Raw genomic sequence first — 55,623 nt, forward strand, 5'->3', positions numbered from 1 at the left:
TGCCGGGAGCGACCGTCTCGAGGCCGAGCCTGGGAAAGGCGCGCGCGAGATCGGCGATGAGGCGCGGCCGCTCGCTCTCGCTGGCGGCCGCGAGCAGCAGTGCGGCATCCGTCATTTGATGGGCGCCGTCCGGCGGCGTGTCGGGGCGGTCCGGCCGGCCGATCAGGAAGGCAGTGGTGACGACGAGATGCAGCGCGACCGTCGACGCCAGCACGAGCGCGGCGATCTGCCCGCCGATGCCCCTGAAGTGGAAGAACCGGAACGGCTTCATGGCCGGCGTCCCCTCAAATGCTCAGGGCCGCCGTGACCGCTTCCGTCCTTGGCGTGAACAGATAGCCGCCGGAGCGGACCGTCTTGATGATGGTCGGGTCCTGCGGGTTGGGCTCGATCTTGCGGCGGATGCGGCTGACCAGCACGTCGATCGAGCGCTCGAACGAGCCGGTGTTGCGTCCCTGGGTGAGGTCGAGCAGGCTGTCGCGCGACAGCACGCGGCCGGGCCGCTCGCAAAACGTCCTGAGCAGATCGAACTCGGCGCTGGTCACCGCGACGCGTGCGCCTTCGGGATTGCGCAATTCGCGCAGGCGCAGGTCGATGCGCCAGCCCTCGAACGCCAGCGTGCTCGCGCCTTCGATCGAGCTTGCGGCCTGGGCCGCCGCCTGGCGGCGCAGCACCGCGTTGATGCGCGCGAGCAGCTCGCGCGGATTGAACGGCTTCGGCAGATAGTCGTCGGCGCCCATCTCGAGGCCGACGATACGGTCGACGTCCTCGCCGCGCGCAGTCAGCATGATGATCGGCGTCTGCGTCTCCGAGCGCACCTTGCGACACAGGCTGAGGCCGTCTTCGCCGGGCAGCATGACGTCGAGGATGATGAGGTCGACGCGATGGTCGGCCATCGCACGCGACATCTCGCGGCCGTCGCTGACGGCGGTGACGTTGCAGGCGTTGTTGCGCAGGTACTTCGCAATCAACGTCCGGGTTTCGCGGTCGTCCTCGACGACCAGGATGTTGGGCGAGGGAATTGCCATGTCCTCTGTTTGTCCAAGATTCGGGCCGAATGGCGAAGATTTTTGTTTCAGTTCGTTTCTGGCTGCCCCGCTCGCAACAGCCGGCAACAGCCCGGCTGGGGCACGGCAAGGTCTCGTTAACACCGTTAACCATACCGTCAAAGTGTCGCGCAAGATACCGTAGAAACCCCGGAGCCATCATGAGCACGATCTCGTCGCTCTCAAGCAGCAGCTACCAGTCGCCGCTACAGCGGCTACAGCAGGAATTGCAATCGGAAGTCTCCGCCGGCACGATCTCGTCATCGGACCAGTCCGCACTTTCGACGGCGCTCACCGACATCGACACGGCGCTACAGCAGAGCCGCGCCAGCGACGAGTCCAGCGGCACGCGGCCGTCGAAGGACGACATGAAGTCGAAGATCGACGACCTCATTGCCAACGAGGTGTCGAACGGCACTCTGACCTCGGACCAGGCCGACGAGCTCAAGGGCGTATTTCAGTCCGCTTTCGCCAACGGCCCCGGCGGCGCCGGCGGTGCTGGCGGCCCGCCGCCCGGTCCGCCACCGGATGACAGCTCCTCGGATTCGTCGTCCACGGACTCGACGAGCAGCTCTTCGAGCGACTCCGCCACGGCCGAGATACTCCAGCAGTTTCTCCAGGCGCTGCAGCAGTCGCAGTCGTCGACGTCGTCCTACGGCGCCTCCGGCAGCGCGACCAGCTCGTCGAGCGGCTCGCAATTCTCCGCGCTGCTGATCGACTACAAGAGCTGACCTGAGCGACGCAGGTTGGCGCGTTCCTCGCCGCGGTCTTGCTTCTTCCCAGGGCGCAAGATCGTCGGCGGGGAACCCGAGCCTCGCACATGTTCCTGCGGATTGGGGAACATTCGTCGCAATGCAGCGGCACGCGAAAGTGGCAACGAAATTGCCGCAGGATCGGAACTGCGACTGACGCCAGCTGTTTTCTCCGCACAAGTTTTCTTGTTGAAGGAGAGGACAAGATGTTGATCAAATCGATCGCGGCCGGCCTCGCCGGGACCGCGCTGCTTGCGACCGTAGCGTTTGCACAAGCGCCTGCTCAATCGCCGACCGCCGACAAGGCTCCGACCGCGGCAACAACGACGACCACGTCGGCGTCGAACGAGTGGCGCGCATCGAAAATGTCGGGCCTGAAGGTCTACAACGACGCCAATGAGAACATCGGCTCGATCAACGATCTGCTGATGGACAAGAGCGGCAACGTCAAGATCGCCGTGATCGGCGTCGGCGGCTTCCTCGGCATGGGTGAGCATCTGGTCGCCGTGCCCTTCGAGAAGCTGAAGTTCGCCAACGAGGCCGTCGCCTACACCGGCACCGGAACGAACTCGAACGCCAAGCCTGGTGGGTCGACGACGACGGGCGCTGCGACCGGCACCGACAAGACCTCGACGACCACGAGCAAGTCGTCTTCGTCGAAGTGGTATCCGGACCACGCCGTGTTCAACGCATCCAAGGACGAGCTGAAGAACATGCCCGAGTTCAAGTACTCGGAGTAATGCGGCTGAGCTGATCAGCGAAACGAAGCGCGCCCGGTTTTCACCGGGCGCGCTGTCGTGTCGTTCTTACCACGCCCCGCTTGCGGGGAGAGGTCGAATTCGATCGCAGATCGAATTCGGGTGAGGGGGACTCTCCACGAGCCCAACTGTCGCCGTCCTCGCGGAGACTCCCCCTCACCCAACCCTCTCCCCGCAAGCGGGGAGAGGGAGAAGACACTCAATTCCTCTTCACGAGCGGGCAGCCACCCTTGTCGAGCGGACGGAACGCCTCGTCGCCGGGCACGGTGGCGATCAGCCTGTAGAGGTCCCACTCGCCCTTGGACTCCTCGGGCTTCTTCACTTCGAACAGATACATGTCGTGGACCATGCGGCCGTCGATGCGGATCTTGCCGTTCTTGGCGAAGAAGTCGTTGATCGGCGTCGCGCGCATCTGCTCCATCACCTTGGGCGCCTCGTCGCTCTTGATGGCGTCGATCGCCTTCAGATAGTGCATCGTCGCCGAATAGAGGCCGGCCTGAATCATGGTCGGCATGTGGCCGACCTTCTCGTTGAAGCGCTTGGAGAAGGCGCGCGTCTCATCGTTCATGTCCCAGTAGAACGCGTCGGTGACGATCAGCCCTTGCGTCGCCTTGATACCGAGCGAATGGGTGTCGGTGATCTCCTGCAGAAGCGCGATCATCTTCTGGCCGCCTTGCGTCAGGCCGAACTCGGCCGCCTGCTTCAGCGCGTTGGTGGTGTCGCCGCCGGCATTCGCCAGCGCGACCACCTTGGCCTTTGAAGCCTGCGCCTGCAGCAGGAAGGAGGAGAAGTCGGATGAGTTGAGCGGATGGCGGACGTCGCCGAGCACCTTGCCGCCGCTCTCCTTCACGACGTTGGCGGCGTCGCGCTCCAGCGCCATGCCGAAGGCGTAGTCGGCGGTGACGAAGAACCAGGTGTCCTCGCCGTGCTTGACCATCGCCTTGCCGGCGACGTTCGACAGCGCGTAAGTGTCGTAGGTCCAGTGCACCGTGTTCGGCGAGCATTGGGCGCCGGTGATGTCGGACGAGCCACCCCCGGAGTTGATGTTGATCTTGTTCTTCTCGCGGGTCAGCGCCGAGATCGGCAGCGCCACCGAGGAAGTGGGCACGTCGAAGATCGCGTCGACCTTGTCGTTGTCGTACCAGTTGCGCGCAATGTTGACGCCGACGTCCGGCTTGTTCTGGTGGTCGGCCGCGACCACCTGCACCGGCTTGCCGGCGACCTTGGCGCCGTAATCGGCAACCGCCATCTCCACGGCGGCGAGCGAGCCCTTGCCGGTCGCGTCCGCATAGAGGCTCGACATGTCCGTGAGCACGCCGATCTTGACGACGTCGTCGGAAATCTGTGCCTGCGCCGTGCCGCTGGCGGCAGTGATGGCGAGGCCGGCCGCGACCGCGGCGATGAGTTTGTGCATGGTTGTTCTCCCTGAGCGTTGTTCTTCGAGCTTCGTTGTACGGGACTGTTCTAGCGGCTATCGGCGGCCGAAGCTAAGCAATCCCCGCCATAGCGGAATGCAAAAAGAGAAGGGGGCTCTCTCGTCATTCCGGGGCGCGCTGCAGCGCGAACCCGGAATCCATCGGGCAGCAGGGAACCCGGATGAATGGATTCCGGGCCCGCGCCTGACGGCGCGTCCCGGAATGACGATTGAGATAGGCTACATCCCCTGCAGCTTCGTCACCGACACGTTGAGCGAGCCGCCGGCTTCCGCGATTACGCGCAGCGTCTTCGAGTCGAAGGCGATGTCGGCGAGCGTCAGGCTGTCGATCCTGGCATCGACGCGCAGGCCGTCCTCGCTCTTCTGGTAGTCGGCGATCGCAGCCGCGATCTTCTCGCGCGCATTGGCGGCGATCGGCTTCAGGTCGAGAGTCGCTTTCTGCGCCAGCGCCTGCTGCATCTGCGGCACCACCGCGCGTGCGGCGGCGCCAAGCAGGCCGAACGCCGCCTCGGACTCCACCGCGAGTTGGACGTCGGTGAGCCGCAGCGTCTGCTGTGCCTGGTCGAGCACCGGCCGGCCCCAGATGTGCACGGTCGCTTCCGCGCCGAGGCCGAGCCAGCTCTTCTTCTCCTTGGCGCGCACCAGCAGCGAGATCAGCAGCCGCTCGCCCGACGGGACGATGTTGACGCTCTTCACGGTGACGTCGACCGGTCCGGAGCCGTCCTCGGGATAGGTGTGGCCGACCATCTGCGCGGCGATGAGCTTGTTGATCTCGGTGAAGGGCACGTCGATCGGCACGCCGATGCTCACGCCCGTGCCGGTCGGCGGCACGATCGAGATCTTGTCGGGGAACGGGCAGTCCGGCTTGGTCTGTGTCGTGGTGACGCGTGTCTCGGCTTCGAGGCCAAGCAGCAGCGTCACGGCCTGCGCGTCGACCCGCGGCTGTGCGGCGATGGCGCGGATCGGCTTCATCTCGAGCCAGAGCGGCGGCAGCGCGGCCGACGAGCCAGTGCCCTGCAGCGGGATCGAGCGGCAGGCCTTGGTCCATTGCGCCCTTGCGTTCTCGCGCAGGCTAGGGTCGTTGCGGATGCGCTCGGCGGCGATGTTGAGCTGATCGCCGACCGTCTTGTCGATCAGCGGCTTGACCTGCCCCGGGACGTTGACCTTGGCGCCAGCGACCGAGAGGTTGGTATCGCCGAGATTGACCTGGGCGCCGAGATTGGGCTCGAGATGCCAGGCCGCCGCGAGCTTGGGGCGCGAGGTGATGACCACGTTGCCCTTGATCTCGGCGCTCGCGTTCAGGTTCTTGATGTTGACCGCGCCGATCTGCTTGGCGGCATTGCCGCCGAGCACGCTGCCGAGCGCCTCGCCGAGCGCGCCGGTGGCTTTCGACGACAGCGATCCCGTGACGTTCAGCTTGCCGCTGATCGGCGTCGACAGGGTCAGCACGTCCTTGTCGCCGACAGCCGAAATCGGTCCGCGCAACGCCGACCAGCCGATGTCGGCGTTCTCCAGTATCTGCGAGATCGGATTATCCGCCTTGCCGGCGAAGTTGCGCGGCGCGGCTTTCTCGGCCTGCTCGCGGATCGCTGACAGCGCAATGGCCACCGGCGCCACGATGATCGAGCTCTTCGAAACCGGTGGCAGCGGCGGCAGTTGCGCCACCACCGGCGCGGGTCCCGTCGCGCTTGGCGACAGCCAGTCCATCGCCTTCAGGCTGATGAAAAAAGAGCCCGCGATCACCGCCACGGCGACCAGGACAGTCTTCAAGTTCAACGTTAGTCGCATCAATCCCCCAAGCCGCCCCGGGGCAGGAGTCTACAGGGCAGGAGAGGAGGGCGCTAGAGCGCACCGATGGGGTGGAATTGGGGCGAACAAGTTAACGTCCGCGGACGCGTCGTTGCCGCGTATCCAACCCATCATCGCGGGGCGGCGCGCCTGGGACGGCGGACCGCTTTCACGTTGCCGCCGCTGCCGCCGCCGCAGAAGAAGCGATCGCCGCCGTCGGATTCCAATCCCGAGACGATTGTCCCGGCAGGCATGTCGAGCTGCTCCAGCACTTTTCCCGTTTCGGGATCGATCCGCCGCACGTCACTTTCATCGTTCTCCCATGTGCCATGCCAGAGCTCACCGTCGACCCAGGTGACTCCGGTCACGAAGCGCTTGCTCTCGATGGTGCGCAGAACCGCTCCCGTTTCCGGATCAACCTGATGGATCTTTCGCTCCCGATATTGTCCGACCCAGAGCGAGCCCTCGGCCCAGGCCAATCCGGAATCGCCACCGCCGCCTGGCGCCGGGATGGTGGTCAGCACCTTGCCGGTCGCGGCGTCGATCTTCTGAATGCGATCCTCGGCGATCTGGTACAGGTGCCGGCCGTCGAACGCCGTTCCCGCATGTGCGGCAACATTGATCGCGCGTGCGATCTTGCCGCTTGCCGGGTCGACCGCATTCAACTTGTCGCCGGATGCGAACCAGACATGCGTGCCGTCATAGGTGACGCCGTGCACGCTGTCGACGCCGGCAAACGGTCCGTACTCCTGGATAATCTCGGCGGCTGAACGTTTCATGTGTGTGATCCCTGTGAACTGAGCCATGCTACGTCTTCAGGAGCGGCGTAGGGAGTAACAAGCCTGTCGGGAAACCCGGGACGGGCGGGGTCATCCAGCGACGGGCCCGCCCGTGTCCGAAGGACTGCACCTTGTGCGATCTTGCGAGCTCGTCGAGCGCCCGCTGCACCGTGCGCGGGCTCATGCCAAGCGCAAGCGCCAGCGCCGAGCTCGACCAGGGCTCGCCATCGGAGAGAAAGGCGAGCACGGCGGCGTGCTTTTCCTCGACGGGCCGTGCCAGCACGATGACCTGCCGTGTCTTGTGCGGTGTCAGCACAAAACCCTCCCTCGTCGCGCTCACATCGGCCAGCGTCCTGAGCTTGGTGCGGAGCCGCCCGATCTCGACCCGCAACCGCGCACGGTGCGATTCATCGACGTGCTTCGCCTGAAACGCGCCGGTAATCAGCGTCTCTCGCGACACATCTGCCGGCCAGGCCTGCGCCAGGATGCGGGCGAGCGCGAACAAGACCGGCCGCGTGCCGAGCGGCACGACGCGGTCTTGCTTGCGCACGGCGTGATGGAACGTGTCCACGACGAGCGCCGCCGACGTCGCCAGCTCTTCGACCTCGGCGAGCAACAGCGGCCGCTCCTTGCCGCGGGCAATGAGGCGCGCCGCCGGCGTATCGAGGACGAGATTCGTGCTTTCGACTTCGGCCGCGAGCGCAGCGATGCCCGCCAGCTGCGCTGCGCGAGCCGCACGGCCGAGCGCCGCACGCGCGATCTTCGTCCGCAGCCGCCGTATCGCGATGCCCGCGACCACGAGCTCGTGGATGACCCGCGAGGCAGGCGGCAGTGGTGCGGTGCCGAGCTCGGCCAGCGTGTGCTCGGCCTCGTCGAGGCGCCCGAGCAGCAGAAGCCGGCGCGCCTCGATGTGACCGGCATGGGCGGCGTTGGCGAGATCGCCGTGATCTTGCAGCGTCGACCGCGCGGCCGCGAGCGTCTTGGCCGGCGAGCTCAGGTCGCGCGAGACGAGCGCGATCTCGGCTTCGGCAACCACGCATCTTGCACGGGCGACGGCCTCCCGCGGACCGAAGGCGCGTGCGGCGCTGCGCAGCAGCGTCTTGGCCCGGGCGAGATCGCCGAGCTGCGCCATCGCGATCCCGCGCAATGCGAGCGAGGGGGCATCGTTGCGCAGCGCCACGCGGTTCAGGGCGCCGAGCGGATCGCCGGCCTCGAGCGCACGCGCCGCGGCCGTAATCAGCGACTCCATGAAAATCCCGCCACACTTGTTACTCCCACCGCGCAACCCTCCGGTGCCAGAAAGAGTTCACGACCGACGATGTGCAGTGAGCGGCGAGCGGACTTGCGCCTGTCACAGCGCGGCGCGGGACGATCGCCCAAGCAAGAGGTTCCAGAAGCCATGATGACATCAGTTGAAAACGGACGGAACGACGGACAGCCTGTCATGCACACACCACCGGTGGTGTCGCCGCAAGACTGGGAGGCAGCCCGTCAGCAACTGCTCGTGAAGGAAAAGGCACATACCCGCGCCCGCGATGCCCTGGCCGCCGAGCGCCGGCGAATGCCGTGGATGGCCGTGGACAAAACCTATGCGTTCGATGGGCCCGGCGGCAAGGTCAGTCTGCTCGATATGTTCCAGGGTCGGCGGCAACTCATCATCTACCGCGCCTTTTTCGAGCCCGGAGTGTTCGGCTGGCCCGATCACGCGTGCCGGGGCTGCTCCATGGTCGCCGACCAGGTCGCCCATGTCTCGCACCTGAACGCCCGCGACACCACCCTCGTCTTCGCCTCGCGCGCGCCCCAGGCCGACATCGCGCGGCTGAAGAAGCGGATGGGCTGGACCATGCCATGGGTCACGATCACGGACAGTTTCGACGCCGATTTCGGCGTGGACGAATGGCACGGCACGAACGTGTTCTACCGGGACGGCGATCGCATCTACCGCACCTACTTCATCAAGAGCCGCGGCGACGAGCAGATGGGCGGCACCTGGAACTACCTCGACATCACGCCGCTCGGCCGGCAGGAGGTCTGGGAGGACTCGCCGCAGGGTTATCCTCAGACCCCCACCTACAAATGGTGGAATTGGCACGACAGCTACGTGGAAGGCGCCGCGCCCGACAAGAGATGGGTCGAGGTGTCGGACGCCGGAGAGAAGGCGTTCCGCGAGGAGTCCGCGGGCACGACGACGTGACCGAGGCCTGTCCGCTGAGCTCAGCCACTGGCGCGAACCGTGACGGCAGGGCCGTCACGGCCGCGCGTGACCTCGCCAGATGGCTGGCTCTCGCCGCCACGCCGACCTTCGCGATCATGGCCCTGCTGACGGCCGTTCTCGGCGGTGGTCCGGCAGACATGCTCTGCGCCGCCGGGCACGCGTCGCTGCTAAGCGGGATGATTCCGATGTATCTCCTGATGAGCGCATTTCACTCATCGGCGTGGCTGAAGCTGATCTCGGACCGACGCCGCGCCGCGCGCGGGTAGGAGCGGATGACCGCCGACGCAAAGGCGAACGGCCCCCGCGTGCCTTGGAGGGGCGTTCGGTTCATGATGGTGCGCTCGCCGCTGTTGCCGCGAACTCCGCTCCTCATCCTGAGGGCCCGCCATAGGCGGGCGTCTCGAAGGATGAGTTGGGGTACGCTCCGTTGGTGCCGCGTCGCGATCTCACCCCCGCGCACTGGCCAATAATTTCCGCATCATGCCCGCCGCATCCTTCGAGACGCCGCGTTCCGCGGCTCCTCAGGATGAGGCTAACTGGCGGTCGCGACTTTGTGCCGTCGATGCCAATTTTTCTCGCTCGTCTGCTTAGTGCTGCTCTGCAGCCGCTTGCAGATGGGCAACCACCTTCGCCGCCTCTTCCGACGAGACGCCGCCATAAGGCTGCATCTTGTTGCCCGACACGACCTCGTCCGGCTTGACGATGAAGCGCGTGAGCTTGTCCTGGTCCCAGACGAAGCCTGCATCCTTCATCGCGGGGGAGTAGTTGTAGTTCGGCAGCGAGCCTGCCTTCCGTCCGACGATCTTGTTGAGATTTGGACCGAGACGATTGTCGCCCTCCTTCACGGAGTGACAGGTGCGGCATGAATTGTTGAAAGCCTGATGGGCCGCGTCATCGCTGGCCGCGGTTGGTTGCTGCGCGAGAGCCGCAGGCGCTGACAGCAGCCACGCCAATCCGGCTCCAGCGATCAGGCGCATCCATCTGTTCCGCGAGGTTCGTTGGCTCGGTTGCATCTGCGCCTCCATCGGGGATCGCGCCCATGCTCCTCAAAGCAAGACAGCTTGGAGAGCATCGTGCCAACGAAGACGGCCCCGGTGGGTTCCGGGGCCGTTTGCGTCACGATGTCCTGTCGCTTACCGCGTTGCGCTGCCGAGCTCGGCGCGGCGCTCCGTCATCGGCAGCACCACGACCTTGGTGCCGACGCTGACGCGGGAGTAGAGGTCGGTCACGTCATCATTGGTCAGGCGGATGCAGCCGGAGGAAACATGCTTGCCGATCGTCTCGGGCGCGTTGGTGCCGTGGATGCGGTAGATGGTGCCGCCGAGATACATGGCGCGTGCGCCGAGCGGGTTGCCGGGGCCCCCGGCCATGTGGCGCGGCAGATAGGGCTGGCGCGCGATCATCTCCGGCGGCGGGGTCCAATCCGGCCACTCGGCCTTCTTGGTCACCGACTGGATGCCGGACCAGGTGAAGCCATCGCGGCCGACGCCGATGCCGTAGCGGATCGCCTGGCCGTTGCCGAGCACGTAGTAGAGATAGGTGTTGGGCGTATCGATGATGATCGTGCCCGGTGCCTCGCGCGTCGCGTAGGAGACGGTCTGGCGGCGGAACCGTGCCGGCATCTCGACTGAGTCCTGATCCTCGGACGGCGCGGCCTGATACGGCGTTGCCTGGTAGGGCTGATAGGGCTGCTGAGGCGCGGCCATCGGCGGCAGCGGCCGGAAGAAGGGGAAGAGCTGCACGGGCGCGGCCTTGGCCGGGCCTGCGAACGCGATCGCGGAGATCGCGACTGCGCCAACGGCAACGGCGCGCGAATACGTCTTGAACGTGTCCAGATTGAACATTGATCGCCCCTGTTTGCTCGGTGTTCTTGGTCACCGCGGCACCGTTTCGGTGCTCCGTTGCCTAAATCACTAACGGAAATAAGTTTCGGGACGTTTGCGCGAAAAACCGAAAACGGTTTCGTCGCGGCAAGGATTGTTTCATGACAGTTTCGTGGCTCCGCGAGCCCGTTAACGAACAAAACAGTCTGCCGACACTTATGTGACGTCACACGCCTGAAATATCCATGGTTGAAGGTCGAAAGCCGAGAATCATCAAACTCTCGGGATTTCCCCATGCGGGTATTAATCGCGACTGACGCCTGGCATCCGCAGGTTAACGGCGTGGTCCGGACACTGACTTCGCTGGCGGGCGCGGCCAAGGCGCTCGACGTCGACATCGAATTCCTCACCCCCGACGGCTTCCCGTCGTGGCCGTTGCCGACCTATCCGGGCCTGCGCATCGCGCTGCCGAGGGCCAAGGAGATTGCGCGGCGGATCGAGAAGGCGGCGCCGGACGCCATGCACATCGCGACCGAAGGCCCGATCGGCTGGGCCGCGCGCGCCTATTGCCGCCGCAACCGGCTCGCCTTCACCACCTCCTACACCACGCGCTTTCCGGAATATGTTTCGGTGCGGACCGGCATCCCCGACGCCGTCGGCTACGCGGTGCTGCGTCATTTCCACGATGCCGCCGCGATGACCATGGTGGCGACGCCCTCGCTGCGGCAGGAGCTCTCCGAGCGCGGCTTCAAGCGGCTCGGCTTCTGGACGCGCGGCGTCAACACCGAACTGTTTCATCCCGACGATCCGGCAAAGCTCGATCTGCCGCGGCCGATCTTCATGACCATGGGTCGCGTGGCCGTGGAGAAGAATCTCGAAGCGTTCCTCTCGCTCGATCTGCCCGGCACCAAGGTCGTCGTCGGCGACGGCCCGCAGAAGGCGCAGCTCGAGAAGAAGTATCCGGATGTCGTCTTCCTCGGCGAGAAGAAGGGCGCGGATCTCACCGCTCATCTTGCCGCCGCCGACGTCTTCGTGTTTCCGAGCCTCACCGACACCTTCGGCGTCGTGCAGCTCGAAGCGCTCGCCTGTGGCACGCCGGTTGCGGCGTTTCCGGTCACGGGTCCGAAGGACGTCATCGCCGATCATCCGATCGGCGCGATCGACCACGATTTGCGCACCGCCTGTCTGCGCGCGCTCACCATGTCGCGCGAGACCTGCCGCAACTTCGCTCTCGAGCGCTCCTGGGAGAACAGTGCGCGTCAGTTCGTCGGCAATCTCACCTCACTTCAGCCCAGCCGCATCCTGCGCGCTTCGCCGGTCATGGCGCGGCGGCCGGTGCGCGGTTGACCTTATCGTTTTGAACCACAGCGAGAACCACATCGATGGCTAAGATCATGAACCTTGACGGCGCCCAGCAGCTTGACCTCGACCGCGGCACGGTCGAGCAGGCCTATGACCGCTGGGCGCCCGTCTACGACCTCGTGTTCGGCGGCGTGTTCGCCAAGGGCCGCCAGGCGGCGATCGCGGCGACCAACAAGATCGGCGGCCGCGTGCTCGAGGTCGGCGTCGGCACCGGCATCTCGCTGCCGATGTACGCGAGCAATGTTCGCATCTTCGGCACCGACATTTCGGAAGCGATGCTGGACAAGGCGCGCCAGCGTGTCGCCGAAGGCAAGCTGAAGAACGTCGAAGGCCTCGCGGTGATGGATGCCGAGAAGCTCGAATTCCCCGACAATTCCTTTGACGTCGTGATGGCACAATATGTCGTCACCGCCGTGCCGAACCCGGAGAAGGCGCTGGACGAATTCGCCCGCGTGCTGCGCCCCGGCGGTGAGCTGATCATCCTGACCCGCGTCAGCGCCGACGCCGGCATGCGCCGCTTCATCGAGCAGAAGCTGCAGCCGGTGGTGCGTCCGCTCGGCTTCCGCACTGCCGAGTTCGCCTGGTCGCGCTACGCCAAATGGCTGGCCGGCGCCGACGGCATCGAGCTCGCCGAGCGCCGCCTGATCCCGCCGCTCGGCCATTTCTCGCTGGTGCGCTTTCGCAAGGTCGAGGTCGCCAAGGCAGCGTGAACTGCTGTTGCCCCTCATGATGAGGAGGCGCGCAGCGCCGTCTCGAACCATGATGGTCCCGGTTGCCACACCTCGGCCTTCATCCTTCGAGACGCGCGTTCCGCGCCCCTCAGGCGGAGGGGACCGTGCGTCATCGCGTCGCTGCACATCGTCATATGACAAAATGATGATGTCACACGACCTACATCGAATCCCTGTAATCCCGTACCCGAAAGCATTTTGGGGGAAAGCATGATCAAGAATTACCTCGAGCAGCTGCGGATCCAGCGCTGGGACGACCACCGCTACTATCACCACAGCCGCATCAATCAGAGCCTGCACTTCGTCAGCGCGCTGAGCTTCCTCTTCGCCTATGTCTGGCTGTTCATCGATCCCATGATCTCGGCCCTGGTCGGCTGGCTGGTCTCGATGACCTCGCGCCAGGCCGGTCACTTCTTCTTCGAGCCGCACGATTACGACCACATCAATCAGGCGACGCACGAGTACAAGGAAGAGATCAAGGTCGGCTACAACCTGCAGCGCAAGGTGGTGCTGATGGCGATCTGGGCGCTGTCGCCGCTGGTGCTGTTCTTCGATCCGACGCTGTTCGGTCTGTTCAAGCCCTGGGCTGGCGCCACCGACTTCATGCGGCAGGTCGCCAAGATCTGGCTCGCGGTCGGTGCCGGTGGTCTCCTGTTCCGCACCATCCACCTGTTCTTCATTCGCGACGTCGAGACCGGTCTCGTCTGGATGACCAAGATCCTGACTGATCCCTTCCACGACCTGATGCTCTATCGCAAGGCTCCGCTCGCGCTGATGCGCGGCGAGCTGATGGACCCCGGTCTGCACCTCAACCCCGAGCACACGCTGGGCCTCATCCCCGAGCCCGCGCTCGAAGAGCAGCACGCCTGAGCGCGCTGTTCCCAACTAACACTCCGATGTCGATTGGTTACGTCATGCCCGGCCTTGTGCCGGGCATCCACGTCTTGGGGGCTGCCGTTGCGGCTCCTTCGCTTCTCCCCGCGTGCGGGGAGAGGCCGGATCGCATCGCAGATGTGATCCGGGTGAGGGAGAGTCTTCGCGAGTCTCTCTGTTACCGTCCGTGCGGAGAGCCCCTCTCACCCCAACCCGCTCAGCGCGAGCGCAGCTCGTCGCGTCCCCGCGGGCGGGGAGAGGGGGAGGCGGCAGCGGTGTTCGCGGAAGCCTCAGCGCCCGAAGCGCTTGGCCAGCATCTCCTTGAGGATCTGCCGCTTGATGCCCTTGTTGGTGAGGCTCGGATCGTGCCACCAGAAGCCGTCGGCCTTCATCTTCTCAGCGGCGCGAACGAAACGTTCGGCGACCTCGGTGAAGTCGGCGTCGGTGTAGTTGAGGCTGAAGATGAGCCGGCCGGTGCCGACCCAGCTCAGCGACAGGCCCTCGGCGCGCAAATAGTATTGCAGCATCCAGTTGTAGCGGGACGGCTCGGTGTATTTCACCGTCCAGATCGAGGACAGGTTCGCCACCTGCACCGGCACGCCGGCGCCCTCCAGCATCCGGTTGAGTTTTTGCGCGCGGCCGTTCCAGGTCTCCTCCAGCCCGTCATAGACAGCGCGGAAGTTCGGGCTTGCGAGCCGGCTCAGGAACTCGTCCATCGCGGTCATGACGTAGGGATGCGAGTTGAAGGTGCCGCGGGCGAAGCAGACGTCGGCGGGACGGTCGTCGCGGAAGCGGCGCATCAGCTCCTTCTTGCCGCAGACCACGCCGACCGGCAGGCCGCCGGCGAGGCTCTTGCCGTAGGTCACCATGTCGGCGCGCACGCCGAAATATTCCTGGGCGCCGCCTGCCGCGAGACGGAAGCCGACGAAGACCTCGTCGAAGATCAGCACGATGCCGCGCTCGGTGCAGACCTCGCGCAGCTTCTTCAGCCACTCGGTATAGGCCGCGCGATCGAAGCTGCCGCCGCGGGAGGAATCGACCAGCGAGGAATCGCCGGGCGCGTTGGCATTCGGATGCAGCCCCTGCAGCGGATTGACCAGCACGCAGGCGATGTCGCGGCGCGTGCGCAGCACGTGCAGCGTCTTCTCCGACATCTCGGCCAGCGTGTAGGTCTCGTGCGCGGTGATCGGGTTGCCGACGCCGGGCTGCACGTCTCCCCACCAGCCGTGATAGGCCCCCGCGAAGCGGACGAGATGGGTGCGCTTGGTGTGGTAGCGCGCCAGCCGCACCGCCTGCATCACCGCTTCGGTGCCGGACATGTGGAAGGAGACTTCGTCGAGGCCCGAGATCTGGCAGAGCCGCGTCACGTTCTCGAGGATGACGGGATGGTAGGGACCAAGCACCGGTCCCAGCGCGTGCGCCCGCTTCTCGGAGCCCTCGATGCACTCCTTGTAGAAGTCGTTGCCGAAGATGTTGACGCCGTAGGAGCCGGTGAGGTCGTAGGAGACGTTGCCGTCGACGTCCTTCACGGTGACGCCGCTCGACGATTCCACGAAGGTCGAGGTGCCCAGGTGCTCGCGGACCAGGCGCGAGAACTGGAACGGCACGCGATAGCTCTCGGTGAAATTCAGGTCGGAGATCTTCTCCGCCGCTTCCTTCGTCATCGCGCGGCCCTTGGGGTAGCGCTCGGCGTAGAGGGCGGCGAGGCGGAAGAAGCTGTCCTTGCGCTGGGTCGCGATGTTCGCGGGCGCCCCGTCGCAGGCGAAGTAATCGTTGCTGTCGAACTCGTAGAACGGGATCAGCCGCGCCACCCGGCGCGACATCTTGGAATGCCCGGAGAGCGACCGGTGTTTGGCGCGGGACAGCTCAATCCGCGCTTTCAGCTTCGGGAAGGCGGCGGCAGCGGAGGCTGCGGCGGCCACGGACAAAGAGAGAATCGGGAGTGTCGTTTCCATGACAACAAGCGCTAACCCTGCGAGCTGACAGATTCATGACAGTCAAAGCCCTCATCGCCTCTTTCACCCAGCAGGAAGACATCAACTTCCTGCTGACCAACCGCATCCCCCGCGCGGCGCTGACCCGCTTCATGGGCTGGTTCTCCAAGATCGAGAACCCGCTGGTGCGGGACGCCTCGATCGCCCTGTGGAAGCTGTTCTCCGACCTCGATCTGTCGGAGGCGCGCAAGACCCATTTCAAGAGCCTGCATGACTGTTTCACGCGGCAGCTCAGGCCGGGCCTGCGGCCGTTCGATCCGGACCGGGCAATCATCGCAAGCCCGTCGGACGGCATCGTCGGGGCCCACGGCAGGATCGCCGACACCGAGCTGTTCCAGGTCAAGGGCGCGCCTTATTCGCTGCTCGACCTCGTCGGCGATTCCGCGCTGGTCGATCAGCACCGCAACGGCTCGTTCGTGACGCTGCGGCTGACCTCGAGCATGTATCACCGCTTCCACGCGCCCTATGATGCGCATATCGAGCGCGTCACGCTGATCCATGGCGACGTCTGGAACGTGAATCCGATCGCGCTGAAGCGGGTCGAGCGCCTGTTCTGCAAGAACGAGCGCGCGGTGATCCGCACGAACCTGGCGACCGGCGAGGCTGTGACGCTCGTGCCGGTCGCCGCGATCCTGGTCGCAAGCATCCGCCTGCATTTCCTCGACATGGTGCTGAACGCGCAGACGAAGGGCCCGGTCAATTTCCCCTGCGATGTCAACGTGACGAAGGGCGAAGAGCTCGGCTGGTTCGAGCACGGCTCGACCATCATCATTCTCGCGCCCGGCGATTTTACCTTCTGCGACGGTATCGCCGAGGGCACGCGCATTCGCGCGGGTCAAGGGTTGTTGAGAAGAAAGTAGCCTTCAATCCGCCGTGTCGGCCGCCTATATCGTCCGCGGGGACGATTCGGCGGCACGACAGGTAACGAGTGATGGCACGGGCGCCGGTACTGGCGGCGGGGGGTATTGTGCTGCGGCGTGGCGCGACGCCGCTGGTTGCGGTCGTACGCCAGCGCAAGCGCAATGAATGGGTCTTGCCCAAGGGCAAGCTCGACGACGGCGAGACGCCGAGAGAGGCCGCGCTCCGCGAGGTGCTGGAGGAGACCGGCCACGACGTCGCCATCCATGAATTCCTGGGCACGCTCGTCTACCAGTCGGGCGGACGCTCCAAGGTGGTGCATTTCTGGCGAATGGAGGCCGAGGGCGGTCCCGTCCGCAAGCTGATGAATGACATCAAGGCCGTCGACTGGCTGCCATTGGACGATGCGATCGCGCGGCTGTCGCGCGAGTATGAGCGCGCCTTCCTGACTGAGACCGGCCCGATCGCGCTCGCCGCTGCCGGCCTCCTGCCGGCCGATGCCACGCCGCCGCTCGCCGTCGACGATGTCGACAACGTCATGCCGGCGCTGACGCCTGCGGAAGCAGCGTCCGTCGAGGAGCTCCGTCATGGACTCTTGCAAAAGGTAAGAGCCTGGCTGCGCGGCGAGGCGTGAGCTGCAGCAAGGATGCTAAAGTAACCGAGGGCCGAGTGAGGCGGTGAGCCCTCCGGGTCCACCGCCGAGATCAACGCGTCTCACCAACACACGTGCTGTTGGGGCATAGCCGCTCGATTTGGTTGAACTTTACGGGCGGCAAATCCGCTGCGACCGGGCTGGGTGTGTTGTTGGCGATGTCGTGGCCAGTGGGATTGGGTGCTGCAACGGTCTTTGGCATCGTGCTGGCTATTGCTCGGATTGTTTCCCTTGGCTCGATGCTCGCGGCGTTGACGGCAATCGTCCTTATTTGCGGTTTCGACCATCCGTTGCCCTATCGGTTGCTGGTGATCGGAGGCGCCATCTACGTGATCGTTCGCCATCGTGCCAACATTCAACGGCTATTGGTGGGGACGGAGCCGCGCCTGGGTCGAAGTGGCCCAGATACGAAAGCAGAAGCGCAAAGCCTAGCGCACGTATTTCCCGGGATATCGCACATTTCCCGGAATATCGCAGATGGCCGCTTGCGGCCCATCGCGACCACACGCCCGCGACCGGAGCCGCCAAGCGTCTCCGGTCTTGGGTCACGATCGGGTCGGGACGCCGCGAGCCCACGGCCAGTCGTTGGACACGGAAACCTTGCGGACGAACGACCGCTGCCGCGCAATGTTTACGCAGCGCGTTCCTTGTCTGACTGTTGCTCTGCGGCGGTCGCGGTTTCTTCCACGCCCTTTTGGTAATTGCTCGCAAACCTCTCAATACTGTCGGCCCACATCCTCAGCATTGAGACCTGAAAGTGCATGATTGGCCTCAAGGCATTCATGCCGACTGCTGTCGCTGCGGTGATGCGCCCTTGCGAGTCGCGCGCGAAGCGGTTTGCGTTAGCGGAATTGTCTGCCATGCTGTTCGCTCCTTCTCTGGTGTTATGGACTAATCGCGGCGCGTGATTCCAAACGCTCGGACAAGACTTGATCTGCCGCTTGTCTCGCACATCGGTCGTCATGTAATTCATCCAGTTTTCTCAAATAGGCGACCGCCGCTATTTGCAGGAGATCGAAATCATCCTCGCCGATGCCACGAAGATCGGCGACGTAGCGGTAAAGGGCGGAACGCCTGCTATCGTTCTCGCTGATGCCGCTATTGAGCAGCAAGTAGTTCCGCCAAGCGAATGCACATGCGCTTTCTTTGGCCTGAGAAGTCATGGGCACCTCCCAAAGGCCAGAAAAGACTGGCGATCGTTTTCGTTCCGCGAATCTCTCCGATGTAACGTTGTTCCGTAGCTGCGCCGCAATGTGGCCGCACGCGTTGACCCTGCATATGGTTCCCTGGAAATCGAGATTGCGGAAGTGAACCTGCGGCGCGCGTTGAACGCGACACCGCCGGCTCGTTACCGCCCTTCCTTCTTTTCCTTCGGCGCGGGGGCCGGTTTGCGTGGCGCGCCGGGCCGTTGCGCGCCGGGGAGGCGCTGCTGGAATCCACCCTGGCGCTGGATGCCGCCTGGTTGCTGAACCGCGGGCGGCGGTGCTGACTGTCCGGGCTGCAATCCGGTGCGCGGCGGTTGCGGCTGCGGCGCTGTGCCGGGCTGCGGCGGGGTGGTGACGCCGGGCTGCGACGGAGTCTGTCCGCTGCGCGGCGGCTGGGCCTGCGGCGTGCCGCCCGGCTGCATGCCTTGACCGGCGCGCGGCACGCCTGCCGGTTGTCCTGTACCCGGTTGCCGGCCCTGATTCTGCTGCCGGCCTTGCTGCTGCTGGCCTTGTTGATCCTGTTGCTGACCCTGGCCGGCGCGCGGTGCGCCCGGCTGCACTGCACCGCCTTGTCCTTGCCGCTGCTGCGACGGCTGCGGGCCTTGCCGTTGCGGCTGCTGCGGGCCTTGCGGGTTGGGCGTGCCCGGTTGCTGCTGACCCGGACGATTGTTCTGACCGGGCAGGCCGTTCGGCCGCTGCGGCTGCTGTCCCGGCGCCGTCGCCGGACGCTGCTGCTGGAGCGGCCGCGGGATACGCGGGCTCGCCGTCGGATTGGCGCGGCGGAAGTCGCGCTGCTCGGTGACGATCTGCCGGCCCGTGGTTTGGGCCAGATGCACCTGACTGACGAAGCCGCGGTCGCGCGCGATCTGCTGCGGTGGAATCGTGATCGGCACCGCGGCAAACCGCATGCTGCCGGGGCTGCCGGCACCGGGCCGGATCGCGAAGCCGCTCGATCCTTGCGTCAGTGCGCCGAGCCGCGTGCCACTGGTGCGGTCGTTGACGTCGATGTGTCCGACCCGGCCGTCGGCGTCGGGATAGAGTTTGATGTTGACGTTGTTCGCGGTCGCTCCCGTCGCGCTCGCATTCGCCGGCACGTCGACGACGCCGGTGGTGCCGCGGATGCCGAGCGTTGCCGTTGGCGTCGTGATCTTCATGTCGCCGGTCTTGGCCACGGCTGCCGCAACGAACGCGACGGTACCCTTCCCGATGTCGAAGATCGCACCGTTCTGCTTGCCGCCGTCCTCATAGACGTAATTGTCGATGCTGATCTTGGCGCTGGCCGAGAGATTGAACGTGGTCGCATCGTTGAAGGTGATGCCGAGCGAGGAGTTCGACGCCGTCTGCACGATGTCGTTGAGATAGATGTCGTCGCGGACCTTGAGGGGATACGAATTCTTGTCGCGGATCACGGTGGCGATCCCGGTTACGGTCGCGACGTTGCCGATGGGTTCCTCGGCGGCGGACTGCGCATCAGGCGCGGGTGTCGGCGATGCGGCGGGGGCTGGCGACGGCTCGGGCGTCGGCTGCGCCTGTGCAACCTCGATCGTATCCGATGCGAACGCAGCGCTCGCGCCGGCTGGCGGCAAGGCCAGCAGCGCAAGCGCGAACACGAAGCGGCGCCAAGCCACCAAAAATTCCACGATGAAGTCCCGATGAGAACACGAGGCGAGATCGACCGATTTCAGCCGGGGCTGGCTGAATGGCAGATGAACGTGTGTCGCACGGGAGGAGCGAATGTTCAAACGTACGCCGTAAGAGACGTAGCGTCTCGCCTGTCAATCGTCATTCCGGGGCGCGACGAAGTCGCGAGCCCGGAATCCATTGCGCCACCAACGATGCGGTCGGATGGATTCCGGGTTCGCGCTCGCGCGCGCCCCGGAATGACAGCGGTAGCCGTCAGCTCACCCGCTTCCAGGTCTGGCCGCCGCAGAACATGCCGCCGAAGGCGCAGCCCTGCACGCGGAGCAGGTTCGGGCCCTTCATCGCGATCGTGGAGTCGTAGTTGCGTCCAGAATCGGGATCGTGGATGTGGCCGCTCCACTTCGAGCCCTCGGGCTTCATGTTGATCAGGATCCGCTCATTGGACTTCTCGGCATAGCCGCAGAGATTGGCGCCGCACTGCTCGACGCGGACATTGCCCTTGTTCTCTTCGGTGGCCCACACGCCGACCGGCGTGCCCGGCGCCGGCGTGCCCGGCGCCGGCGCGGCGGCGACCGGGGCCGGAGCGCGCGCAGGAACGGGAGCAGCCGCGATGGAGGCCGGTGCAGCGGCGGGAGCGACCGGTGCGGGCTGTGTCGTCGTATCGACGCTGGCGGACGGCGCGGCGGCAACCGTTGTCGCCGGCGCGACGGGCTGAGTGACGGCGGGCGCGGCCGGAGCGATCGACTGCACCGGCGCCTGCTGCACGGGCTGCTGCGCCGGAGCCGGTGCAGGCTGCGCGTTTGTCGTGCTCGGCGTGGTGTCGTCGTCATCGTCCTTGGAGCCGAGGCCGTTGAGGTTGATGTTGTTCAACTTGATCGGCTTGTTCGACAGACCCGGCGCGATGATGGTCACGCAGTCGAGCGAAGCGCAGTTGCGCGGCGTCTCGATGCGGACGTGCTGGCCGTCGATCTGGAACGAGATCGAGTTGCCGGCATGCGCGACGGCGGTCGAGGCGAGGAAGAGGGCGGTGGTGGCGACGTAGAGCTTGTTCATGACAACCTCCCGAAAAGCTGGTCCCGATATGGACTGAAAGTCGATGACGACCTGAGCGCGGTTCGACCCTACGCCGGCCCGCCCCGACCTTCTGTGATGAACGTCACAACGGCTCCGCCGCCTGGCGTGAGCCTGCGCACATTCAGCTGCCGTTCGTCTTTCGTAACTTCGCCCCGACACAGCGGGAGGGGTGGATGAAGGGATTTGTGAATTGGCTTGGCACATTGATCGCACTGACGATGGTTACATCGTCGGCTGAGGCAGGTTCCTACTCCTTCGCGATCGGCGGGCACCGGTTTCACGTCGAGGCGCCGCGCAATTGCAGATCCACCTCCTGTGTGTCGATCTCGTCCGGTCGTAGCTTTCGGCCCGCTGAAGATATCGACACGACTCTCGTCGTGAGCCCCGCGCCGCCGGCAGCCCTTCCGCCGGCGCAAGTCTGCCCCGCCGCTCCGGTCAAGCCGCCGCAGCCGACCGTTGCCACGATTCCCGTTGCGCCACCGGCGCCCACGACTGCGCCCATCCTTGCGCCCACGGTCTCTCAATCCGTCACCTTGCCGCCGGCACCACAGCTCGAACCGCCCAAGCTCGAGCCCCCGCAGTCGACATTTCTCGAAGCGCCACACCTCGCCACGCCGAAGCCCGACACGGATCAAGTCACGACGATCGCGCAGCGCAGCGACGAGCCCGCCGATACGCCGCTCGGCCAATGGGAGAGCAAGGGCGCCAAGGGCACGGTGCGCATCGAACGCTGCGGGTCCGCGCTGTGTGGCTACGCGCTGACCGAAACCTCGAGCAGAGGCGAGAGTGTGCTCGTCAACATGAAGCCGAAATCGGACGGCGTCTGGACCGGCAACATCTACAGCCGTGCCAGCGGCAACACCTACTACGGAACGATGACGCTGAAGCTTTCCGGCAAGCTCCATGTCGAAGCCTGCGCGTTGCTCCGTTTCTTCTGCTTCGGCAACGACTGGACGCGCATCGAGGAGAGGCGGGAAGAACTGATCACCACGTCGCAGCAGTGGAATGGTGCGAGGTCGTAACTCTTGGTGACACGAGCACGCTGCAACCCTCTTGTGGGAGAGGGGGGCTTCGCGACAGCGAAGCCCGGTGAGGGGTCTCTCTCCGCGACCCACTTTTGCATTTGATTTCGCTGCGGCAACCCCTCATCCGTCGCGCTGCGCGCGACACCTCCTCCCACAAGGGGAGAAGGGAAGACAGCGTTCCCTCTGTCCAATTTGTAACCCTCTCGCACCGAACCCTTCTCGCCCTTGCCCGCGACCGATGGCTGACGACGCATGCAAGGAGAGCCAACATGAAACGTCTCAGCCTCACCGCCGCGCTGCTGATCGGCGGCGCCATCGCCGCCCATGCCGACACCAACATCTGGACCAACATGCTGAAGCAGCGACGCGGCGACGATGCGCTGCATGTGGACGGCGCGTTCTGCGATGCACAGCTTGGTGCGCCCCGGAACGGCGGCGCGACGTCGGCGCAGTACAAGCGTTGCATGCGTGCGCGCGGCTGGCGCTTCAGTCACACGGTTCGCGAGAAGGATGATCGCTATCCCGATCCCGACAATCCCGGCATGATGTGCCGCAACTTCAAGATCGTGGGCATCACGGGGTCGGAGTGCTCGAATTACTGAACGCAACAGGACGCCCGGCGGCCGGATGATCCGGCGGCCCGGGCAAATCTGTGATGCGGTCGGTTAAAGGCTTCTAGATCATGCCGAGCACGATGGCCGCGACAAAGGCCATAGCAAGGTACGCAGTGACAACGCTCAGTCTTCCGACGAACGTCATGACGTTGCTCCCTGAGATGCTCCCGCCGCTCGCGTCGCTTTGGGAGTAACCCATATGGTTAACAGAGAGTCTCTTCCCAAAAAAGTCAGCCTCGCTGTCGCTGATCCGCCGCGCGCCGGCGCGGCATGGTTAAAGAAGGCCGAAATCAACACGTTGAAGAGTCTTTAAGTAAATTCACCGAACGTGCGTGCATGACGCGCGGAGTTCGTTTGTATCTCGTCGGCTCCATCGTCCTTGTTTCGCTTGCGGGTTGCGGACGCGGCTTCTTCCAGGCCGAGCGCGAACCGTGGCGGGCCGAGGCGGAAGCCGCGTGCCTGAAGTCGGGCGCGGTGAAGGAGAGCCTGGACATCGTTCGCGTCGAGCCGATCTCCGGCCCCGGCGTCTGCGGCGCGGAATTTCCGTTGAAGGTCGCCGCCATCGGCGAAGGCTCGAGCAGCTATGGCTTTGCCGACGAGGAATTGCGCCCGCCGGGGAACATCGGAAGCCAGCCGCGCTGGCCGGTGACGCAGCCGCAGTCGAGCTATCCGCAAAGTCAGCCCTACCCGGCATCGTCCGGCTATCCGCAGCGTTCGAACTATCCAGAGAGCGCCGTGCGCCAGCCGTCGGGCTATGGCGCGTCCTCCGGCCCGGTCTCGCTGAGCGCGCCCGGCGTGGCGCCGCAGGAGGACGAGATCGACCTGCCGCCCGAGGGCACCGATGCCGCCGGAGCTGCGCGCTACATGAATGCGCCGAGCTATCCGACGCGGCCAGCCGCTCCTTATTCCCAGGCTCCCGCGCAGCCGCCGCGTCTTGGTCCGGCGCAGGGCAGTCCCGTCACTGCAGTTGGTCCCGTCGCGGTGAAGCCGACCGCGACGCTCGCCTGTCCGATCGTGTCCGAGCTCGACCGCTGGCTGGCCGATACCGTGCAGCCGTCGGCGACGCGCTGGTTCGGCCAACGCGTGGTCGAGATCAAGCAGATCTCCGCCTATTCCTGCCGCGGCATGAACGGCAATCCGCATGCCCACATTTCCGAGCACGCCTTCGGCAACGCGCTCGACATCGCCGCCTTCGTGCTCGCCGACGGCCGCCGCGTCTCGGTGAAGGACGGCTGGCGCGGCCTGCCGGAAGAGCAGGGCTTTTTGCGCGACGTGCAATCAGGCGCGTGCGCACATTTCACCACCGTGCTCGCGCCGGGCTCGAACGTCTATCACTACGATCACATCCACGTCGATCTGATGCGCCGCGCCAGCCGCCGCCTGATCTGCCAGCCGGCCGCAGTGTCAGGCGAAGAAGTCGCCGCTCGCGCGCAGCAGCGCAATCCCTACGCCAACACGCGCGACCCTTACGTGACCGGCTCGCTCGGCCGCAAGGCCAAGCGCGAGAAGGTCAACGAGGAAGACGAGTTCGCCGACGAGTAGGGCGGGCGTGCGCGTGCGATCGTTGGATTGGGCAAGTCACTTTGCAGGCCGCATCGATGTAGCTGGGACCAGCCCCATGCAGCGCTGCACTTCGCCCGGCACTTTATAGTCACGCATCACGGGACGGCTGTCGCGCATGCCGCATGCCTCCCGCTGCACCACGAACATCCAAAGCGCGTGACCGGCCTCCATTACCAGGGCGCGCCGTGCCTGCCGTGTCGATGCCGGCGCATCCGAGGGCGGATGGCTGGCATCGAATTCGCGCAGCTTCGCGAGCGCTTGTTCCAGCGCTCGCCCCATCCGCCCGAACGCAGAGGCCTGCTCCTGGACGATCTCGTAATTGAGAACGTCGACCGGCGTGCGGTGAAGGCGAAGATCGCGGGACATGGCTTATCTATAGCGTCGCGGGGTACGCTAGCAATGACGTGGTTAGAGATACGCCCTGCGCTACAGCCGTGGCCCTCTCTCACTTCACCCGATACGCCGCCAGAAACATCCGCGTGGCGCTGTCGATCACCTCGGTCATGCGTTCCTCGGACGGTGATGGCGCGGCCTGGAAGATGAAGGGCAGGAACAACGAGGCCTTGCACAATTCCATGAATTGCGAGGCGGCGAGGTCGCAATCGTCAATATTGAGATCGCCGCAGGCGACATGCGCCTTCAGATATTCGGCAAGCCGGTTGACGGTCTTGTCCAGCACGCGCGCGTAATAGCGGCGGCCGACGTCGGGCATGCGCTCGGCGATCGCCATTACGGTGCGGATCGCCGATCCGCCGCCGGGCCGGCAGAGCAGATGGAGGTAGGCCGAGCCGAAGTCCTTCAGCGTGGTCTCGACATCGCGCGCGGGGTCGAAATTGAACGCGACCTGGCCGTGCTGCAGCGCCTCCTGCTCGAGGATTGCCTCGAACAACGCGCACTTGTCCGCGAAATAGACGTAGAGTGTGCCCTTGGAGACGGCGGCCGCCCGCGCAATCTCGCCCATGCTGGCGCCGTCGAAGCCGAGGTCCATGAACACCTTGCGGGCGCCATCCAGGATCTGGCGGCGCTTGGAGCTGTCCTCTTCGGAGACAAGACGCAGATGTTCGCGGTCGACTGCAACCATTGGTTTAGGTTCTCGAAAGGTTTGTATCGGGCCTTGGCCAATGAAACCCAAAGAAAGGATTCGAGCCAGTAGGGTCCTTGGCGGGGAACTATTTAGATTGACCGAACCGTTCGGTCAATGATATTTGGGATCGGCGAGAGGGGCGGAGCCGCGGACGGCGCGTCCCGGCTCGCAATTTTTCATTGGGGAGGCCTTTATGGCCGCATCGCGAGATCAGGCTGCACGCGTCCTTCCATTGGACCAGGTGCCGGAGCAGGCAAGCGCTGAAGCTGCGACCGAAAAGTCCGCTGCGCTGGCCGAGCAGTTGCGCTCTCATGTGGCTGAGGAAACCAAGCGCCACACCGTCGAGGTGCCGGAGACGCCCGTGACCGACAAGCCGGCCCCCAACGCACCCGCGCCCGGCGCGCCGCAGGCCGCGGCTCCGAAATCCGGCAAGCGTAAATTCGCCCTGATGGGTGTCGGCGTCCTGCTGGCGCTCGCCGCTGCAGGCTATGCCGGCTACTACACGCTGATCGGCCGCTTCTACGTCTCCACCGACGACGCCTATGTCCGCGCCAACAACACCATGCTGGGCGCGCGCGTCGCCGGCCACATCGCCTCGATCCTCGCCGGCGACAACACGCTGGTGCATGCCGGCGACACCGTCTTCCGCATCGACGACGGCGACTACAGAATCGCGGTCGATGCTGCCGCGACCAAGATCGCGACCCAGCAGGCCACCATCGACCGCATCGGCCGCCAGGTCGCCGCGCTCGACAGCCAGGTTACACAGGCCAAGGCGCAGCTCGTTTCCGCCGAAGCCGGCCTCAAACGCGCCGATCTCGATTATGAGCGCCAGCAGGCGCTGAGCAGCAAGGGCTTTGCCTCGCGCGCCACCTTTGAGACCTCGGAAGCCGGACGCGACCAGGGCGCCGCCGCGGTCAAGGCCGCGCAGGCCGCCTACGACGTCGCCGTCAGCAATGTCGATGTCGCCAAGGCGCAGCAGGCCGAAGCGCAGGCGCAACTCGCCGAGCTCAAGACCTCGCTCGCCAAGGCCGAGCGTGACCTCGGCTTCACTGCGGTGCGCGCGCCGGTCGACGGCATCTTCTCCAACCGCCTCGTCAACACCGGCGACTTCGTCGCGGTCGGCCAGCGGCTCGGCAACATCGTGCCGCTCGACGACGTCTATATCGACGCCAACTTCAAGGAAACCCAGCTCAAGCGCATCCGTCCCGGCCAGCCCGTGACGATCAAGGTCGATGCCTACGGCATGCGCAAGTTCGGCGGCGTCGTCGACAGCATCGCGGCGGGCGCGGGCTCGGTGTTCACGCTGCTGCCGCCGGACAACGCCACCGGCAACTTCACCAAGATCGTGCAGCGCGTGCCGGTCCGCATCCGCGTGCCGAAGTCGGTTGCGAGGCAGAACCTGCTCCGCGCCGGCATGTCGGTCTACGCAACCGTCGACACCAACAAGGGCGCGGCCGACGCCGACAGCGAGATCGATCTCGACGATCCCACCATGATCCATCCGCAGTAGCGCGTCAGCGCCGCAAGGTCAGACCATGGCCAACGCCACGACCGCTACACCTGCCATGATGGCGAACCCCGCTTCGGAGCGCATCGCGCCGAAGCGGATGTTTGCCTTCATCATCATGGTGTTCGGGATGTTCATGTCGATCCTGGACATCCAGATCGTCTCGGCGTCCCTGAGCGAAATCCAGGCGGGCCTGTCGGCGAGCTCGAGCGAGGTCTCCTGGGTCCAGACCGCCTATCTGATCGCCGAGGTGATCGCGATCCCGCTGTCGGGATTCCTGTCGCGCGCGTTCGGCACGCGGCTGTTGTTTGCGATCTCGGCCGCCGGCTTCACCTTCGCGAGCCTGCTCTGCGGCTTCGCCACCACGATCGAGGAGATGATCCTCTGGCGCGCGCTCCAGGGTTTTCTCGGCGCCGGCATGATCCCGACGGTTTTCGCCTCGGCCTACACTGTCTTCCCGCGATCCAAATTCCACATCGTCGGTCCCATCATCGGCCTCGTCGCGACGCTGGCGCCGACCGTCGGGCCGACGGTCGGCGGCATCATCACCGACGCGATGTCGTGGAACTGGCTGTTCTTCATCAACGTCATTCCCGGCATCGGCATCACCATCGGCGTGCTGGCGCTGGTCGATTTCGACGAGCCGCATTTCGAGCTGCTCGATCGCTTCGACTGGTGGGGCCTGATCTTCATGGCCGGCTTCCTCGGCTCGCTGGAATATGTGCTCGAGGAAGGACCGCAATATGAATGGATGCAGGATACTTCGGTCGCGATCTTCGCCTGGGTCTGCGCCATCTCGGCGATCGCCTTCTTCTGGCGCGTCTTCACGGCGGCCGAGCCGATCGTCAATCTGCGCACCTTCACCAACCGCAATTTCGCCGTCGGCTGCACGCTGCAATTCTGCATCGGCATCGGCCTCTACGGCCTGACCTACATCTATCCGCGCTATCTTGCCGAAGTGCGCGGCTACAGCGCGCTGATGATCGGTGAGACCATGTTCGTTTCCGGCATCACCATGTTCCTGGTCGCGCCGCTGGTCGGCCGGCTCATGGCGAGCCTCGACATGCGCTACATGATCGCGTTCGGTCTGATCGTGTTCGCGATCGGCTCCTACCAGATGACCTGGATCACGCGCGAGTTCGACTTCTACGAGCTCCTGATACCGCAGATCCTGCGCGGCATCGGCATGATGTTCGCGATGGTGCCGACCAACAATGTCGCGCTGGGCACGCTGCCGCCGGATCGGGTGAAGAACGCGTCCGGACTGTTCAACCTGATGCGCAATCTCGGCGGCGCGGTCGGGCTCGCCGTCATCAACACCGTTCTCAACAACCGCACAGACCTGCACATCACGCGCCTGCAGGAGCGCGTGACCTGGGGCAACGCGAATGCGACCGAAACCCTGAACATGTTCATGCAGAAGTTCCAGGGACTTGGCGATTCCACGCTGATGGCGATGAAGCAGCTCAGCCAGCTCGTGCACCGCCAGGCCGTGGTGATGAGCTTCGGCGACGCATTCTTCATCCTGACGCTGTTCTATCTGGGCCTCAGCGTCCTGGTCATGCTGCTGAACAAGCCGGCTTCGCCGTTCGGCAGCGGCGGCGACGCGCATTAAATTTGCAACACTCGCGCGTGATCTCGCGCGAGCCGTGTTGCAAATCACCGGCGATACATCTATAAAGCGCACCTCATTCAATCGAACCGGGGAGGGATTTGCATGATTTCGTCGCATTCGCAGATCGTACGCCCGCGCTCGATGATGTTCTGGCTCGGTATGTGCTCGGCCTTTTAGGGGCCGTTTCCGCCAGCTTCGATTGGGCCAAGGTTTCGGCCAAGCGCCCCGATCGCTCCGCTTCCCAACTGTAAGCCAACTTTAGGCGACGCCGTTTCGGCCTTCGAGGCCGGTATGCGTCCATCAATGGAGCCGGCCTGCGGCAAAAGCGGCCGGATGATGCCATGACCGCTCTGTCAAAGAAGCCCGCGGCGATACGCGTGGTGCTGCCCTTCGTGTTCCGGCACTGGCTGAAGCAGCCAGGGCGAAGCCTCGTCGTCGCCGGCGGACTGTTAGGTGCGACCATTGCCGACCTGTTCATGCCGGTGTTCTCGGGTCATCTGGTCGATGCGCTGACGCGCGGCCCGTCCGATCCCGAAGCGCGTCATGCAGCCCTCGTCGCGTTCGGCGCGATCGTGGCGCTGGGCGCGGCCTCGATGGTGCTGCGGTTGACCGGCCTGCAGGCGATCGTGCCGTTCACGCTGAAGATCATGTCCGATGTCGCGCAGGACGCCTTCATGCGCGTGCAGCGCTTCTCGACCGACTGGCACGCCAACTCCTTCGCGGGCTCGACGGTGCGCAAGATCACTCGCGGCATGTGGGCGCTCGACCTCCTCAACGACACCATCCTGATGGCGCTGGCGCCGTCGCTGCTGGTGCTGATCGGATCGATGATACTGCTCGGCGTGCATTGGGCCTCGCTCGGCCTGGTGATCGCGCTCGGTGCGGTGATCTATGTCACGATGACGGTGTGGTTTTCGACGCGCTACATCGCGCCGGCCGCGCGCGTCTCCAACGCCTGGGACACCAAGGTCGGCGGCACGCTGGCGGACGCGCTGACATGCAATGCGGTGGTGAAATCCTTCGGCGCCGAAGCGCGCGAGGATGCGCGGCTTGCCCGCGTCATCAACCGCTGGCGCGTGCGCGTGCGGCGAACCTGGCTGCGCTACAACTACACCGCGCTGTCGCAGCTCTCGTTGCTGTTATGCCTGCGCGGCTCGGTGATCGGCGGTTCGGTGCTGCTGTGGATGGCGGGGCGCGCCTCGCCCGGCGACGTCACCTACGTGCTGACGAGCTACTACGTCATCCATGCGTACTTGCGCGACGTCGGCATGCACATCAACAACCTCCAGCGCTCGGTCAACGACATGGAGGAGTTGGTCGCAATCCACGACGAGCCGATCGGCATCGCGGATGCGAAAGGCGCGCGGCCGATCGCGATCGAAGGTGGCGAGATCGTGTTCGACGACGTCACGTTCCACTATGGCGGTCATCGCGCGCCGCTCTATGACGGGCTGTCGGTGACGATCCGCGCCGGCGAGCGGGTCGGCCTGGTCGGCCGTTCCGGCTCCGGCAAGACCACCTTCGTCAAGCTGGTGCAGCGGCTCTACGACGTCACCGGTGGCCGCGTGCTGATCGACGGCCAGGACATCGCGCTGGCTACGCAGCAATCGCTGCGCAGCCAGATCGCGATCGTGCAGCAGGACCCGATCCTGTTCCACCGCTCGCTCGCCGAGAACATCGCCTATGGCCGGCCTGGCGCCAGCCTGGAGGCGATCGAGCAGGCCGCGCGGCTGGCGAACGCGCACGACTTCATCCTGCGTCTGCCCAAGGGCTACGGCACGCTGGTCGGCGAGCGCGGCGTCAAATTGTCGGGCGGCGAGCGCCAGCGCGTGGCGCTGGCCCGCGCCTTCCTGGCCGATGCGCCGGTGCTGATCCTGGACGAGGCGACCTCGAGCCTCGATTCGGAATCGGAAGCGCTGATCCAAGAGGCGATGGAGCGGCTGATGAAGGGGCGGACCTCGATCGTGATTGCGCACCGGCTTTCGACGGTGCGCGGCCTCGATCGCATCCTGGTGTTCGACCGCGGCGAGATCGTCGAACAGGGCACGCACGCGGTGCTCGCAGGCAAGCCCGGTGGCATCTATCGCGGACTGTTCGAGCGCCAGGTGGTGGAGCTCGGACACATCGCAGCAGCGGAATGAGGAATGGCGCGTGGCCTGCGGGGCGAACGCCCCGAAGCCACGCCACCAAGGAATGCCATCAAGGATGGAATGACATGAAAGACCTGACACGCGGCTCCATCGTGAGTCACATCCTGAATATGGCGCCCCCGATCATGGTCGGCATGATTACGATCATGATCTGCCAGCTGGTCGATTTGTACTTTGTTTCGAGCCTCGGCGAGGCGGCCGTTGCGGGCGTCGCTGCGGCCGGCAACGCGGGCTTTCTCGTCAATGCGCTGATGCAGGTGCTCGGCGTCGGCACGGTTGCGCTGATCGCGCACGCCGTAGGACGCAAGGACCGCGCCGACGCCAATCTCGTCTTCAACCAGTCGGTCGTCCTGTCGGTGCTCTTCGGACTGGCGACGTCGATCGCGGGCCTTGCGCTGTCGCGCCTCTACTTGCGTTCGATTGCCGCTGATGAGGCCACGATTGAAGCGGGCACCACCTATCTTCTTTGGTTCATGCCGGCACTGTCGCTGCAATTCGCCACGCAGGTGATGGCGTCCGCGCTGCGGGCCACCGGCATCGTGCGGCCGACCATGCTGGTCCAGGCGCTTGCGGTCGTCATCAACATCGCGCTGGCGCCGGTGCTGATCCTGGGCTGGGGCACCGGACACGCGTTCGGCGTTGCCGGAGCCGGGCTCGCAAGCTCGATCGCCGTCTTCATCGGCGTGGTGATGTTGCTCGCCTATTTTCGCAGGCTCGAGCGCTACGTCGCCTTCCACCCTGCGCAATGGCGTCCGCAGCTTCGGCAGTGGAAGAGGATCCTCAATGTCGGCCTGCCCGCCGGCGGCGAGTTCGCGATGATCTTCATCTTCATGGCCGTGGTTTATTACGTGCTGCGCGATTTCGGCCCGGCGGCCCAGGCCGGATTTGGCATCGGAACGCGCGTCCTGGGCTTGATCCAGATGCCGGGGCTCGCGATAGCCCTCGCTGCGGGGCCGATCGCCGGCCAGAATTTCGGCGCCGGGAATGGCGCGCGCGTGCGGGAAACCTTCGTCAAGGCGGCGCTGATCGTCACCGCCGTGATGACCGAATTCCTGATCCTCGCGCAGTTCAAGCCGGGCCTCTTGCTTGCCGGCTTCTCGAACGATCGGGAGACCATGACGGTCGCGTCGCTCTTCTTGCGGATCATCTCGTTCAACATGGTGGCGCAGGGGCTGATCTTTACCTGCTCCAGCATGTTCCAGGGCCTCGGCAATACCAAGCCGGTGCTGTGGAGCTCGGCGATGCGGGTACTCACCTATGCCTTGCCGGCGATCTGGCTCTCGACGCGGCCCGGCTTTCGGATGGAGCACGTCTGGTATCTGTCGATCGCGGCGACAACACTGCAGGCGGCGCTGAGCCTGTGGTTGTTACGCCGCGAATTCAGCAGACGTCTGGCGTCGTTCCGGCAGGAGGAGGCTTCGGAGCAGGCTGAGCCTGAGCCCGTCACGCCTCCCGCACGCGTTCCGGCGTAGCGGCTGTCCGCGGCATGGCGCGCACAGGGCTAGTGCGCGCCAAAGCTGTTCCAGACAAGGCCGACGCCTGACAGGAACAACAGCGCGAGCACGACGTCGCCAAAATGCTTGTCGCTGAGCGCGTGATAGACACGCGCGCCGGCCCATGCGCCGACGAGCGTGCCGGGAAACGCGATCAGCGCGAGCCAGGCGACCTTCAGCGCGACGAGGCCCGAGGCCATCTGCACCGCCAGCGCAGTTGCGAGCACCGTGAAATTGAAGAGCTGGAAGATGCCGCGCCGCTCGTGCTTGTTCCAGCCGCGTAAGTTGGCCCATAGGATCGGCAGCGGTCCCGAGAGTCCCGCGAGCCCACCCAGGATGCCGCCGGCAAAGCCGATCGCGCCGTCGGCGATGCGGCCGCCGAACTTGACGGCAAGCGGCTTCTTGTTGAAGTACAGCGCGGTCGGAAAGATCAGAAGCAGGATGCCGACGCTCAGCTTGAATACCTTGGGATCGGCGGAGGCGATCATCATCGTTCCCAGCGGCACGCCGGCAAGCCCGCCGATCAGGAACGGCCAGACCAGCGAGAGGTCAAAACTCTTCCACATCGACGGCAGCGTCGAGGTCTGGGCGATCACCGAGCAGATCAGGACCAGCGGCACCGCGAGCGAAGGCGGCAGCACGTAGAGCCAGATGCCGAGTGCCATCAGCGCCGTGCCGAATCCGGCCAGTCCCGAGACGAAGCCGCCGGCCAGCGCGCCGAACAGCAGCAGCGCATAGGTGAGCGTTTCCAACAGATTTTCCTTGTCGTAATTGGCGATCCCGAACTCTTGATCGCCATCCCCGCATAGCACGGCTGCGGCCGTAGAGGTCAATTCCATACCGCACGCAAGCGTGATCCCCGGCACTCGGGCTTTCGCGAGGGATGCGCCTACATGACGGTTGTACTTCAATCTGGGGGACCCGCCCGACGCCGCCGTGCGCTCCGATTGGCCAGTCCCGAAGGAGACGATGGAGAATGACCATGACCGGCACGAAGATAGCCCTTGCGGCCGCGCTGTTGTCCGCGGCGACGTTGATGCCGACATTGGCGCAGGCCCAGCTCTCGGAGCCTGCGGCCTATCAGGCCGCTCATCCCGATCGTGACGTGCTCAACGGCGGGCAGCTCACGCCGGCGGCACGCGCGGCGCTCGGCCAGCCGGGCATACCGGCCGATGCCTACGCGTCCTACCCCGCGGCAGGCGCCCCGGTCGTGCATTCCCGCCATCGTCGCCACCATTAGTCGCTTGCTAGACGATCTGTCTGATCTCGGCGGGCTTGTGCAGCGCGCCGATCAGGATACGTAGCGCTTCCGTCAATTCAGGCCGGTTGCGCGCGGCACCGAGCGAGACGCGTGCCGCGTGCGGCGGCATTCCGTCGACGACGAAGGCGTCGCTGGCGATGACGGCGAGCCCGTTGCGCAGCAGATGGGCGGTGACGTCGAGCCGGTCGCGGCCTTCAGGCAGTCGCAGCCACAGATGGTGGGCGGCGGGCCGCGCCAGGAACTGAAGGCCCCTCAGCGCGCGTTGCGCGAGCTGCTGGCGGCCGATCGCCTCGTTGCGGATGGCGGTGATGATGCGGTCGGCGATACCGTTCTCGAGCCAATGCGTCACCAGCGCGACCATCAGCGGCGCCGGCATCTGCACCGTGGCCTGCAGATGGCCGCGCATGTCCTGCTCGGCGCCACTGTCGGGTACCAACAGATAGGCGACGCGCAGCGCCGGTGCGATACATTTCGACAGCGTGGTTGCGAGATACGTCCGCTCCGGAATGAGGTTGGCGATCGGCGATGCCGATCGATCCAGCAGCCCGTAGGCGTCATCCTCGATCAAGATCGTGTCGGCATCGCGAACGATTTTTGCGATCGCATCGCGCCGCTCGCTGGTGAGCGTCGCAGTCGTCGGGTTGTGCAGCGTTGGTATGAGGTAGACGGCTTTCGGCTTGTGTTCGCGACACGCGTTTGCAAGCGCGTCCGGAAGGATACCGCCTTCATCCATCGCCACGCCGACGAGCTTCACGCCGAGCTGGGCTGCGGCCGCCTTGATGCCGGGGAAGGTGAGTGCCTCTGTCAGCACGACATCGCCGGGCCGCGCGAGATGCGCGAGCACGTTGAACAGAATGGTCTGCGCGCCGGGAAAGATCACGAGCCGGTCGGCATGTGCAGATGGGACCCGGGCGCGCAACCATCTCGCGGCGACCTCGCGCTCATGCGCGCTACCGCCGGGCGGCTGATAGTTCAGGAACGCGGTCAGCCCCGATTGCTCGCGGATCGCCTCCAGTCCCGCGATGATGCGCTCGTCGAGCTGCGCCTCCAGCGGATGCGGCGGCACGTTCATCGAAAGGTCGATCGCGACCGGATGCGGCAGGTCGACGACGCGGCGCGCGCTGGTCTCCGACACGAACGAACCCTGTCCGACCCGGGCCTCGAGAATCCCGCGGCGTCGCGCCTCGGTATAGGCGCGCGTCACCGTCGTGAGATCTATGTCGAGCGCCTTGGCTAGCGCGCGCTGCGTCGGCAGTTGCTGGCCGCGCACCAGCCGGCCCGCGGCGATGTCGGCCTCCATGGCATCGACGATGCGCTGGTAGCGCGGCCCGCTCAGCTCCGCGATTGTAGGGATCCAATCCATGCAAGCTCGGCCCAAATCCTTTGAATGTATGGATACAAGATATTATTGTATGGATCGTCAAAACGGAAGAGGTGTGGTCATGGCGACCGGTTCAGTCTCTCTGGCAAAGGCGATGTGGCGCGGTTTTCGCGGCAAGTGCCCGAACTGCGGCGAAGGGCACGTGTTCGGCCGTTTCCTGAAGGTGGCCGACACCTGCGACCATTGCGGCGAGGAGCTGTTTCATCACCGCGCCGATGACTTCCCCGCCTATCTCGTGATCGTCGTGGTCGGCCATCTCGTGGTGCCGGCGATTCTCGCGATCGAGACCGCCTATGCGCCGCCGGTATGGCTGCAGCTTGCGGTATGGCTGCCCGTCACGCTGTTCGCCTCGCTCGCATTGCTGCAGCCGACCAAGGGCGCGATCGTCGGCCTGCAATGGCAGATCGGCATGCACGGCTTCGAGGCCGGCAAGCAGCGGCGCGAGGCGGCCCAGCTTGCGCCGGTGCTGGTGAAGGCGGCGCGGCAGTAACCGACACCGTCATCCGGGGCTCGCGAAGCGCACGCCCCGGAATGACGGTGCCGAAAATGGTGAGGGGTCCGATGCGTCGGCATCGAACCCCTCATTGCACATCAGCCGGCCTGTAAGCCGGGTTCTGTAGGGCACCGCCGGCTTGCGCAGGCGATACGTGACGGCCATTCCTCTGGGACAATGTTTGCACATTGCCTCGAGCAACCTACCCGGACGGCGGGCCTGACATCGCCCCGCGGCGTTATCGCTCAAAGCGAACAGCCCGCTTAAGCCGTCCCTATTCGGTTTTGCTCCCGGTGGGGTTTGCCATGCCGGCTCCGTTGCCGGAACCGCGGTGCGCTCTTACCGCACCTTTTCACCCTTGCCCTGCGAAGCCGGAAGGCGAAGCAGGGCGGTTCGTTCTCTGTGGCACTTTCCCTGGGGTCGCCCCCGCCGGACGTTATCCGGCACCGCATGTCAAGGGAGCCCGGACTTTCCTCCCCGGCGGCCTTTCGACACTTGCCGGAGCGGCCGTCCGGCCGACTGACGCCCTACGCATGAGCCATTTGTGACGGTTTCGTCAAGGCGATATCGCCGGGCACGCGCGGGCGAAAATAATTTATCCTGAAGATGTCGTTTGGTGTTTGCCCCGTTCGACCGGATGTCGGCGATCCAGCCGAACAACAGGAGTTAAGCGATGCAGTATCTGCTGCTGATCTATGGGAACGAAGCGGAGAAGCTCAAGATGGACCCGACCGACCGCAAGAAGCTGTCGGCGGAGTACGGCGCCTATACGCAGTCCATCGTCCAGAGCGGCAACTTCAAGGCCGGCGACGGGCTTCAGCCGACCACGACCGCGACCACCGTGCGGGTTCGCGACGGCAAGATCATGACCACCGATGGTCCGTTCGCGGAGACCCGTGAGCAACTCGCCGGCTACTATCTGGTCGAGGCCAAGGATCTCGACGCCGCCATCGGGATGGCAGCGCGGATTCCCGGCGCCAAGGACGGGTCGATCGAGGTCCGGCCGGTCATGATCTACGACAAGTGATCTCTGTCTCCGACATCGACAAGATCTTTCGCGACGAGGCGGGGCGGGCCATGGCCACGCTGATCCGCCTCGTCGGCGATTTCGATCTCGCCGAGGACGCGCTCCAGGATGCCTTTGCTGTCGCGCTGGAGCGCTGGTCGGTGGGCGAGGTGCCCGACAATCCACGCGCCTGGCTTGTCAATGTCGGGCGCAACAAGGCGATCGATCGCATTCGCCGCCGCGCGGCGTTCCGCGGCAAGCAGCAGGCTCTGGTGCTTGAGCTCGAACTGAATGCAGAGGCGCCCGACGAGCCGCCGACGACGCTCGACGACGACATGCTGCGGCTGATCTTCACCTGCTGCCATCCGGCGTTCGCACCCGAGGTCCAGGTCGCGCTGACGCTGCGCACTGTCTGCGGCCTCTCCACCATGCAGGTCGCGCGGGCCTTCCTCGTCAGCGAAGAGGCGATGGCGCAGCGGCTCGTCCGCGCCAAGCAGAAGATCCGGCTTGCCGGCATTCCCTATGAGGTGCCGGAGCGCGCGGCGATGGAGCCGCGGCTCGGCGGCGTGCTCGCCGTGATCTATCTGGTCTTCACCGAAGGTTACGCCGCAACGTCAGGCCCAGACCTGATGCGGCCCGATCTCGCGGCAGAGGCGATCAGGCTCGCTCGATTGCTCGACCGGCTGATGCCGGGTCGCGGCGAGATCAAGGGCCTCCTGGCCCTGATGCTGCTCCACGACTCGCGCCGCGCCGGCCGTGCGACATCGGCCGGCGATATCGTGCTGCTCGAAGAGCAGGACCGCACGCTGTGGGATCGCGCCCAGATCGAGGAAGGCCTGCGCCTGGTGGATGAGGCGCTGCGCGTGCCGGGCCGGCCGCAACCCTATGCTGTGCAGGCCGCGATCGCGGCGCTGCATGCCCGCGCGCCGAGCTACGCGGAAACCGACTGGCCGCAGATCGCCGGCCTCTATGAGGTGCTGCTGCGCATCAGCCCCTCGCCGGTGATCGAGCTCAACCATGCTGCGGTCATCTCGATGGTCGATGGGCCGGCGCGTGCGCTCGATCTCGTCAACGCGATCGCGGCGCGGGGCGGGCTTGATGGCTACGAGATGCTGCCCGCGGTGCGGGCGGATTTGTTGCGACGGCTCGGCCGGAAGGAAGAGGCGCGCAAAGCGTATGTCGTTGCGACGGAGGCGACCCAACTCGAGCCGTTGCGACGGCTCTATGCGCGGCGAATGAAGGAATTGGGATAGTCGGTTCCTCATCCTGAGGAGCGCGGAACGCGCGTCTCGAAGGATGAAGGCCCGGCTGGTGGCCTCGCCCTTCGAGACGCGCGCGAAGAGCGCGCTCCTCAGGGTGAGGGTCTACTAAGTCGCTGCGCTCGCAATGACGGGGGCGGCCTTCGCCGTCACGCGACCGCCGTCCCCTCCGGTGGCAAGCTCGCCAGCAGCGCCTGCAATGTCGACAGCGTCGAATGATCCGCAACGCCGTCGAGTCGCGCCGGGCGGAAGTGGCGTTGGAAGGCGGTGACGACCTCCATCGTCGCGGCGTCGTATTTGCCGGTCAGCGGCACGCCATAGCCGTACTTTGCGAGCGCCTGCTGCAGGCTCAGCACCTCGTCGCTGATGGTGCCGAGCATCAGGCTCTCCCCGCGCACGACGGGCGCAGGCGTGACCCAGTGACCGACGCCGGAATTGGCCAGCGAATGCCACGGGAATTTTTCGCCGGGATCCTTCTTGCGCGCGGGCGCGACGTCGGAATGGCCAAGCACGCGGTGCGCCGGCACCTTGCGGCGAAGCATGATGCCGCGGCACAACGCGATCACGGCCGCGATCTGCCGCAGCGGAAACTCCGGATAACCCCAGTCGTGTCCGCGATTGACGATCTCGATGCCGATCGAGCAGGAGTTGACGTCCTCCTCGCCGGCCCAGGACGAGACGCCGGCGTGCCAGGCGCGCCTCGCCTCCGGCACGCATTGCACGATGCGGCCGTCCTCCAGCACGACATAGTGCGCCGAGACATCGGTGCCGGCGGTGCAAAGCCGCGCCAACGCGCCCTCGACGTCGGGCATGCCGGTGTAGTGCAGCACGATCATGTCCGGCTGCCGTCCCTTGTTGCGCTCGCCATGATTGGGCGAGGGGATGATGTCCGAGACGATCGAGGAATCCGGATCGAACGTCCTCATGCCCGCCGCGGCCTTGGGAACCGGGAGAACGCGCTGACGTTTCGAATCAGATCCAGATGACGCGGACGAACCGGACGGCATTGAACAACTCAGGTCGGACAGGAACGTGGGCCAAGCCCTTCTCTTTACTATTCCTTTACCTACCGCTGCACGCAATCGCGCGGCGCGGTTAACGGTCGCATTTTGCGCCTTGTGTGTGGATGAAGCATCACCAGAATGGGACTTCTCAACTTGTAATCGGTCCGATCAACGCTTTCTTAACGCTAAGGGCCGTTACTGAGTGGTGAAGAGCCGACCCGCGTCCGGAGGCGGCCAAAGCGTTTTTGGCTCGAAATCCCATGGCTGCCCGACAAATTCCACTGGGAACACAGGGTTTGCGGCCTTTGACGATCGGGGCTGGCGAGCGTGCTGTACAAGGGTTTGGTCGTGGAACCGCCGCGACATGGAACAATTCGAGACGTCATGGGTTTGCGCGCCCTCGTTGTTGCATGGCTGCTCGGCAGGCGTGGCGCATGACGTCGGCTGCTCATATTCCCGTTCTCGGCCGCGAGGCGGTCGATCAGCTCGCGCCGCGCGCCGGCGGGATCTATGTCGACGCCACCTTTGGCGGCGGCGGCTACAGCCGCGCCATCCTTGACGTCGCGGAAACACGGCTGATCGCCATCGACCGCGATCAAACGGCGATTGCCGGCGGTGCCGAGCTGGTCGCGCGCGCCGCGGGCCGGCTGACGCTGGTCGAGGACCGCTTCTCCAATCTCGCCGAGGTCTGCGCCGCGCAAGGCGTCGATGCCGTCGACGGCGTCGTCATGGACGTCGGCGTGTCCTCGATGCAGCTCGACCAGGCCGGCCGCGGCTTCTCGTTCCGCCTCGATGGTCCGCTCGACATGCGGATGGGGCAAGCGGGACCGACGGCGGCCGATGTCGTCGCGCGCGCCTCGGAAGGCGATCTCGCCGACATCATCTATCTGTTCGGCGAGGAGCGGCATTCGCGCAGAGTCGCGCGCGCCATCGTCGCGGCGCGGCAGGAGACGCCGATCGCCACCACGCGCGCGCTCGCCGATATCGTTGCAAAGGTCGTGCGCTCGAAGCCCGGCGACATTCATCCGGCCACGCGGACGTTCCAGGCCTTGCGCATCTTCGTCAATGAAGAGCTCGACGAGCTCAAGACCGCGCTGGCCGCGGCCGAGCGCGTGCTCAGGCCCGGCGGGCGGCTTGTGGTCGTCTCGTTCCATTCGCTGGAAGACCGCATCGTCAAGACCTTCCTCTCCGAGCGCGCCAAGACCGGCGGCGGCTCGCGGCATCTGCCGGAGATCGCGCAGGTCACGCCGAGCTTCCAGCTTTTGACGCGGCGGCCGGTCGTGGCCGGCGAGGACGAGGTCGCGCACAATCCGCGCGCGCGCTCCGCCAAGCTGCGCGCCGCCGAGCGCACGGCTGCGCCCGCGCATGAGGACGGCGAGCCGTCGTCCTGGCCAAGCCTCGCCGACGTGATGAAAGGTGGCTAGCGCATGCGCATCATCCACCTCCTCGTCATCGGGGCGCTGATCTTCGCGGCGGCCTATGTCTACCGGATCAAGATGGACTCCACCGCCCGCACCGAGAAGGTGTTGCGTCTGCATGCGGAGATCCGGGAGCAGCGCGACGCGATTGCCTCGCTGCGCTCCGAATGGGCCAAGCTCGACGCGCCGCTGCGCCTGCAGGGTCTCGCCGAGCGGCATCTGCCGCTGAAGCCGATCAACGCCACGCAGTATGACTCGCTCAAGACCCTCCCGGAGCGTCCGCCGCGCCTGTTCAGGCCGGGCGAGCCGGATCCGATCGGTTCCATGATCAACACCATCGAAGCCGCCAGCGATGCCGACACGGTGACGGGCTCCGTGCCTCAGGGCGAGGACAAGCAATGAGCCCGGCGACGCCTGCGAAACCGACCAATAAACCGGCTGAACCCTGGCGGCAGCGGCTGATCCGCAGCCTGCTCTACGGGCGCAACGTCGATCGCGCCGCGAAGGCCCGCGCGCGTGTCGGCCTTGCCATCCTCGCCTTCGCCTCGATCTATGCCCTGATCGGCGGCCGGCTCGTGATGTTCGCGATCGGCGCCGACGCCCACAGTGCGCGCCGTGCGGCGTCACAGGAGGTGGTCGCGACCGCGCGGCCCGACATCGTCGACCGTAACGGCGCCATCCTTGCGACGGACGTCAAGGCGGCGAGCCTGTTCGGCGAGCCGCGCCGCATCATCGACAAGGACGAGGCGATCGAGTTGCTGACGGCAACCGTGCCCGATCTCGACGAAGCCGAAGTGCGCGAGCGCCTCTCGGGCCGAAAGGGATTCGTCTGGCTCAAGCGCGAGGTCACGGCGAAGCAGCAGCAGGACATCCACAAGCTCGGCATCCCCGGTATCGGCTTCCTGCGCGAGAACAAGCGCGTCTATCCGACCGGCAACGAGGTCGCCCACCTGATCGGTCTCGTCAACATCGACAACCAGGGCATCGCCGGCATGGAGAAGTGGCTCGACAATCAGGGCCTCGCCGATCTCCACCGCGCCGGCTTTGCCACCGACCGTCTGCAGAAGCCGATCGAGCTGTCGGTCGACCTGCGGGTCGAGCATGCGCTGCGCGACGAGCTGCTCAAGGCGAAGGAGAAATTCCACGCCAAGGCGGCCTCGGGCATCATTTCCAACGTCAAGACCGGCGAGATCGTGGCGATGGTCTCGCTGCCGGACTTCGATCCGAACAGTCCGAAGGAAGCGCACGACCCCGACCGCATCAACCGCCTGACCACCGGCGTCTACGAGATGGGCTCGACCTTCAAGGCGTTCACGCTTGCCATGGCGCTCGACTCCGGCAAAATCAACCTGAACTCGATGTGGGATGCACGCGGAAACCTGCACTACGGCAAGTTCACCATCCATGACAGCCACATGCTCGGGCGTTTCATCAACACCAAGGAAGTATTCACCTACTCCTCCAATATCGGCGCTGCGCGGATCGCGCTCGGCCAGGGCGTCGAGGCGCACAAGGCGTTCCTTGCCAAAATGGGCCAGTTGACGCGGTTGCGTACCGAGTTGCCAGAGAGCGCTGCACCGCTGGTGCCGCGCCACTGGGGCGAGCTGAACACCGTGACCATCGCGTTCGGCCAGGGACTGTCGGTGGCGCCGCTGCAGGCGGTGATGGGCATCAACGCCCTGATGAACGGTGGCTACCTGATTCCTCCTACGTTCCTCAAGCGCAGCGAAGCAGAAGCCGCGGCGATGGCCAAGCGCGTGATCAAGCCCGAGACCTCAGAAAGGATGCGCTATCTGATGCGGCTCAACGCCGAGATCGGCACCGCCAAGAAGGCCGATGTTCCCGGCTACTATATCGGCGGCAAGACCGGCACGTCCGAGAAGGTCATCAACGGCCGCTATGCCAAGAAGCGGGTGCTCAACTCCTTCACCGCAATCATGCCCTCCGACGATCCAAAATATCAGATTCTCGTCATGCTGGACGAGCCTCAGCCGTTGCCGGAAACGTATGGTTTCATCACGTCGGGCTTTAACGCTGTGCCGACGGGGGGCAAGGTCATCGCCCGTATCGCGCCACTGCTCGGAATCGAGCCTCGCTTCGACCTGCCGCCCGCGGACCGCCTTATTCTTGCAGCATCCAGGACAACCCAGTAATCAACCGGGGTGGTCCATTGCCGGTGCTGAGTCGGTCTTTTGTTGAAGATCTGGCGTTCCGGCAGGGCCTGTCGACTGGAACACCATGAAGCTGCGTGATCTCCTAGGCAATGATGCCGCAATCGAGCCCGCCCTCGCGGCGCTCGATGTGAAAGGGCTCGCGCTCGACAGCCGCATGGTCAGGCATGGTGACCTCTTCTTCGCGCTGGCCGGCAGCAAGACGGACGGCGCGCGCTTTATCGACGCCGCGATTGCGTCCGGCGCGGCGGCGGTGGTCGGCGATCATGCGCCTGTCGCCTGCAAGGTGCCGTTCATTGCAGCCGCCAATCCGCGCCGCGCGCTGGCGCTGGCTGCGGCGAAATTCTTCCCGGCGCAGCCCGCCACCATCGCGGCGGTGACAGGCACCAGCGGCAAGACCTCGGTCGCGGCGTTCACGCGGCAGATCTGGGAACGGCTGGGGCATGCCTCCGCCAGCATCGGCACCATCGGCCTCGTCTCGCCCAAGCGCACCGTCTACGGCTCGCTGACGACGCCCGATCCGATCGCGCTGCACCGGCAGCTCGACGAGATCGCGCGCGAGGGCGTCACGCATCTCGCCTTCGAGGCGTCCTCGCACGGGCTCGACCAGTATCGTCTCGACGGCGTCCGTGTCTCGGCCGGCGGCTTCACCAATCTCTCTCGCGACCACATGGATTACCATCCGACCGTCGCGCATTACCTCGCGGCCAAGCTGCGTTTGTTCCGCGAGTTGATCCCGCCGGGCGGCGCGGCCGTGATCTCGGCCGACCACGATTGTTCGGCGGAGGCGATCGGCGCGGCGAAGACGCGCGGCTTGCGCGTGATGGCGGTCGGCCGCAATGGCGATGGTGCAGGCGAGGGCATTCGCCTCGTCGATGTCGAGGTCGAGGGCTTTTCGCAGAAGCTTGCGATCGAGCATCGCGGCAAGCCCTATTCGGTCCGCCTCCCGCTGGTCGGCGCATTCCAGATCGAGAATGCGCTGGTGTCGGCCGGCCTTGCGATCGGCACCGGCAGCGATGCGGTGAATGTGTTCGCGAGCCTCGAACATCTCGAAGGCGCCAAGGGCCGGCTCGAGCGCGTCGGCGAGCGCAACGGTGCGCCGATCTTCGTCGATTACGCGCATAAGCCGGACGCCCTGGCGAAAGCGCTTCAAGCGCTGCGTCCCTACGCCAAGCGCAGGTTGATCGTCGTGTTCGGCGCCGGCGGTGATCGCGACGTCGGCAAACGTCCTATCATGGGGGAGATCGCGGCGGAGAACGCCGACGGCATCATCATTACCGACGACAATCCGCGCAGCGAGAAGCCGGAAGCCATTCGCGCCGCTATCCTCGCCACCGCAAAGGGCGCCAGGGAAATCGGCGATCGCGCCGCTGCGATCCGCGCCGCGATCGATGAACTCGAGGCCGGCGATGCGCTGCTGATCGCCGGCAAGGGGCACGAGACCGGACAGATCGTCGGCGGCGAGGTGCTGCCGTTCAGTGATCACGAGGCGGTTGCCGCCGCATTAGCGTCGAGGGTTGCATGAGCGCGCCACTGTGGACGGTTGCAGACGTGGCGCGTGCGCTGGGCGTTGCAGGATCTTTCCCCGATACGCCAATCGATTTCGTCACCCAGGACAGCCGCCTGGTGAAGCCGGGCAGCCTGTTCGTTGCGCTGAGCGGCACGCCGAGCGGCGGCTTCATCTCGGCCTTCGCCAGCGCACGCGACGGCTGGGAGTTTGCCGACAAGGCGGAAGCGACCGGCGCCGTCGCGATGATCGTGCCGCACGAGATCGCGGGCATCGGCATTCCGCAGATCATCGTGAAGGACACGCTGATCGACGGCCTGTGGGGGCTGGCGCGCGCCGCACGGGCGCGCTTTGCGGGGCCCGTGATCGGGCTCACCGGCAGCGCCGGCAAGACCAGCACCAAGGAATTCCTCGCGGCCTATCCGAACGCCTATGCGAGCCCGTCGAGCTTCAACAATTTCTGGGGCGTGCCGCTGACGCTGTGCAACGCGCGGCCCGATGCAAGCCTCTGGGTCGTCGAGATGGGCATGAACCAGGTCGGCGAGATCGCGCGGCTCAGCGAATTGACGCAGCCGACGGTCGCGCTCGTCGTCAATGTCCAGCCCGTGCATCTGGAGAAGCTCGGCTCGTTAGAGGCGATCCGGCGCGAGAAGGTGTCGATCGCATTGGGGCTGCCGGAGAATGGCGTGCTGGTGCTGCCGGCCGGGATCGCCGCGCCCGAATGGAAGGGGAAGGTCGTGCGATTCGGCGAGGGCACCGAAGTGCGCGAACTCACCCATGCGCCGCATGGCGAGAGCTGGCAGGTCGTGACCGAGATCGGCAAGAAGCAGATCGCATTCAGCCTCACCCCCGGCGCGCCACACCGCGTCTACAATGCGCTGGCCGCGCTCGCCTCGATCCATGCCGCGCATCTCGACGTCGCGACGCTTGCGATAAAGCTCGACCGCGTCGGCATCATGACCGGCCGCGGTGTCGAGCAGGCCGTCGGCGGCATCACCGTGATCGACGACAGTTTCAACGGCAATCCGGCCAGCGTGGCCGCGGCGCTGCAAAGCCTCGAGGCGCGTAACATGAGCGGTGGCCGCCGCATTGCGGTGCTCGGCGACATGCTGGAACTGGGCGGCGACGCGCCGACCTATCACACCGGTCTTGCCCAATATCTGAAAGGCATCGACGGCGTCTACTGCGTCGGTCCGCTGATGCGCCACCTCTACGACGAGCTACCGGCGGGCAAAGGCCTCGGCTGGCACGATGACCCCGCCACGCTGAGGCCGACCGACGTTGCGGCGCTCCTGAAGGCAGGCGATGTCGTGGTTGTCAAGGGCAGCAAGAAGATGTTCTGGGTCAACAAGTTTGTCCCAGGGCTAGTGGCCGCCTTGCAGGCAAAGGCGTAAACTGCTTGGAAGGCTCCGTTCCCGTTCCCACCATACGCGGCGCGAAGCCGTTCGGTTTCTTAGAGGTCGCCCGACCCATGATGAAGACCCGCGAATGCGCGTGAAGCACGTCCAGCAAGGCGGCGTGCACTGGCGCCATAGGACCGTCTGAATGTTTTACTGGCTGATCGAGCTCTCCAATACTTTTCCGGGCTTTGGTGCGGTGCGCACCGTCCTCAACGTTTTCCGCTACATCACGTTTCGTACCGGCGGCGCGATCGTCACCGGCGCGCTGTTCGTGTTCCTGTTCGGGCCCTGGATCATCGATCATCTGCGCATTCGCCAAGGCAAGGGGCAGCCGATCCGCACCGACGGCCCGCAATCGCATCTTGCCAAGAAAGGCACGCCCACCATGGGCGGGCTGATGATCCTGTCCGGGCTCACGGTCGGTACGGTGCTGTGGGCCAATCCGCTCAATCCTTACGTCTGGATCGTGCTGGCGGTGACGCTCGGCTTCGGTTTCGTCGGCTTCTATGACGACTACCTCAAGGTGACCAAGCAGACGACGAGCGGGTTCGGCGGCAAGCTGCGCCTGCTGATCGAGGCGATCATCGCGCTGGTCGCCTGCTATGCGCTGGTGCGGCTGAACCGCGATCCCGCGTCGACCGCGCTGACGATTCCCTTCTTGAAGGACACGGTGCTGCATTTCGGTTGGTTCTTCGTCGTGTTCGGTGCCTTCGTCATCGTCGGCGCCGGCAATGCCGTGAACCTCACCGACGGTCTCGACGGCCTTGCCATCGTGCCCGTGATGATCGCGACCGCGAGCTTCGCCATGATCGCCTATCTGGCCGGCAACGCGGTGTTCGCCGACTATCTCCAGATCAAATATGTCGCCGGCACCGGCGAGCTCACGGTGCTTTGCGGCGCGCTGCTGGGTGCCGGCCTCGGCTTCCTCTGGTTCAACGCGCCGCCGGCCTCGATCTTCATGGGCGATACCGGCTCGCTGGCCCTTGGCGGCATGTTGGGTGCGATCGCGGTCGCGGTGAAGCACGAGATCGTGCTTGCGGTGATCGGCGGCCTGTTCGTGCTCGAGGCGGTCTCCGTCATCGTGCAGGTCGTGTCGTTCAAGCTCACCGGCAAGCGCATCTTCCGCATGGCGCCGATCCATCACCATTTCGAGCAGCTGGGCTGGACCGAGCCGCAGATCGTGATCCGCTTCTGGATCATCTCGGTGATGCTGGCGCTCGCCGGTCTGTCGACGCTGAAGCTGCGGTGACGGCGACATCATGATCCCCGTCACATCCTTCGCCGGCAAGACGGTCGCGGTATTTGGCCTCGGCGGCTCGGGACTCGCCTCCTGCCACGCACTGAAGGCCGGGGGCGCCGAGGTGATCGCCGGCGACGACGGTGCCGACAATCTCGCCAAGGCCGCGCAGGAAGGGTTCATCACCGCGGACTTGCGCACCATGTCCTGGGCGAATTTCGCGGCCCTCGTGCTCGCGCCGGGCGTGCCGCTCACTCATCCGGTGCCGCACTGGAGCGTCTTGAAGGCGCGCGAGGCCGGCGTAGAGGTGGTCGGCGACATCGAGCTGTTCTGCCGCGAGCGGCGGCGGCATGCGCCGGATGCGCCGTTCGTCGCCATCACGGGTACCAACGGCAAGTCGACCACGACGGCGCTGATCGCGCATCTGACCAAGGTTGCCGGCTACGACACCCAGATGGGCGGCAATATCGGCACCGCGATCCTGTCGCTGGAGCCGCCGCGCAGGGGCCGCGTCCATGTTATCGAGATGTCGTCCTATCAGATCGACCTCACGCCCTCGCTCGATCCCTCCGTCGGCATTCTGCTCAATGTCAGCGAGGACCACATCGACCGCCACGGCACGATCGAGCATTACGCCGCGGTGAAGGAGCGTCTCGTCGCCGGCGTGCAGGCCGGCGGCACCTCGATTGTCGGCGTCGATGATGGCTGGTGCCGCGATATCGCCGACCGGCTCGACCGCGCCGGCAGGAAGGTTGAGCGCATCTCGGTCAAGAATCCGCTGGCGAGCGGCATCTACGTGGAGCACGGCACCATCGTGCGCGCCTCCGGCGGCGCCCGCAGCGAAGTCGCCATGTTAGGGGGCATCGGCTCGCTTCGCGGTCTGCACAACGCGCAGAATGCGGCCTGCGCCGCGGCCGCCGCGCTCGCGATGGGCATCAGCCTTGATGTCCTGCAGAACGGCCTGCGCAGCTTTCCAGGGCTGGCGCACCGCATGGAGCAGGTCGGCCGCCGCGGCAACGTGCTGTTCGTCAACGACTCCAAGGGCACCAACGCCGATGCCACCGCGCATGCGCTGTCGTCCTTCACCGACATCTTCTGGATCGCCGGCGGCAAGGCGAAGGCGGGCGGCATCACCAGCCTGACCTCCTTCTTCCCGCGCATCCGGAAAGCCTATCTGATCGGCGAGGCGGCGCAGGAGTTTTCCGGCACGCTCGGCAGCGAAGTCCCGCACGAGATCAGCCAGACTCTCGACCTCGCCGTCGAGCACGCTGCGCGCGAGGCGGAAGCCTCCGGCATCACCGACGCCGTCGTGCTGCTGTCGCCGGCCTGCGCGTCCTTCGACCAGTACCGGAACTTCGAGATCCGAGGCACGAAGTTCCGCGAGCTGGTGCAGGCGCTGCCGGGCGTGAAGCCGGTGGTGTGAGACTCATAGGCTGGGTAGAGCGAAGCGAAACCCATCCTACAATTCAAAACTGCCGCGATTCATTAACCCCCCGGTAACCAACCTCGGCGACCAATGGACGATCTCTGTCCGAAAGCCGGCCGCCCATGCTCTCCCGTGAAGAACGCACCCCCTTTTCCGAGTGGTGGTGGACCGTCGACAAGCCGCTGCTCGGCGCCATCCTGGCGCTGATGCTGACCGGGGTGATCCTGTCGCTGGCGGCGAGCCCGCCGGTCGCGACCCGGATCGGGCTCGATCCCTTCCATTTCTTCAGCCGCCACGTGATGTTCCTGGCACCATCCTTCATGGTGCTGGTCGGCGTCTCCTTCCTGTCGCCGCGCTCGATCCGGCGCAGCGCGCTGATCATCTTCGCGGTCAGCATCATCCTGATTGTCGTCACGCTCGCGATCGGCCCGGAGGTGAAGGGCTCGCGGCGCTGGATCACGCTGCTCGGCGTCAACATCCAGGCGTCCGAAATCGCCAAACCTTCCTTCGTCGTCATCGCCGCCTGGCTGTTCGCGGAATCGACCAAGCGGCCGGAGATGCCGGCGACCTCGATGGCGCTGGTGCTGCTGTTGATGCTGGTCTCGCTGCTCGTCATGGAGCCCGACTTCGGCCAGACCATGCTGATCCTGATGGTGTGGGGCGCGCTGTTCTTCATCGCGGGGATGCGCATGATCTGGGTGTTCGGGCTTGCGGGCGCGGCCTCAGCAGGCCTGTTCAGCGCCTACCTTTTTGTTCCGCACGTTGCGGGGCGCATCAAGCGCTTCATGAATCCAGCCTCGGGCGATACCTTCCAGGTCGATACCGCGATGGAAGCCTTCTACAACGGCGGCTGGTTCGGGCTCGGGCCGGGCGAGGGCATCGCCAAGCGCAGCCTGCCGGACAGCCACACCGACTTCGTGTTCGCGGTCGCAGCGGAAGAGTTCGGCATCATCCTGTGCCTCGCCATGCTGGCGCTGTTCGCCTTCGTCGTCATCCGCACGCTGTCGCGCGCCTATGCCAATGAGGACATGTTCTCGCGCTTCGCCGCGTCGGGACTTGCGATCCTGTTCGGCGTGCAGGCCGCGATCAACATGTCGGTGAACCTTCAGCTCATCCCCGCCAAGGGCATGACGCTGCCGTTCATCTCCTATGGCGGCTCCTCGATCGTATCGCTCGCCTATGGCGTCGGCATGATGCTGGCCCTGACGCGGCTGCGGCCGCGCACCGAGGTCGAGGCGACCGGCCACGCTGACGCAATGCGCAGCTACGCGTGATCCTCACCCTGAGGAGCCGCGCTCCGCGCTGCGTCTCGAAGGGCGAGGCCACCGGCCGGGCCTTCATCCTTGACGCGCGTTCCGCGCTCCTCTCAGGATGAGGATGACCGTCGATCCACTTCGCTCGCAATGACGGAAAACTCCCTGTAAAACTCTCCGCCATGGACACGTCCTCCCTGATTCTTCTCGCCGCGGGCGGTACCGGCGGCCATCTGTTCCCGGCCGAGGCGCTCGGTGTCGAATTGATCCGGCGCGGCTTTCGCGTCCGCCTCGTCACGGATGAGCGCGCGCTGCGCTACAGCGGGCTGTTCAGCAAGGACATGATCGACGTCGTCAGCAGCGAGACCGCGCGCGGCCGCAACCCGTTTCAGCTTGCCTATGCCGGCCTCACGCTTGCCGTCGGCACGCTCTCCGCGTTCGGCCTGATCAGGCGATTGAAGCCCGTCGCTGTCGTCGGCTTCGGCGGCTATCCCACGCTGCCGCCGCTGGTCGCGGCAAAATTCGCCGGCGTGCCCGGCATCATCCACGACGCCAACGCCGTGCTCGGCCGCGCCAACCGTTTCCTGTCGCGTCATGTCCGCGCGATTGCGACCTCTTTGCCCGGCGTGCTCGATCGCGATCCGGCGCTGGCCGGCAAGACCACGACGGTCGGCACGCCGATGCGGCCCGCGATCCTAGCGGCAGCAGCCGTGAAATACACCGCGCCGGAGCCGAATGGCCCGCTGCGCCTGCTCGTCGTCGGCGGCAGCCAGGGCGCGCGTATCATGGCCGATATCGTGCCGGGCGCGATCGAGCGGCTCGAGCCGGCGCTGTGGAGCCGGCTGATCCTCACCCAGCAGGTGCGCGAAGAGGACATGACGCGCGTGCGCGCGGTCTACGACAAGCTCAAGATCAATGCCGAGCTCGCGCCGTTCTTCACCGACCTGCCGGCGCGGCTTGCCTCCAACCATCTGGTGGTGTCGCGCTCCGGCGCGGGCACGGTCGCCGAGCTCGCCGCGATCGGCCGGCCCTCGATTCTGGTGCCGCTGCCAGGGTCAATCGACCAGGACCAGTTCGCCAATGCCGGCGTGCTGGCCAACGTCGATGGCGCCGTGCGCATTCCGCAGACCGAATTTACCTCGGACCGGCTGGCTTCCGAGATTTCCGCCTTCGCCGCCGAACCGGCGCGCCTCGCCGCCATGGCCGAGGCCGCCCGCGGCGCCGGCCGGCTCGACGCGGCCGAGCGTCTGGCCGATCTGGTGGTCAAAGTCGCGGGAATCTGACGCGAAAAAGCCCTTGTCTTCGCCTTCTAAAGCGGGGCATCCAGTACGAGCGGCCTGCGGCTGATTTGGCCGTGACCGTCGCCAGATGCCGCCTGTACGAGGCGGTGAGGTCAGGGAACAGAGCATGAGACTGCCGCGCGAGATCGGACCCATCCACTTCGTCGGGATCGGCGGGATCGGTATGAGCGGCATTGCCGAGGTGCTGGTCAATCTCGGCTATGCCGTGCAGGGCTCGGACGCCTCGGACAATTACAATCTCGAACGCCTGCGCAACAAGGGCGCAAAGGTCTCGGTCGGTCACAAGGCGGAGAATGTCGACGGCGCCGAGGTCGTCGTGGTGTCCTCCGCGATCAAGCGCGACAATCCGGAATTGATGGCGGCGCGCGAACGGCGCATTCCCGTGGTGCGCCGCGCCGAGATGCTGGCCGAGCTGATGCGGTTGAAGAGCTGCGTCGCCATTGCCGGCACGCATGGCAAGACCACGACCACAACGATGGTTGCAACGCTGCTCGACGCCGGCGGGCTCGATCCCACCGTCATCAACGGCGGCATCATCAACGCCTACGGCTCCAACGCGCGTCTCGGCGCCGGCGACTGGATGGTGGTGGAAGCCGATGAGAGCGACGGCACGTTCCTGAAGTTGCCGACCGATGTCGCGATCGTCACCAATGTCGATCCCGAGCATCTCGATCACTTCAAGACTTTCGAGGCCGTGCAGGACGCGTTTCGACATTTCGTCGAGAACCTGCCGTTCTACGGCTTTGCCGTGATGTGCATCGATCATTCGGTCGTGCAGAGCCTGGTCGGCAAGATCGAGGATCGCCGCATCATCACCTATGGCGAGAATCCGCAGGCCGATGCGCGACTGGTCGATCTCACGCCGATGGGCGGCGGCTCCAAGTTCAAGGTCGCGTTCCGCAATCGCAAGACCGGCGCGACGCATGAGATCGCCGATCTCGTGCTGCCGATGCCGGGGCGTCACAACGCGTCGAACGCGACGGCCGCGATCGCGGTGGCGCGGGAGCTTGGTGTCACGGACGATGCGATCCGCAAGGCGATCGCCGGCTTCGGCGGCGTCAAGCGCCGCTTCACCAAGACAGGTGAGTGGAACGGCGTCACCGTGATCGACGATTACGGCCATCACCCGGTCGAGATCGCGGCGGTGCTGAAGGCGGCGCGGGAATCCACTAACGGCAAAATCATCGCGGTTGTGCAGCCGCATCGCTACACCCGCCTGCAATCGCTGTTCGAGGAATTCTGCACCTGCTTCAACGATGCGGACGCGGTGATCGTCGCCGACGTCTATGCCGCTGGTGAGGCGCCGATCGAGGGCATCGACCGCGATCACTTCGTCGCAGGCCTGCGCGCGCACGGCCACCGCGAGGTGATCCCGCTGCCGGCGGCATCGGAGCTCGCGGGCATCGTCAAGGGACTCGCGACATCGGGCGATCTCGTCGTGTGCCTGGGCGCCGGCAACATCACGCAATGGGCGTACGCGCTGCCGGACCAATTGAAGGCGCTGGGGTGACGGCGGTGGGATTTCCCGATATCACACCAGAGCTCAAAGCCGCGATGCCCGATCTGCGCGGCCGGCTGCTGGCCAACCAGTCGCTCGCCGAGCTGACCTGGTTTCGGGTCGGTGGTCCCGCGCAGGTGCTGTTCACGCCGGCGGACGAAGACGACCTCGCTTATTTCCTCGCGCATCTTGCAAGCGACATTGCCGTCTACGTCGTCGGCGTCGGCTCGAATCTCATCGTGCGCGATGGCGGCATCCCCGGCGTCGTGATCCGGCTCGCGCCGCGCGCCTTTGGCGAGGCGAATGCGAGCGGCGACGTCGTCACCGCTGGCGCTGCCGCGCTCGACAAGCGCGTGGCGGAGGTGGCGGCGAGCGCCAATATCGGCGGGCTCGAATTCTACTTCGGCATTCCCGGCACGATCGGCGGCGCGCTGCGCATGAACGCGGGCGCCAATGGCGGCGAGACCAAGGATGTGCTGGTCGAGGCGACCGGCATCGGTCGCGACGGCAAGAAGCACGTCTTCTCGAACGCCGAGATGAAATTCGTCTACCGCAACAGCGGCGTCGATCCCTCCATCATCTTCACCTCCGCGCGGTTTCGCGGCGAGATCAGGGATGCGGAAGCGATCCGCGCGCGCATGGCGGAGGTGCAGAGCCATCGCGAAACGGCGCAGCCGATCCGCGAGAAGACCGGCGGCTCGACCTTCAAGAATCCGCCCGGCCATTCCGCCTGGAAGCTGATCGACGCCGCCGGCTGCCGCGGTCTGCGCGTCGGCGGTGCGCAGGTGTCGGAGATGCACTGCAATTTCCTGATCAACACCGGCGATGCCACCGGTCACGACATCGAGACGCTCGGCGAGACCGTGCGCGAACGCGTGAAAGCGAATTCCGGAATTGAGCTACATTGGGAAATCAAGCGGATTGGGATTTCATGATCACCGTCATTCCGGGGCTCGCGAAGCGAGAGCCCGGAATCCATCAGGCCTCGGAGACGGTGGGGAAATGGATTCCGGGCTCACGACTTCGTCGCGCCCCGGAATGACGAATTGGAGAGATCGCGGACGATGAACATGCGCATCACCATCCTCTTCGGCGGCTCCAACAGAGAGCGTCTGGTCTCGGTTGCATCAGCTCAGGCGCTGCATCAGGCGCTGCCCGAGGCTGATCTCTGGTTCTGGGACATCCAGGACCGGGTGCACGCCGTGCAGGCGAAGCAGCTCGAAGAGCACGTCCGTCCCTTCGAGGACGAGTTCAAGCCCGGCACCCGCGGCGTGCCGCTGGAGCAAGCGCTCGATCAGGCCAAGGCAGAGGAGCGCGTGCTGGTGCTCGCCCTGCACGGTGGGCGCGCCGAGAACGGCGAATTGCAGGTGATGTGCGAAGCGCGCGGCGTGCCCTTTACAGGATCGGGCTCGGCTTCCTCGCATCTCGCCTTCGACAAGATCGCGGCCAAGCACTTTGCCGCGCTCGGTGGCGTGACGCCGCCGGCAGGGATCGCGCTCGACAACATCGACGAAGCCTTTGCCGAATACGGCCGGCTGATCGCAAAGCCCGCGCGCGACGGCTCGAGTTATGGCCTGATCTTCGTCAACGCCAAGCAGGACCTCGTCGCCGTCCGCAACGCGGCGAAGCTCGAGGAATATGTCATCGAGCCCTACGTCGCCGGCATCGAGGCGACTTGCGGCGTGCTGGAGCGGCCGGACGGCTCGATCATCTCGCTGCCGCCGATCGAGATCATTCCGGGCGAGGGCAATTTCGACTACGCCGCGAAATATCTGCTGAAGTCGACCCAGGAGATCTGCCCTGGCCGATTCACGGCGGAGGTCACCGCCGCGCTGAAGCAGCAGGCGATGCTGGCGCATCGCGCGATGTCCTGCACCGGCTATTCGCGGTCGGACTTCATCGTCGCGGAGAAGGGCCTGGTTTATCTGGAGACCAACACGCTCCCCGGGCTGACCAAATCCTCGCTCTACCCCAAGGCGCTGAAGGCGGAGGGCATCGACTTCGTCGACTTCCTGCGCGGCCTGATCGAGCTCGCCGAGCGGGGTGCGCGGAAATAATTAGGATTGGTTAACGGCCGGACGGCCGAAATCGCCCGGTTTGGAACCCAAAACCGGTAAAATGCCAGACATCGCGGCATAAATGCCTCACAAGACGGGGCAAAAAGCTTTCCGCGTTAACGAATTTTACCTTTTGTTTACCAGGAAGTCCGAAGGTTAACGCTGGCGGCGCATATGGCGCTTTGGCTGCCGGCGTGTGAGCGGTTGCGGGGGTTCCCGCCTCCAGCGAACACCTTGAAGGGGAGAGGCTTCGTCTGCTGAAGACCAGCACCCGGCCCGGCAAGACCGAGACGTCATGTTCGCCAGGACCCGCGCGATGTCGCGGGCTAACTGTTGACGAGCTCGTGCAATGGATGGTGCAGGCAGCCTCACCCGGTCACTTTTCAGATCGCTGAGGCCCCAAGCTGACCTGAAGGCGGCCGCTATTGGAGCGGTCGTGCTTCTGCGCGAGTGGGTGCAGGAGAAGCGCGACGAGAAGCGCGCTGTCGCCAACGACAAGCTCAAGGCCAAGGCCAGAGCCGTCGTCGAGCGCGAGACGCCGCCGCGCGTGGTTGCGCTGGTCGAACGCTATCTGCCGCGCCGGGTCGGGATCAGCATGACCGTGCTGCTCCTGATCGGAAGCTGCGGCTTCGGCATCGTCAAGGGTGGCCACCTCCAGGATTTCATCACGGCCGTCAGCGACGCGCGCAATGCGATGGCCAATTCCGCCGGCTTCCGCATCACCTCCGTCGTGATCAACGGCCGCAAGCAGCTCACACAGGACGAGATCCTCGCGATCGGCGGCGTCAGCGGCCGCTCCTCGCTGCTGTTCCTCGACGCCGACGGCGTCCGCGACAAGCTCAAGGCCAATCCCTGGATCGCGGATGCGACCGTGCTGAAGCTCTATCCGGGCCAGCTCATGATCGAGATCACCGAGCGCAAGGCGTTCGCGCTGTGGCAGGAGGGCGGTCGGCTCTCCGTGATCGCCGATGACGGCGCCGTGCTCGAGCCCTATGTCTCGCGCCGCTTCCTGTCGCTGCCGCTGGTGGTCGGCAAGGGCGCCGACACGCAAGCCCGCGATTTCCTCGCGCTGCTGGCGCGCTATCCGCAAGTGAATTCGGTGACCAAGGCTGCGATCTTCGTCGGCGAGCGGCGCTGGAACCTGAGGCTCAAGGACGGGCTCGACATCCGCCTGCCCGAGCAGGACGTCGGCAACGCGCTCGCCGCGCTCTCCAAGCTCGACAAGGACGAAAAGCTGTTCTCCCGCGACATCGTCGCCGTCGACATGCGCCTGCCGGATCGGTTGGTGGTGCAACTCTCTGACGACGCCGCGAAGGCGCGCGAGGAGCAGTTCAAGGACAAGAAGTCCAAGAAGAAGGCCGGGGATTCCGCATGACCGGTCTCGATCGCACCCAGACGCCGAAGACACGCCCGATGCCGCACAAGCGCGGCGGCCTCGTCGCCTGCCTCGACATCGGCACCAGCAAGATGGCCTGCATGATCGCCCGGCTGAAGCCGTCGGCGCCGAGCGAAGCGCTGCGCGGCCGCACCCATGCGGTGGAATTGATCGGCTACAGCCAGATCCAGTCGCGCGGCATGAAAGCCGGCGCGGTGATCGATCTCGGCGAATGCGAGCAGGGGGTGCGCCAGGCCGTCGCGCTCGCCGAGAAGATGGCCAAGGTGCAGGTCGAGTCGGTGCTGCTATCGGTCTCCGGCGGCAGGCCCGCGGGCCAGCTCGTCGAGGCCGCAGCCGATATTCGCGGCGGCGCGGTCACGCCGGCCGACGTCAATCGCGTTACCTCCGCCGGCATGCGCCATGCGACAGGCGAGGGCCGCACCGTGCTGCACGCGCTTCCGGTCGGCTACACGCTCGATGGCGTCAAGGGCATCCGCGATCCTCGCGGCATGGTCGCGCATCAGTTCGGCGTCGACATG

Annotated in this window: 52 protein-coding genes, 1 other RNA gene and 1 pseudogene (2 of these 54 only partly in view); 35 read left to right on the forward strand and 19 right to left on the reverse strand. The window is 65.5% G+C overall.

The window, feature by feature from the left end; genetic code table 11:
* Both K289_RS0142495 and K289_RS0142500 read right to left on the reverse strand, forming a co-directional pair.
* On the reverse strand, positions 1-271 hold the 5' end (the start) of the coding sequence (locus K289_RS0142495; RefSeq protein ID WP_027556847.1) for an ATP-binding protein. 1,055 nt of this gene lie to the left of the window's left edge; 271 of the gene's 1,326 nt are visible here — the first part of the coding sequence; it begins with the start codon at positions 269-271; its stop codon lies beyond the left edge, outside the window.
* Between the two features lie 13 nt (positions 272-284).
* A complete protein-coding gene (locus tag K289_RS0142500; RefSeq protein WP_027556848.1) occupies positions 285-1,025 on the reverse strand; it encodes a response regulator in 741 nt (246 codons plus the stop codon).
* A gap of 179 nt (positions 1,026-1,204) precedes the next feature.
* Here K289_RS0142500 and K289_RS0142505 point away from each other — a divergent pair, with 179 nt between their 5' ends.
* Both K289_RS0142505 and K289_RS0142510 read left to right on the forward strand, forming a co-directional pair.
* Positions 1,205-1,774, forward strand: a complete 570-nt coding sequence (locus tag K289_RS0142505; protein ID WP_027556849.1) for a hypothetical protein — start codon at positions 1,205-1,207, stop codon at positions 1,772-1,774.
* Positions 1,775-2,001: 227 nt separating this feature from the next.
* Complete coding sequence (locus tag K289_RS0142510) at positions 2,002-2,535, forward strand: PRC-barrel domain-containing protein (RefSeq protein WP_027556850.1); 534 nt, start codon at positions 2,002-2,004, stop codon at positions 2,533-2,535.
* Positions 2,536-2,752: 217 nt separating this feature from the next.
* On the opposite strand, the gene K289_RS0142515 is transcribed toward K289_RS0142510, so the two are convergent.
* The 4 genes from K289_RS0142515 to K289_RS0142530 form a co-directional block, all read right to left on the reverse strand.
* Complete coding sequence (locus tag K289_RS0142515; RefSeq protein ID WP_027556851.1) at positions 2,753-3,967, reverse strand: ABC transporter substrate-binding protein; 1,215 nt, start codon at positions 3,965-3,967, stop codon at positions 2,753-2,755.
* Between the two features lie 240 nt (positions 3,968-4,207).
* Positions 4,208-5,776 carry a DUF4403 family protein gene (locus K289_RS0142520; RefSeq protein WP_027556852.1) on the reverse strand — a complete coding sequence of 523 codons (1,569 nt, stop codon included), beginning with the start codon at positions 5,774-5,776 and terminating at the stop codon, positions 4,208-4,210.
* A 131-nt stretch (positions 5,777-5,907) separates the two neighbouring features.
* Positions 5,908-6,555, reverse strand: coding sequence for a glutaminyl-peptide cyclotransferase (locus tag K289_RS0142525; RefSeq protein ID WP_027556853.1), 648 nt, complete (start codon positions 6,553-6,555; stop codon positions 5,908-5,910).
* Between the two features lie 28 nt (positions 6,556-6,583).
* Positions 6,584-7,804 (reverse strand): hypothetical protein, encoded by a 1,221-nt coding sequence (locus K289_RS0142530; protein WP_027556854.1) that lies wholly within the window; start codon positions 7,802-7,804, stop codon positions 6,584-6,586.
* A 150-nt stretch (positions 7,805-7,954) separates the two neighbouring features.
* Here K289_RS0142530 and K289_RS0142535 point away from each other — a divergent pair, with 150 nt between their 5' ends.
* Positions 7,955-8,749 carry a DUF899 domain-containing protein gene (locus K289_RS0142535; RefSeq protein ID WP_027556855.1) on the forward strand — a complete coding sequence of 265 codons (795 nt, stop codon included), beginning with the start codon at positions 7,955-7,957 and terminating at the stop codon, positions 8,747-8,749.
* Positions 8,746-9,036 carry a hypothetical protein gene (locus tag K289_RS0142540; protein ID WP_027556856.1) on the forward strand — a complete coding sequence of 97 codons (291 nt, stop codon included), beginning with the start codon at positions 8,746-8,748 and terminating at the stop codon, positions 9,034-9,036. The genes K289_RS0142535 and K289_RS0142540 overlap by 4 nt, the downstream gene beginning before the upstream one ends.
* 321 nt (positions 9,037-9,357) lie before the next feature.
* Here K289_RS0142540 and K289_RS0142545 read toward each other — a convergent pair whose 3' ends face one another.
* Together K289_RS0142545 and K289_RS0142550 are read right to left on the reverse strand one after the other, a co-directional pair.
* The gene (locus tag K289_RS0142545; RefSeq protein WP_027556857.1) at positions 9,358-9,795 is read right to left on the reverse strand and encodes a cytochrome c family protein; all 438 of its coding nucleotides are present in this window, start codon (positions 9,793-9,795) and stop codon (positions 9,358-9,360) included.
* A gap of 108 nt (positions 9,796-9,903) precedes the next feature.
* Positions 9,904-10,614 carry a L,D-transpeptidase gene (locus K289_RS0142550; protein WP_027556858.1) on the reverse strand — a complete coding sequence of 237 codons (711 nt, stop codon included), beginning with the start codon at positions 10,612-10,614 and terminating at the stop codon, positions 9,904-9,906.
* 273 nt (positions 10,615-10,887) lie between these two features.
* Here K289_RS0142550 and K289_RS0142555 point away from each other — a divergent pair, with 273 nt between their 5' ends.
* From K289_RS0142555 to K289_RS0142565, 3 genes are all read left to right on the forward strand, one after another.
* Entirely contained in the window at positions 10,888-11,940 is a 1,053-nt protein-coding gene (locus K289_RS0142555; protein ID WP_027556859.1) for a glycosyltransferase family 1 protein, read from the forward strand.
* 35 nt (positions 11,941-11,975) lie between these two features.
* Positions 11,976-12,665, forward strand: coding sequence for a methyltransferase domain-containing protein (locus tag K289_RS0142560; RefSeq protein ID WP_027556860.1), 690 nt, complete (start codon positions 11,976-11,978; stop codon positions 12,663-12,665).
* Between the two features lie 231 nt (positions 12,666-12,896).
* The gene (locus K289_RS0142565) at positions 12,897-13,556 is read left to right on the forward strand and encodes a hypothetical protein (protein WP_027556861.1); all 660 of its coding nucleotides are present in this window, start codon (positions 12,897-12,899) and stop codon (positions 13,554-13,556) included.
* 293 nt (positions 13,557-13,849) lie between these two features.
* On the opposite strand, the gene K289_RS0142570 is transcribed toward K289_RS0142565, so the two are convergent.
* Positions 13,850-15,514, reverse strand: coding sequence for an aminotransferase class III-fold pyridoxal phosphate-dependent enzyme (locus tag K289_RS0142570; RefSeq protein WP_027556862.1), 1,665 nt, complete (start codon positions 15,512-15,514; stop codon positions 13,850-13,852).
* A gap of 35 nt (positions 15,515-15,549) precedes the next feature.
* On the opposite strand from K289_RS0142570, the gene asd reads away from it, so the two are divergent.
* The 3 genes and pseudogenes from asd to K289_RS50085 form a co-directional block, all read left to right on the forward strand.
* Positions 15,550-16,413, forward strand: a complete 864-nt coding sequence (gene asd / locus K289_RS0142575) for an archaetidylserine decarboxylase (RefSeq protein WP_027556863.1) — start codon at positions 15,550-15,552, stop codon at positions 16,411-16,413.
* 71 nt (positions 16,414-16,484) lie between these two features.
* A complete protein-coding gene (locus tag K289_RS0142580; protein WP_027556864.1) occupies positions 16,485-17,045 on the forward strand; it encodes an NUDIX hydrolase in 561 nt (186 codons plus the stop codon).
* A gap of 92 nt (positions 17,046-17,137) precedes the next feature.
* Positions 17,138-17,458, forward strand: a pseudogene (locus K289_RS50085) (glycerol-3-phosphate acyltransferase); the annotation flags it as partial.
* A gap of 236 nt (positions 17,459-17,694) precedes the next feature.
* Here the strand turns inward: K289_RS50085 and K289_RS0142585 are convergent.
* The 4 genes from K289_RS0142585 to K289_RS0142600 all read right to left on the reverse strand — a co-directional run bounded on the left by K289_RS0142585 (position 17,695) and on the right by K289_RS0142600 (position 20,962).
* Positions 17,695-17,925, reverse strand: coding sequence for a hypothetical protein (locus tag K289_RS0142585; protein ID WP_027556865.1), 231 nt, complete (start codon positions 17,923-17,925; stop codon positions 17,695-17,697).
* 22 nt (positions 17,926-17,947) lie between these two features.
* Positions 17,948-18,226: a hypothetical protein gene (locus tag K289_RS0142590; RefSeq protein ID WP_027556866.1), complete on the reverse strand. Its 279-nt coding sequence runs from the start codon at positions 18,224-18,226 to the stop codon at positions 17,948-17,950.
* A gap of 185 nt (positions 18,227-18,411) precedes the next feature.
* Positions 18,412-19,899, reverse strand: a complete 1,488-nt coding sequence (locus K289_RS0142595; protein WP_027556867.1) for a FecR domain-containing protein — start codon at positions 19,897-19,899, stop codon at positions 18,412-18,414.
* 265 nt (positions 19,900-20,164) lie between these two features.
* Entirely contained in the window at positions 20,165-20,962 is a 798-nt protein-coding gene (locus tag K289_RS0142600; RefSeq protein WP_027556868.1) for a DUF2147 domain-containing protein, read from the reverse strand.
* A gap of 194 nt (positions 20,963-21,156) precedes the next feature.
* Here K289_RS0142600 and K289_RS0142605 point away from each other — a divergent pair, with 194 nt between their 5' ends.
* From K289_RS0142605 to K289_RS0142620, 3 genes are all read left to right on the forward strand, one after another.
* The gene (locus K289_RS0142605; protein WP_027556869.1) at positions 21,157-22,005 is read left to right on the forward strand and encodes a DUF2147 domain-containing protein; all 849 of its coding nucleotides are present in this window, start codon (positions 21,157-21,159) and stop codon (positions 22,003-22,005) included.
* Between the two features lie 272 nt (positions 22,006-22,277).
* Entirely contained in the window at positions 22,278-22,610 is a 333-nt protein-coding gene (locus K289_RS0142610) for a hypothetical protein (RefSeq protein WP_027556870.1), read from the forward strand.
* A 348-nt stretch (positions 22,611-22,958) separates the two neighbouring features.
* Positions 22,959-24,164, forward strand: coding sequence for an extensin family protein (locus tag K289_RS0142620; RefSeq protein ID WP_027556871.1), 1,206 nt, complete (start codon positions 22,959-22,961; stop codon positions 24,162-24,164).
* A 36-nt stretch (positions 24,165-24,200) separates the two neighbouring features.
* Here the strand turns inward: K289_RS0142620 and K289_RS0142625 are convergent, their stop codons facing one another.
* Both K289_RS0142625 and K289_RS0142630 read right to left on the reverse strand, forming a co-directional pair.
* Positions 24,201-24,551 carry a DUF6665 family protein gene (locus K289_RS0142625; RefSeq protein WP_027556872.1) on the reverse strand — a complete coding sequence of 117 codons (351 nt, stop codon included), beginning with the start codon at positions 24,549-24,551 and terminating at the stop codon, positions 24,201-24,203.
* Positions 24,552-24,630: 79 nt separating this feature from the next.
* Positions 24,631-25,266, reverse strand: coding sequence for a TetR/AcrR family transcriptional regulator (locus K289_RS0142630; protein ID WP_027556873.1), 636 nt, complete (start codon positions 25,264-25,266; stop codon positions 24,631-24,633).
* Positions 25,267-25,462: 196 nt separating this feature from the next.
* Here K289_RS0142630 and K289_RS0142635 point away from each other — a divergent pair, with 196 nt between their 5' ends.
* From K289_RS0142635 to K289_RS0142650, 4 genes are all read left to right on the forward strand, one after another.
* Complete coding sequence (locus K289_RS0142635) at positions 25,463-26,782, forward strand: HlyD family secretion protein (RefSeq protein WP_027556874.1); 1,320 nt, start codon at positions 25,463-25,465, stop codon at positions 26,780-26,782.
* 25 nt (positions 26,783-26,807) lie between these two features.
* Positions 26,808-28,394: a DHA2 family efflux MFS transporter permease subunit gene (locus tag K289_RS0142640; protein WP_027556875.1), complete on the forward strand. Its 1,587-nt coding sequence runs from the start codon at positions 26,808-26,810 to the stop codon at positions 28,392-28,394.
* A 341-nt stretch (positions 28,395-28,735) separates the two neighbouring features.
* Positions 28,736-30,535, forward strand: coding sequence for an ABC transporter ATP-binding protein (locus K289_RS0142645; protein WP_027556876.1), 1,800 nt, complete (start codon positions 28,736-28,738; stop codon positions 30,533-30,535).
* 74 nt (positions 30,536-30,609) lie between these two features.
* A complete protein-coding gene (locus K289_RS0142650) occupies positions 30,610-32,016 on the forward strand; it encodes an MATE family efflux transporter (RefSeq protein WP_027556877.1) in 1,407 nt (468 codons plus the stop codon).
* A 29-nt stretch (positions 32,017-32,045) separates the two neighbouring features.
* Here the strand turns inward: K289_RS0142650 and K289_RS0142655 are convergent, their stop codons facing one another.
* A complete protein-coding gene (locus tag K289_RS0142655) occupies positions 32,046-32,789 on the reverse strand; it encodes a sulfite exporter TauE/SafE family protein (RefSeq protein WP_027556878.1) in 744 nt (247 codons plus the stop codon).
* A 230-nt stretch (positions 32,790-33,019) separates the two neighbouring features.
* Between K289_RS0142655 and K289_RS0142660 the strand changes: the two genes are divergently transcribed.
* Positions 33,020-33,277: a hypothetical protein gene (locus K289_RS0142660; protein WP_027556879.1), complete on the forward strand. Its 258-nt coding sequence runs from the start codon at positions 33,020-33,022 to the stop codon at positions 33,275-33,277.
* Between the two features lie 7 nt (positions 33,278-33,284).
* On the opposite strand, the gene K289_RS0142665 is transcribed toward K289_RS0142660, so the two are convergent.
* Positions 33,285-34,661 (reverse strand): PLP-dependent aminotransferase family protein, encoded by a 1,377-nt coding sequence (locus K289_RS0142665; protein ID WP_027556880.1) that lies wholly within the window; start codon positions 34,659-34,661, stop codon positions 33,285-33,287.
* Between the two features lie 49 nt (positions 34,662-34,710).
* Between K289_RS0142665 and K289_RS0142670 the strand changes: the two genes are divergently transcribed.
* Complete coding sequence (locus tag K289_RS0142670) at positions 34,711-35,169, forward strand: DUF983 domain-containing protein (protein WP_082907858.1); 459 nt, start codon at positions 34,711-34,713, stop codon at positions 35,167-35,169.
* Positions 35,170-35,266: 97 nt separating this feature from the next.
* Here K289_RS0142670 and rnpB read toward each other — a convergent pair.
* An RNA gene (gene rnpB, locus K289_RS48150) (RNase P RNA component class A) lies at positions 35,267-35,695 on the reverse strand.
* Positions 35,696-35,845: 150 nt separating this feature from the next.
* Between rnpB and K289_RS0142675 the strand changes: the two genes are divergently transcribed.
* Both K289_RS0142675 and K289_RS0142680 read left to right on the forward strand, forming a co-directional pair.
* Positions 35,846-36,199, forward strand: a complete 354-nt coding sequence (locus K289_RS0142675; RefSeq protein ID WP_027556882.1) for a YciI family protein — start codon at positions 35,846-35,848, stop codon at positions 36,197-36,199.
* The gene (locus tag K289_RS0142680; protein WP_027556883.1) at positions 36,199-37,431 is read left to right on the forward strand and encodes an RNA polymerase sigma factor; all 1,233 of its coding nucleotides are present in this window, start codon (positions 36,199-36,201) and stop codon (positions 37,429-37,431) included. The genes K289_RS0142675 and K289_RS0142680 overlap by 1 nt, the downstream gene beginning before the upstream one ends.
* A gap of 155 nt (positions 37,432-37,586) precedes the next feature.
* Here K289_RS0142680 and K289_RS0142685 read toward each other — a convergent pair whose 3' ends face one another.
* Positions 37,587-38,363 carry an N-acetylmuramoyl-L-alanine amidase gene (locus tag K289_RS0142685; RefSeq protein ID WP_035688262.1) on the reverse strand — a complete coding sequence of 259 codons (777 nt, stop codon included), beginning with the start codon at positions 38,361-38,363 and terminating at the stop codon, positions 37,587-37,589.
* A 512-nt stretch (positions 38,364-38,875) separates the two neighbouring features.
* On the opposite strand from K289_RS0142685, the gene rsmH reads away from it, so the two are divergent.
* The 14 genes from rsmH to ftsA all read left to right on the forward strand — a co-directional run.
* A complete protein-coding gene (gene rsmH, locus K289_RS0142690; protein ID WP_027556885.1) occupies positions 38,876-39,865 on the forward strand; it encodes a 16S rRNA (cytosine(1402)-N(4))-methyltransferase RsmH in 990 nt (329 codons plus the stop codon).
* A 3-nt stretch (positions 39,866-39,868) separates the two neighbouring features.
* Complete coding sequence (locus K289_RS0142695) at positions 39,869-40,261, forward strand: hypothetical protein (protein ID WP_027556886.1); 393 nt, start codon at positions 39,869-39,871, stop codon at positions 40,259-40,261.
* Positions 40,258-42,012 (forward strand): penicillin-binding protein 2, encoded by a 1,755-nt coding sequence (locus K289_RS0142700; RefSeq protein WP_027556887.1) that lies wholly within the window; start codon positions 40,258-40,260, stop codon positions 42,010-42,012. Before K289_RS0142695 ends, K289_RS0142700 begins: the two co-directional genes overlap by 4 nt.
* Before the next feature lie 85 nt (positions 42,013-42,097).
* A complete protein-coding gene (locus K289_RS0142705) occupies positions 42,098-43,555 on the forward strand; it encodes a UDP-N-acetylmuramoyl-L-alanyl-D-glutamate--2,6-diaminopimelate ligase (protein ID WP_027556888.1) in 1,458 nt (485 codons plus the stop codon).
* Complete coding sequence (gene murF, locus K289_RS0142710) at positions 43,552-44,931, forward strand: UDP-N-acetylmuramoyl-tripeptide--D-alanyl-D-alanine ligase (RefSeq protein WP_027556889.1); 1,380 nt, start codon at positions 43,552-43,554, stop codon at positions 44,929-44,931. The genes K289_RS0142705 and murF overlap by 4 nt, the downstream gene beginning before the upstream one ends.
* Before the next feature lie 151 nt (positions 44,932-45,082).
* Positions 45,083-46,186 carry a phospho-N-acetylmuramoyl-pentapeptide-transferase gene (gene mraY, locus K289_RS0142715; protein ID WP_027556890.1) on the forward strand — a complete coding sequence of 368 codons (1,104 nt, stop codon included), beginning with the start codon at positions 45,083-45,085 and terminating at the stop codon, positions 46,184-46,186.
* Between the two features lie 10 nt (positions 46,187-46,196).
* Positions 46,197-47,597 carry a UDP-N-acetylmuramoyl-L-alanine--D-glutamate ligase gene (gene murD / locus K289_RS0142720; protein WP_027556891.1) on the forward strand — a complete coding sequence of 467 codons (1,401 nt, stop codon included), beginning with the start codon at positions 46,197-46,199 and terminating at the stop codon, positions 47,595-47,597.
* Positions 47,598-47,722: 125 nt separating this feature from the next.
* Positions 47,723-48,874, forward strand: coding sequence for a putative lipid II flippase FtsW (ftsW, locus tag K289_RS0142725; RefSeq protein WP_027556892.1), 1,152 nt, complete (start codon positions 47,723-47,725; stop codon positions 48,872-48,874).
* A 161-nt stretch (positions 48,875-49,035) separates the two neighbouring features.
* On the forward strand, positions 49,036-50,136 hold the full coding sequence (gene murG, locus K289_RS0142730; RefSeq protein WP_027556893.1) for an undecaprenyldiphospho-muramoylpentapeptide beta-N-acetylglucosaminyltransferase: 1,101 nt from the start codon (positions 49,036-49,038) through the stop codon (positions 50,134-50,136).
* 124 nt (positions 50,137-50,260) lie between these two features.
* Positions 50,261-51,664, forward strand: coding sequence for a UDP-N-acetylmuramate--L-alanine ligase (gene murC, locus K289_RS0142735; protein ID WP_027556894.1), 1,404 nt, complete (start codon positions 50,261-50,263; stop codon positions 51,662-51,664).
* A 5-nt stretch (positions 51,665-51,669) separates the two neighbouring features.
* Positions 51,670-52,587 (forward strand): UDP-N-acetylmuramate dehydrogenase, encoded by a 918-nt coding sequence (murB, locus tag K289_RS0142740; protein WP_027556895.1) that lies wholly within the window; start codon positions 51,670-51,672, stop codon positions 52,585-52,587.
* Between the two features lie 135 nt (positions 52,588-52,722).
* On the forward strand, positions 52,723-53,709 hold the full coding sequence (locus K289_RS0142745) for a D-alanine--D-alanine ligase (RefSeq protein WP_027556896.1): 987 nt from the start codon (positions 52,723-52,725) through the stop codon (positions 53,707-53,709).
* A 349-nt stretch (positions 53,710-54,058) separates the two neighbouring features.
* Positions 54,059-55,084 carry a cell division protein FtsQ/DivIB gene (locus K289_RS0142750; protein ID WP_027556897.1) on the forward strand — a complete coding sequence of 342 codons (1,026 nt, stop codon included), beginning with the start codon at positions 54,059-54,061 and terminating at the stop codon, positions 55,082-55,084.
* Positions 55,081-55,623 carry the 5' end (the start) of a cell division protein FtsA gene (ftsA, locus tag K289_RS0142755; protein WP_027556898.1) on the forward strand. The gene runs 780 nt beyond the window's last position, so only the first 543 of its 1,323 coding nucleotides appear in the window; its start codon is at positions 55,081-55,083; its stop codon lies off the right edge, out of view. Before K289_RS0142750 ends, ftsA begins: the two co-directional genes overlap by 4 nt.

It is taken from the genome of Bradyrhizobium sp. Cp5.3 (assembly GCF_000426265.1).
Taxonomy (GTDB): Bacteria; Pseudomonadota; Alphaproteobacteria; order Rhizobiales; family Xanthobacteraceae; genus Bradyrhizobium; species Bradyrhizobium neotropicale.

What these genes read in the sequence shown, in the direction of transcription:
- K289_RS0142500 (WP_027556848.1), bottom strand. Translation starts at nt 1,025, where the DNA reads ATGGCAATTCCCTCGCCCAACATCCTGGTCGTCGAGGACGACCGCGAA.
- K289_RS0142505 (WP_027556849.1), top strand. Translation starts at nt 1,205, where the DNA reads ATGAGCACGATCTCGTCGCTCTCAAGCAGCAGCTACCAGTCGCCGCTA.
- K289_RS0142510 (WP_027556850.1), top strand. Translation starts at nt 2,002, where the DNA reads ATGTTGATCAAATCGATCGCGGCCGGCCTCGCCGGGACCGCGCTGCTT.
- K289_RS0142515 (WP_027556851.1), bottom strand. Translation starts at nt 3,967, where the DNA reads ATGCACAAACTCATCGCCGCGGTCGCGGCCGGCCTCGCCATCACTGCC.
- K289_RS0142520 (WP_027556852.1), bottom strand. Translation starts at nt 5,776, where the DNA reads ATGCGACTAACGTTGAACTTGAAGACTGTCCTGGTCGCCGTGGCGGTG.
- K289_RS0142525 (WP_027556853.1), bottom strand. Translation starts at nt 6,555, where the DNA reads ATGAAACGTTCAGCCGCCGAGATTATCCAGGAGTACGGACCGTTTGCC.
- K289_RS0142530 (WP_027556854.1), bottom strand. Translation starts at nt 7,804, where the DNA reads ATGGAGTCGCTGATTACGGCCGCGGCGCGTGCGCTCGAGGCCGGCGAT.
- K289_RS0142535 (WP_027556855.1), top strand. Translation starts at nt 7,955, where the DNA reads ATGATGACATCAGTTGAAAACGGACGGAACGACGGACAGCCTGTCATG.
- K289_RS0142545 (WP_027556857.1), bottom strand. Translation starts at nt 9,795, where the DNA reads ATGGAGGCGCAGATGCAACCGAGCCAACGAACCTCGCGGAACAGATGG.
- K289_RS0142550 (WP_027556858.1), bottom strand. Translation starts at nt 10,614, where the DNA reads ATGTTCAATCTGGACACGTTCAAGACGTATTCGCGCGCCGTTGCCGTT.
- K289_RS0142555 (WP_027556859.1), top strand. Translation starts at nt 10,888, where the DNA reads ATGCGGGTATTAATCGCGACTGACGCCTGGCATCCGCAGGTTAACGGC.
- K289_RS0142560 (WP_027556860.1), top strand. Translation starts at nt 11,976, where the DNA reads ATGGCTAAGATCATGAACCTTGACGGCGCCCAGCAGCTTGACCTCGAC.
- K289_RS0142565 (WP_027556861.1), top strand. Translation starts at nt 12,897, where the DNA reads ATGATCAAGAATTACCTCGAGCAGCTGCGGATCCAGCGCTGGGACGAC.
- K289_RS0142570 (WP_027556862.1), bottom strand. Translation starts at nt 15,514, where the DNA reads ATGGAAACGACACTCCCGATTCTCTCTTTGTCCGTGGCCGCCGCAGCC.
- asd (WP_027556863.1), top strand. Translation starts at nt 15,550, where the DNA reads ATGACAGTCAAAGCCCTCATCGCCTCTTTCACCCAGCAGGAAGACATC.
- K289_RS0142580 (WP_027556864.1), top strand. Translation starts at nt 16,485, where the DNA reads ATGGCACGGGCGCCGGTACTGGCGGCGGGGGGTATTGTGCTGCGGCGT.
- K289_RS0142585 (WP_027556865.1), bottom strand. Translation starts at nt 17,925, where the DNA reads ATGGCAGACAATTCCGCTAACGCAAACCGCTTCGCGCGCGACTCGCAA.
- K289_RS0142590 (WP_027556866.1), bottom strand. Translation starts at nt 18,226, where the DNA reads ATGACTTCTCAGGCCAAAGAAAGCGCATGTGCATTCGCTTGGCGGAAC.
- K289_RS0142600 (WP_027556868.1), bottom strand. Translation starts at nt 20,962, where the DNA reads ATGAACAAGCTCTACGTCGCCACCACCGCCCTCTTCCTCGCCTCGACC.
- K289_RS0142605 (WP_027556869.1), top strand. Translation starts at nt 21,157, where the DNA reads ATGAAGGGATTTGTGAATTGGCTTGGCACATTGATCGCACTGACGATG.
- K289_RS0142610 (WP_027556870.1), top strand. Translation starts at nt 22,278, where the DNA reads ATGAAACGTCTCAGCCTCACCGCCGCGCTGCTGATCGGCGGCGCCATC.
- K289_RS0142620 (WP_027556871.1), top strand. Translation starts at nt 22,959, where the DNA reads ATGACGCGCGGAGTTCGTTTGTATCTCGTCGGCTCCATCGTCCTTGTT.
- K289_RS0142625 (WP_027556872.1), bottom strand. Translation starts at nt 24,551, where the DNA reads ATGTCCCGCGATCTTCGCCTTCACCGCACGCCGGTCGACGTTCTCAAT.
- K289_RS0142630 (WP_027556873.1), bottom strand. Translation starts at nt 25,266, where the DNA reads ATGGTTGCAGTCGACCGCGAACATCTGCGTCTTGTCTCCGAAGAGGAC.
- K289_RS0142635 (WP_027556874.1), top strand. Translation starts at nt 25,463, where the DNA reads ATGGCCGCATCGCGAGATCAGGCTGCACGCGTCCTTCCATTGGACCAG.
- K289_RS0142640 (WP_027556875.1), top strand. Translation starts at nt 26,808, where the DNA reads ATGGCCAACGCCACGACCGCTACACCTGCCATGATGGCGAACCCCGCT.
- K289_RS0142645 (WP_027556876.1), top strand. Translation starts at nt 28,736, where the DNA reads ATGACCGCTCTGTCAAAGAAGCCCGCGGCGATACGCGTGGTGCTGCCC.
- K289_RS0142650 (WP_027556877.1), top strand. Translation starts at nt 30,610, where the DNA reads ATGAAAGACCTGACACGCGGCTCCATCGTGAGTCACATCCTGAATATG.
- K289_RS0142660 (WP_027556879.1), top strand. Translation starts at nt 33,020, where the DNA reads ATGACCGGCACGAAGATAGCCCTTGCGGCCGCGCTGTTGTCCGCGGCG.
- K289_RS0142665 (WP_027556880.1), bottom strand. Translation starts at nt 34,661, where the DNA reads ATGGATTGGATCCCTACAATCGCGGAGCTGAGCGGGCCGCGCTACCAG.
- K289_RS0142670 (WP_082907858.1), top strand. Translation starts at nt 34,711, where the DNA reads ATGGATCGTCAAAACGGAAGAGGTGTGGTCATGGCGACCGGTTCAGTC.
- K289_RS0142675 (WP_027556882.1), top strand. Translation starts at nt 35,846, where the DNA reads ATGCAGTATCTGCTGCTGATCTATGGGAACGAAGCGGAGAAGCTCAAG.
- K289_RS0142685 (WP_035688262.1), bottom strand. Translation starts at nt 38,363, where the DNA reads ATGAGGACGTTCGATCCGGATTCCTCGATCGTCTCGGACATCATCCCC.
- rsmH (WP_027556885.1), top strand. Translation starts at nt 38,876, where the DNA reads ATGACGTCGGCTGCTCATATTCCCGTTCTCGGCCGCGAGGCGGTCGAT.
- K289_RS0142695 (WP_027556886.1), top strand. Translation starts at nt 39,869, where the DNA reads ATGCGCATCATCCACCTCCTCGTCATCGGGGCGCTGATCTTCGCGGCG.
- K289_RS0142700 (WP_027556887.1), top strand. Translation starts at nt 40,258, where the DNA reads ATGAGCCCGGCGACGCCTGCGAAACCGACCAATAAACCGGCTGAACCC.
- K289_RS0142705 (WP_027556888.1), top strand. Translation starts at nt 42,098, where the DNA reads ATGAAGCTGCGTGATCTCCTAGGCAATGATGCCGCAATCGAGCCCGCC.
- murF (WP_027556889.1), top strand. Translation starts at nt 43,552, where the DNA reads ATGAGCGCGCCACTGTGGACGGTTGCAGACGTGGCGCGTGCGCTGGGC.
- mraY (WP_027556890.1), top strand. Translation starts at nt 45,083, where the DNA reads ATGTTTTACTGGCTGATCGAGCTCTCCAATACTTTTCCGGGCTTTGGT.
- murD (WP_027556891.1), top strand. Translation starts at nt 46,197, where the DNA reads ATGATCCCCGTCACATCCTTCGCCGGCAAGACGGTCGCGGTATTTGGC.
- ftsW (WP_027556892.1), top strand. Translation starts at nt 47,723, where the DNA reads ATGCTCTCCCGTGAAGAACGCACCCCCTTTTCCGAGTGGTGGTGGACC.
- murG (WP_027556893.1), top strand. Translation starts at nt 49,036, where the DNA reads ATGGACACGTCCTCCCTGATTCTTCTCGCCGCGGGCGGTACCGGCGGC.
- murC (WP_027556894.1), top strand. Translation starts at nt 50,261, where the DNA reads ATGAGACTGCCGCGCGAGATCGGACCCATCCACTTCGTCGGGATCGGC.
- K289_RS0142745 (WP_027556896.1), top strand. Translation starts at nt 52,723, where the DNA reads ATGCGCATCACCATCCTCTTCGGCGGCTCCAACAGAGAGCGTCTGGTC.
- K289_RS0142750 (WP_027556897.1), top strand. Translation starts at nt 54,059, where the DNA reads ATGGATGGTGCAGGCAGCCTCACCCGGTCACTTTTCAGATCGCTGAGG.